Raw genomic sequence first — 55,397 nt, 5'->3', positions numbered from 1 at the left:
CGCGGGCGGTCGCGGAGCAGGCTGACCGGGATGTGTTGATCGCTGCGGCACGGTCGCGGCGCTGCATTCGGTCCGGGACCGTGAGGAGTCGGCGCGGTTGGACGGGGACAGGTTCGGGGACCGGATGCTGCCCCTGGCCGGACCCGGGGCACCGCTGGTCTCCGAGGCTGCCGCGGTCGAGTTCGCCGCTGTTCTGGGGCGCTCGACCCAGGCAGGGAAGAGGTTCCTCGGGGACGCGGTCGAGCTGCGCTACCGCCTCAAGCATGTGTGGGCGCGGATCCTCGACGGGTCCCTGCTGGCCTGGCGGGCTCGTCGGATCGCCGACCTCACCCGGAACGTGGATGCCGATGCCGCTGCGTGGGTCGACCAGCAGATCGGACCGTATGCGCACCAGGTCGGGGTCCGGCAGCTGGAGCGGATGATCACCCAGGCCGCCGCCCTATTCGAACCCGATGTGGCTGCTGCGGTGGCCGAGTCGGATGCGGTCGAGCACCGGTCGGTCACCATCACCACCACCGACCTGCCCTTCACCCCGACCGGTGCCGAGCAAGGCCAGGCCGTGCTCGCGCTCGGCTACCTCGACGGGGTCCTCGACGCCGCCGACGCCCTGGATCTGGAGCAGGCGGTCGCGGCGATCGCGCACGGTCTCCTCGACCAGGACGACTACGCCGACGCGAGTCTCGATGTGCGGCGTGCAGCAGCGCTCGGGGTGCTCGGGCGGGCGTACAACTCCGGTTCCCTCGACGGTGTCCCCGGCGTGGCCCGGGTGGTCGAGCTCGTCGTCCACACCGACACCCGCGACCTGGCCGGCACCGGGCTGGTGCGTCTTGAGAACACCCGGGGCCTGGTCGCCCTTGAACGGCTCGAGCAGTGGGCCACCACCCCGGGCACCGTGATCAAACCGGTCGTCGTGGTCGACCTGGCCGAAGACATCGAAGCCACCGGCTACACCCCGACCGCCCGGCAACGCCGCCAGGCCGAGCTGATCCACGCCAAGTGCTCGTTCCCGTACTGCGAGGCACGTGCCGAGCATTGCGACCTCGACCACCGCGTGGCGTACGCAGACGGCGGCCCGACCAGCAGCCGGAATCTGACTCCGTTGTGTCGGCGCCATCACCGGATGAAGACCCACCACGGCTGGCGCTACCACCGGACCCGGACAGGCGCCTACCGATGGCGCGGCCCCCACGGCTACAAGTACCTCGTCAGTCCCGCCGGCACCATCGATGTCAGCAATGACCTCGTCCCGCCGCTCGTACGAGCTGCCTGACCAGTCGGTCGGGACGGTCGGACGCGTCGAGATCAGGTGGCCGACGTGTTGTCGAGCACCAGATCGAGCAGCCCGGGGAACCGACTGTCGAACTCGTCGCGCATCAGCCTGTTCATCCGCCGGTTGCCCTCGTCGCGCTGCTCGAGGAGACCGGCCTCGACGAGTGACTTGAAGTGATGGGTCAGTGTCGACTTCCCCACCGGGAGGTCGAACTGACCGCACGCGATCGTCCACGGCTCGGCTGCGGCCAGCTGCCGGAGGATCGAGCGGCGTACGGGGTCGCCGACCGCGTCGAGGGCGCCCTGGAGCGCCGCGTCGGTTGCAGTGGTGCGGAAGTCGGTTGACATGTTCGATCTCCGTCGTACAAGGTTGGCATGTTCGATCATCGTCGAACATAACCTATCGGAGGGGTTCTGGCATGCCCGACCAGCAGAAGGTGGACGAGCTCAAGAGGCGGCTGACGCCGTACGGGGTGTGGACCGGTGCGCAGCAGTGGACCGACCTCGGCCGGGCGCGCGAGGTCGCGGCCGAGGTGGAGAGCCTGGGCTACGGCGCGATCTGGGTCGGAGTCTCTTCGCTGCCGTTCGAGGTGCACGAAGCGCTGCTCGCGGGCACCACCGACCTGCTCGTGGTCACCGGCATCGTGAGCATCTGGGACAACCCCGCCGCGGAGGTGGCGGAACGTCATCGAGAGCTCAACGCGACGTACGGCGACCGGTTCGTGCTCGGTCTCGGCAACAGTCATGCGCAGCGGGTCGGCGAGCAGACGTACGTCAAGCCGTACAGCCGCACCGTGGCCTACCTCGACGAGCTCGACGCTGCGGGCACGGTCCCCGAGGAGGGCCGGCTCCTGGCCGCTCTTCGCCCGCGCATGCTCGATCTCGCAGGCAACCGCACCGCCGGCGCGCACCCGTACCTGATGCCGCCGGAACACACCGCGCACGCACGGACCGCTCTCGGCGCCGGCCCCTTGCTGGCTGCCGAGCAGAAAGTGGTCCTCGAAACCGATCCGGCACGCGCTCGGGCGATCGCCCGGCAGCGCCTGTCGATGTACCTCGGCCTGCCCAACTACACCGGCGCCCTGCAGGACTACGGCCTCGAGCCTGAAGACTTCGAGGGCGAGGGCAGCGACCGCTGGGTTGACCTCGGCGCCGCCTGGGGCGACGAGGACGCGGTGCGGGGGCGCCTGCAGGCGCATCACGACGCCGGCGCGGACCACGTGCTGGTCCAGGTGCTCACCGAGGACAGCTCCTCCGGCCTGCCGCTTGCCGAGTGGCGCACGCTTGCGAGCACTCTTCAGCTTCGCGCCCGCTGTAGTTGACTGGGGTGTACCGCTAGATTTCTCTCGTGACCGCGCAGCAGACCCCGCCGTACCCCTCCCACTGGGAGGCGGACGTGCTGCTGCGCGACGGGCGGACGGCCCACATCAGGCCGATCCGGTCGGCGGACAAGGACCTGCTGGTCGACTTCTACGACCACCGGGTCAGCGACGAGTCGAAGTACTACCGCTTCTTCTCGCCGATGCCGCACCTGTCCGCCCGCGATGTCGCGCGCTTCACCGAGGTCGACCACAAGGACCGCGTCGCCTTCATCCTCACGCTCAGAGGCCGGATGATCGCGGTCGGGCGCTACGACGTGGTCAAGCCCGGGGAGGCCGAGGTCGCGTTCCTCGTCGAGGACGACTACCAGGGCCGGGGGATCGCGCAGATCCTGCTCGAGCACCTCGCCCAGGCCGGGCGTGAGCGCGGGGTCACCAAGTTCACCGCCGACGTGCTCCCCGACAACGCGCGGATGATCCAGACCTTCCGCGACGCCGGCTACAAGGTCGCCAGCGTCTACGAGGACGGGGTCATCTCGCTGCAGTTCGGGATCGACGTCACCGACACCGCGGTCGGCCGCCTGGCCCTGCGCGAGCACGAGGCCGAGTCCGCCTCGATCCACCGCTTCTTCAACCCGCGCTCGGTCGCGGTCATCGGCGCCAGCCGGAGGCAGGAGACCGTCGGCCAGGCGCTGGTCCGCAACCTGGTGATCGGTGACTTCACCGGCCGGGTCTACATGGTCAACCCCAGCTCCACCGCGGTCAGCGGCATGCCGGCGTACAAGAGCGTCCAGGACATCCCCGACGACGTCGACGTGGCGATCGTCGCGGTGCCCGCCGACGCCGTCCAGGACGTCGTGCTCGACTGCGCCGCCAAGGGCGTGCACGGGCTCGTGGTCATCTCCAGCGGCTTCGCCGAGACCGGCGAGGAGGGCCGCCAGCGGCAGCGGCGGCTGGTCAACCTGTCCCGCTCCTACGGGCTGCGGCTGATCGGGCCCAACGCGCTCGGCGTCATCAACACCGACCCGCAGGTCAAGATCAACGCCAGCCTCGCCCCGACGATGCCGCCGCGCGGCCGCGCGGGCTTCTTCTGCCAGTCGGGTGCGCTCGGCTCCGCGATCCTGGAGAAGGTCAACAACCGAGGCCTGGGCCTGTCGACCTTCGTCAGCGCCGGAAACCGCGCTGACGTCTCCGGCAACGACCTCCTGCAGTACTGGGAGGAGGACGTCTCGACCGAGGTCGTGATGATGTACCTGGAGTCGATCGGTAACCCGCGGAAGTTCTCCCGCATCGCCCGCCGCGTCTCGCTGCGCAAGCCGATCGTCGCGGTCCGCTCGGGTCGGACCACCCAGGGTGTGCCGATGGGTCATGCGGTCCGCAAGATCAGCGCCCCGCCGGCCGCCGTCGACGCGATGTTCCGCCAGGCCGGGATCATCCAGGTCGACACCCTCGACGAGATGTTCGACGTCGCCCAGCTCCTCGCCCACCAGCCGCTCCCGCGCGGCCGGCGGGTCGCCATCGTCGGCAACTCCGACGCCCTGGGCCTGCTGGCCGCCGACGCCGCCGTCTCGGCGGGTCTACAGGTCAACAAGCAGGTCCCGCTGCCCACCGAGCCGAGCGCCGAGGACTTCGAGGACGCGCTCGACGCGGCCATCGACGACCCCGAGGTCGACGCGGTGATCTCGGTCTACATCCCGCCGCTCAACGTCTCCGGCGAGGAGATCGCCAACGTCCTCGCGGCAGTGGGGGAGCAGTCCGACAAGCCGCTGGTCACCAGCTTCCTGGGTGCCGAGGGTGTCCCCGAGCTGCTCCGTGTCCCCGACGTCGCCGGCTCGACCGCCGGTCGCGGCTCGGTGCCGTCCTACTCCTCGGTGGAGTCGGCCGTACGCGCCCTGGCCAAGGTCGTCGAGTACGCCGTGTGGCTGCGCTCCGCCGACGGCGAGACCCCGTGGCTCAGCACCGACGAGTGCGACCCGCGCACCGCGCGCAAGATCGTCACCGACGTGCTCGCCGCGCGCCCCGCCGGGGGCGACCTGAGCCGCGAGGACCTCGGCATGGTGCTGGCCGCCTACGGCATCAAGCTGTGGAACACCCACAGCGTCAGCACCCTCGAGGAGGCGATCGCCGCTGGCGAGGACCTCGGCTGGGGTGTCGTCCTCAAGGCGACCGTCGAGAGCGTCCGGGAGCGGCCCGACCAGGCCCACGTCGTACGCAACATCGACGACGTCGACGAGATGACCGAGGCCTGGGACCTGATCACCAGCCGGATCCCGCCCGAGACCGGCGGGTTCACCGTGCAGCGCACCGCGCCTCCGGGCGTCCCGGTCGCGATCCGATCGATGGAGGACCCGCTGTTCGGCCCCGTGGTCTCCTTCGGCATCGCCGGCCCGATCACCGAGCTGGTGGCCGACAAGGCCTACCGGATCCCGCCGCTGTCCGAGCGCGATGCCGCCTCGATGGTGCGCGAGATCAAGGCCGCGCCGATGCTCTTCGGCTACCGCGGCGGCGACATGGTCGACGTCGACGAGATCGAGCGGCTCGTCCTCAGGGTCGCCCAGCTGCAGAACGACCTGCCCCAGATCTCCTCCCTCGACCTCTCTCTGGTCCTCGTCGGTCTTGAGGGATCCGCCGTCCTCACCGCCGGCGCCAGGGTCGACCTGGTCGCCGATCCACGCTCCGACTGGTTCGTACGCAGGCTCAATCCCGCGGTGGGCGACACCCTTCCTGGCTAGGCGGGCTGTGGCGGCGCGTGGAAGGATGGGCGTCATGAGCACCCGCACCGATGATCTCGACCGCGCCGACGACCTGCGCGCCGAGATCGACCGCACCGGCTACTACCCCGAGGTGGTGGCCGACTGCGTCGCCTCCGCAGTGGCGGGGGAGAAGGTGTCCTCCTTCTTCCTCCACCACGAGCCGACGTTCGACCGTGACGAGGTGCGCCGCCACCTCTCCGTGCTGGTGCTGACCCCGACGCGGCTGATCCTGGCCCACACCGACGAGCACGCCGGTGACGACCTGCTGCCCGAGCCCTACACCTCGACGTCGACCGAGGCCGTACGCATCGACTCGGTGAACTCCGTGGTGGTGACCCGGATGATCACCAACCCGACCAAGGGATCGAGCAAGCCGGCCGAGGTGGTCATGACCATCGGCTGGGGCGGCGTCAACCGCGTCGACCTCGAGCCCGCGGGCTGCTCCGACCCCAACTGCGACGCCGACCACGGCTACACCGGCGTGCTCACCCCAGACGACTTCTCGCTGCGCGTCTCGGCCGCCGCCGACGGTCACGACTCGGTCGACCGCCTGCTCTCCTTCGCGGAATCGCTCTCGGCTCGCACCCACAGCCGGTGAGGGGCCGGTGACCGGGTTTCTCGCCCCCGCCTACGGGGAGCGCTCACTGGGTGATGTCCTGCCGGCGGTCGCCGCTGCCATGGACGTCCCGTTGGGCACCTCCGAGGCGAGATCCGGTCTCGAGCTGCCGTCGGCCGCTGCGTACGTCGTCTTCCTCGTCGACGGGATGGGCACCAACCTGCTGCGCCGCTACGCTCACGCGGCGCCGTTCCTGGCCTCGTTGAGCGAGAACCAGAAGGACGGTACGGCCGGGGTCCCGTCGACGACGGCGACCAGCCTGACCTCGTTCGGGACGGGACTGACGCCCGGCGGACACGGGCTGGTCGGCTACACCTCCCGGATCCCCGGCACCGAGCACCTGCTCAACGCGCTGCAGTGGCGTAAGGACATCGACCCGGTCGAGTGGCAGCCCAACCAGACCGTCTTCCAGCGGCTGAGCGAGGCCGGCGTGCCGGTCACCGTGATCAACAAGCGCGTCTTCGGCGGCTCGGGACTGACCATCGCCGCCCACCGCGGCGCGGAGTTCGTCGGAGCCGACCGGGTCGGCGAGCGGATCGCCTCGGCGGTCGCGCTCTCGCGGGTGCCTGGGTCGCTGACCTACCTCTACGACGGCGACCTGGACTGGACCGGCCACAAGTACGGCGTCGCCTCCTCGCCCTGGCTGCAACAGCTCTCGATGATCGACGCCGAGGCCGAGCAGCTGCGTGACGCCCTGGACCCGTCCGTACGCCTCCTGGTGCTCGCCGACCACGGCATGGTCGACTCGCCCGCCACCTCCCGCACCGACATCGACGACTTCCCCGAGCTGCGCCACGGGGTCGCCCTGGTCGGCGGCGAGGCGCGTTTCCGGCATCTCTACTGCTCGCGCGGCGCCGTCGACGACGTGGTCGCAACCTGGTCGGAGACGCTGGGCGAAAAGGCCGACGTGATGACTCGGGAGACCGCGATCCGGCGCGGCTGGTTCGGGCCGGTCACCCCGGCGGTGCTGCCGCGGCTCGGCGACGTCATCGTCGCCTCCCACGGCGAGCACGCGGTGGTCTCGACGAGCCTGTTCCAGTACGAGACGACGCTGGTCGGGTTGCACGGCTCACTGACGCCCGACGAGATGCTCATCCCACTGCTGGTCTCCTAGCCCCGTTCCGGGCGCCCCGGCGCGAAAACCTCCGCCGGACGGGAATGCCCGTCGCTGCTAATGGTTACACCATGTGTATCCATTAGCAGCGACTCGCTGTTTCCGGCCGGAAGGGGTTTGTCATGGGTGAGCACAGAGTCGAGGGCCAGCGATGACCGGGCACTACGGGCAGGTCGCGTTCACGCCTCTGGTGGCAGAGCACCAGTCGATCCACGGGAGTGCCGCGGCGTACGCACGCATGGCTGGGACCGACAGCGTGCCGGACCGGATCGGGAGGGGCGAGGCCGCCTTCATCTCGTCGCGGGACAGCTTCTTCCTGGCCACCGTCAGCGAGACCGGCTGGCCCTACGTGCAACACCGCGGAGGGCCGCCCGGGTTCCTGAAGGTGATCGACGAGACCACGCTGGGGTTCGCCGACTTTCGGGGCAATCGGCAGTACATCACCCGCGGCAACCTCGACCACGACGAGCGGGTCTCCCTGTTCCTGATCGACTACCAGCTGCAGGCCAGGATGAAGATCTTCGGCCGCGCGCGGGTCGTCGAGCTCGAGGACGACCCCGAGCTGGTCGACTCGCTGGCTCCGGTCGGGAGCTCGGCGCGGGTCGAGCGCGGGATCCTGATCGACGTCGAGGCGTACGACTGGAACTGCAAGCAGCACATCCCGCAGCTGGTGCCCCTGGCGGCCGCCAGGCACACCGTCGCGGAGCTGACCGAACGGATCAGCCAGCTCGAGGCCCAGCTGGCCGTCGCCCGTGGCCACATAACGACTGAGGCCTAGACTGACCATTAGATCGATGACGGAAGAGGTGGCCGTGGAGCTGCAGGTGCCCGTGCTGTATCCGACCCAACCCCGGGCCGTACGCCTCATGAACACGATCTGGGCCGAGCGGACCACCGTCCGTGACTCGCTGGAGAGCGTGGCGCATCTCCGCGCCTGGGCAGAGGTGGCGGGTCTCGGGTGCCATCAGGACCTGGACGAGCACGACCACGGCCGGGCTCGGGCGCTGCGGGACGCCCTGCGCCGGCTGGCCGCGGAAGTGACCGGCGACAGCCGGCCGCACAGCGTCCCGGAGGGGCTCAGCGCCGAAGCGGCGCTCGCGGTGCTCAACGAGTTCGTGTCCCACTGCGCACCCACCCTGCGCCACGGCCGGCAGGGCGGCTACGCGCGCGAGTGGCGCACCGACGGCTCGGGCCTGCAGCGGGAGCTGAACCTGGTCGCGCTGGAAGGATCTGAGGTGCTGACCCGGCAGGCGCCCCACGAGCTGCGGGCGTGCGGTGGCCCCGGCTGCGTCCTCTACTTCGTGCGCGACCACCCACGGCGCGAGTGGTGCTCCGAGGGCTGTGGCAACCGGGCACGAGTCGCGCGCCACTATCAACGGAACAAGTCCAGCCATGAGGGTCCTGCCACGAGCCGGGGCGCGGACCACTAGGCTTCCGTGAGTGGCTGAGCTGACCTTCTGGACCGGGACGATGGACGCGGGGAAGTCGACCCTCGCGCTGCAGACCAACCACAATCACGCCGCTCGCGGCCGGGTGGGACTGATCTTCACCGCCCACGACCGCTCCGGGGAGGCGGTGGTAACCTCGCGGCTGGGGCTGACCCACGACGCGATCGAGGTCACCGACGACTTCGACTTCTGGCGCCACGCCGTCGACTCGCTGACCCACGGCGCCCGGATCGACTACATGATCTGTGACGAGGCGCAGTTCTACACGCCCGAGCAGATCGAGGCGCTCGCCAAGATCACCGATGAGCTGCAGATCGACGTCTTCTGCTTCGGCATCCTCACCGACTTCCGCACCCGGCTCTTCCCGGGCGCCGCTCGCCTGGTCGAGCTCGCCGACCGTACGGAGGTGCTGCAGGTCGAGGCGCTGTGCTGGTGCGGCAAGCGGGCCACCCACAACGCCCGCGTCGAGGACGGCGTCATGGTCACCGAGGGCGACCAGGTCGTCGTCGGCGACACCGACGAGGCCCCCAGCGCGGTCTCCTACGAGGTCCTCTGCCGCCAGCATCACCGCCGGCGGCTGACCGCGGCCCGGGCCCAGTCGGTCTCCCTGGTGCCCGAGCCGCTGCCGTTCGGCTAGCGGTTGAGCGTCGGCATGGGCACGTCGGCGTACCTCGTCCCGACGGGGGTGTTCTGGGTGTCGAGCTGGACGCCGGGGCGGCCGTTCTCGACGACGTAGGTCGCGCGGGTGGAGATCGGGGCGCCCGGGCGCTGGACGTACGGCACGACCCGGAAGTCGCTGGAGAGCTCCTCGGGCGTGACCGTGACGCGTACGTAGCCGCGCTGGCTGTTGAAGAACTTCAGGTGGTCGTTGGCCCGCAGCAGGGACTCGCCGCCGGTGGTCATGTCTGCGCCGTCGCCGCCGCTGGCGATGGAGGTGCCGACGAACTCGCTGCCGACGACCGCCGACTCGGGGTCGTCGTAGTCGGCCAGCAGGTTGCTGGCGTAGTTGTGGTGGCGGTCGCCGGTGATGACGACGAGGTTCTCGATGCCGCTGGTGCGAGCGCCCTCGAGGAGCCGGTTGCGGTTCGCGATGTAGCCGTCCCAGGGATCCATGTAGAGCGTCTTGGCGGAAGTCTCGTCGAGGTCGGTCTCGGCCATCGGCGCCTGGTTGGCGAGCACCTGCCAGCGGGCGGTCGACTGCCGCCAGCTGCGCTGGAGCCATGCCTCCTGCTCGAAGCCCATCATCGAGCGCGACGGGTCGTAGATGTCCGGGGTCAGCTCCGGGCTGGCGGGGTCGCTGCCGTCGGCGTACGCCTGGTCGTCGCGGTACTGCCGGGTGTCGAGCACGTTGAAGTCGACCAGGTCGCCGTAGCGCAGGCTCCGATAGATCTGCATGTCCGGACCGTCCGGCAGCGAGCTGGCACGGAACGGCAGGTGCTCGTAGTAGGCCTGGAAGGCAGCCGTACGCCGCGGCATCCACAGCTCGCCCTGGGACTGGCTCCGCTCCTCGGGCGTCTCGTCGGCCCAGTTGTTCTCGACCTCGTGGTCGTCGGGCGCGACCACGAACGCGTGGGACTGGTGGGCGGCCATCAGGTCCGGGTCGGACTTGTAGAGGCCGTACTGCACGCGGTAGCGCGCCAGGTCGAGCGTCTCCCCGCCCACGGCGGGGGAGACCGGGGTGTTGCGCCAGTTGTTCTCGGGAGTGACGCCGGACTCGTACAGGTAGTCGCCCAGGTGGAAGACGACGTCGACGTCCTCGTCGGCCAGGTGCCCGTAGGCGGTGTAGAAGCCGTGGCTGTAGAGCGCACAGGATGCGAAGGCGAAGCTCATCTGCGAGAGCGAGGAGCCGTACGCCGGGGCGGTCCGGGTGTGCCCCGTCTGGCTGACCTCGCCGGCGGCCAGGAAGCGGTACCAGTAGTCACGGCCCGGACGCAGGCCCCAGACCTCGGGGTGGACCGAGTGACCGAAGTTCGGGGTGGCGGTGACGGTGCCGGACTTCACGACCTTGCGGAAGCGCGGGTCCTCGGCGACCTGCCAGCGGACCTTGACCGGCTCCTGCGGCATGCCACCGAGGCCATCGGCGGCGAGCGGTTCCGGGGCGAGGCGGGTCCAGAGGACGACGGAGTTGGGGAGCGGGTCGCCGGAGGCGACGCCCATGGTGAACGGGTAGCCGGAGAGCGACGTGGCGCCCTTGACGGACACCGCGTCGGCGGGGATCGAGCCGGTGCCGAGCAGCATGGCTGCGGATGCGGCGAAGCCGGTCGTGGCGGTGCTGGAGAGGAGGGAGCGTCGGCTCAGCGAGTCGGGCAGGAGCATCGGGGGGCCTCCGAGAAGGGTGGAAGTGCTTGCCTCCACTCACTTCATCGGGGGCGCGTGAACTGCGCCCGACCCGCTGCCGACTCTGTCGGGTCGGGTCGCCGACGTAACACGGACCGGCCGATGGCCGGTCCGTGAACGGGTTCACACCAGTCGGTTCACTCCGACTTGCCGCCGCCGAACATGATCTCGTCCCAGCTCGGGACCGAGGCGCGCTTGCGGCGCGCGGACGACTTCTTGGCGGGCTTCTGCTGAGCCTCGTCCGGCTGCTCGGACTCGGCAGGAGCCTCGGCGGCCGCGGGCTCGACGACCGCCGGCTCGAGCTCGGGCTCGGCCGGGACCGGCGCCTGCTTGCCGGTCGGGGACTCGTCGCCCAAGAACGCCTCGAGCGGGGTGTCGACATCCACGTGAGCCGTCTTGGCGGCCTTGGCCTCCTTGACCGGCTGGGGAGCCGGGGGAGGAGTGACCGGAGCCGGCGCCTGGACGGGCGCGGGCGGAGCCTGCGCGGCCGGGACCTGGGCAGGAGGGGTCGAGCTCTGGGCGCGGCGACGGCGCGCGGCGAGCATGTCGTCGGTGATCGGCTCGGGCTCGGGAGCTGCGGCCTCGAGCTTCTCGCCGGTCAGCCAGCGGGCGTCGTCGTTGTCGAGCTCGACGAAGTTGCCCGGGGCGTCGTAGGTCAGCTCGGCGATGCCGGAGCGCTCGGGGGTCTCGTACTCACCGGTGAGCTTCCAGCGTCCGTCGGGGCGCCGGTAGGAGTCCCAGTTGACCGACTCGGGGTCGACGTACATCGTCTGGAAGTGGGCGCTGACCGCCTCGCCCAGGGTGCGGGCGGTGCTGGCGGCCTCACCGGGCCGACGGCGCACGGAAGCCTGCTGGGCGCGCTGTGCCATGTGCTCGCGCTCGGCGAGGACGGGGCCGGCGAAGGCCAAGATCTTCTCGACCGTGGTGCCGGCGACAGCGGCGACCTCCTCGGCACTCTCGCCCGAACGAATACGGGTCTGAATGTCACGGGGCCGCAGGCTGCTGCTCGGGGTCTTGTTCACGGTTTGCTCCGATCGGCGGGTCGACACAGCCTCGAGTGCTGCACGGAGACGGTCGTCGATGTCGGCGGTGTATTCACGGTCCTCGTCATCGACGAGAAGCATGCGTAAACCATCGTCACTGACCGAGATGAGCCGCAGAAGGACGGGTCCAGCCTCATCCGGAGCCTGCTCTTCGAGCTGGCCCGGAGTCAGGGGCAATCCTTCGGCTGACATCCTCTTCTCAATTCTAGATACGGTTGTGACGACCCTACGCCACGGACCTTCATCGTATGGGGTGCCCATGCCGCGTGGCCGTGGCATTTGGGGTTTTTGGGGCGAGCGAGGCGACCATTTGGCGGTGGAACAGTCGCTGACCCTCCTCGTGCTCGACCTGGTCGGGTGCTTCGTCTTCGCGCTCTCCGGCGGCCTGATGGCGGTCCGCAAGGAGCTCGACATCTTCGGCGTGATCGTCCTCGCCTGCGTCACCGGCCTCGGTGGCGGCTTCCTGCGTGACATGGCCATCGGCGCGACCCCGGTCGCCGCGCTCTCCGACTGGCGCTACCTCGTGGTGCCGATGACGGCCGGTCTGCTGACCTTCTACTTCCACCCCGCGCTGGGCCGGCTCGGGCCGATGATCAACGTCTTCGACGCCCTCGGCCTGGGGCTGTTCGTCATCGCCGGGGCGGTCAAGGGACTCGACTACGGGCTCTCTCCGATGGCGGCCGCGATCATGGGGCTGGCCACCGGCGTGGGCGGCGGGGTGATTCGCGACGTGCTCGCCGGCCAGGTGCCGATCATCCTGCGCCGTAGCGTCTTCTACGCCATCCCCGCCTTCGCCGGCGCCGCGGTCGTGGCGTTCGGCCTGTTCCTCGCGCTGCCGCAGTCGCTGGTCATGGCCGTCGCCTTCGTCGTCTGCGCCGGCTGGCGCCTGCTGGCGATGTGGCGCCACTGGGAGGCGCCGCTGCCGCGAGGCTCCGCGTCGGTCTGAACCTCAGTGGTCCGAGCAGCAGGGGATCTGGTGGCGCATCTCGAACGGCACCAGACCGGTGGCGGAGCGCTGGACCAGGAGTATGCAGCGCCCCTCGCGCCACACCGGCCGCGCGAACCCGGTGAGATCGAGAGTGTCGCCGGGTTCCAGCGAGATTCCGGCCAGGCCCTCGACGGCGTCGACGACGCTGTCCGCCTCGACGGCGGCCACCGTGGTCACGGTCTCGATCGCGATGCGTCCCGGGTAGCGGGCCAGCCGCCCGGCGCTGCGCGCGGCGGCCTCGTCGATCGCGGGGGAGTCGGTGGTGACGTACGCCTCGGGGAGCCGGTCCGCGAGAAGCGCGGTCAGTCCCTCGACCGCCGGGCCGTCGGGCCAGTCCAGGACGGCGACGAGGCGGCCGGTCGGCTCGCGCACGACATGGGTGCTGATGACGTACGCATCCTCGGGCTGCCCCGCGCCGAGCACCTCGTCCAGGCGATGGACGAGGTGCTCGGCGGCGGCGAGGTCCCGGGCGTCGGCATCGACGGCCAGGCGTCGGGTGGTCATCGAGTCGGGACGACCCAGACCGGGTTGGTGTAGAACCACAGGTCGACCCACGGGTCGGCGTCGCCGACGACGTCGATGGCGGGACCGGCCGGGTCGATGCCGGCGCCGAGGTAGCCGGGCTGGGACCGGTTGGCGTCGGTGCCGCGGACACGTACGTAGAACGCCTCCTCGACACGACCGAGGTCGTAGCGCAGCTGGAAGGTGCCGGTGCGGCCCGAGGTGTCGGTCTGCTCGATCACCTTCGTGTCGGGCGCCTTCCAGGTGTCGCGGTCCGAGACGTACGTCGGGTCGACCGCGCCCCGGATCACGTCGACCCGGTTGAGGCTCGGGACGAACTGCGACCAGTTCGGGACGTCCTGGGCGGCGATGGTGACGACCAGCGAGATCCGGCTGCCCTTCTTCGCCTTCAGGGTGCCGCCGAGGCTCTCGGAGCCACCGTCGGAGGAGACGACGCGTACGTCGACCGACTTCACCAGCGCGCCGTGGTCGACCCAGACGCGGCCGTTGCGCAGGCCCTTCATGACCGCGCCGTAGCTGCGCTCGGAGGCGCCGACGTGGGTGCGGCTGTAGTAGCCCGGCCAGAAGTCACCGGCGGTGGTGTTCAGGGAGCCGGCGTAGACCGGGTCGCCGTAGCGGCCGTTGGCGTTGAAGGAGGCCGAGTCCGACCCGTCGGGGCGGCGCGAGGTGGTGCCCCAGTTGACGTGGGAGTCGGAGTTGGCACTGATCGACCACGGCTTGCCCTCGGCGAGCAGCGAGTCCCACAGGCCGCCGACGGTCGAGGTGAACCAGTCGAAGCCGCCCCAGGAGCGGTAGGACTCGGCGGGATAGCCGGGGAACGAGTTCGGGCCGGCGGAGTTGCCGTAGTAGCCGCGGGCGCTGCCCGGGCCGTAGCCGGCGGGCAGCCCTGCCGCCTGGTGGCCGGGCGCGCCCTCCCAGCCGATCGCGATCCGCGGGTCGGCGTCGCGCCAGGCACGCACCTCGTGCGGGCTGTCGATGCCGTTGCGGGCGGGGTGGTTGGCCAGGAAGAGCGCGTCCGCGACGCGGCGCTTGTCGACCTGCTTGCCGAGCCACTGGATGCCGGCGACGGCGAGCGCCTCGTTCTGCGGGGAGTTGCCGCTGGCGCCCTTGACGGAGCCGTCGTAGTCGTTCTCGAACTGCTTGAGCACCGCGACCTCGTTGGCGCCCGGCGCGACGAAGACGGTGCCGTGCTCGGCGGCCGGAATGTTCCACTCCAGACCCTGGAAGATCAGGGTGTCCTTGAGCACCTTGCGCGCGGCCACGATGTCGGGGTTGACCAGGTCGACGCCGAGCTTGGCGTGGGTCGCGCCGCCGTGGTCGGTGATGACCAGCCAGTCCAGGCCGTACGCGGCGCCGTGCTGTGCCTGGTCGATGACCCGGTACATCGCATCCGAGCTGTACTGGGTGTGGATGTGGTGGTCGCCGGCCAGCCAGTGCCGGATCGTGGCCCGGTTGCCGCTCTTCGCCGTGGCGGTCGTGGCGGTCTCGGCCATCGCCGGGGTCACCCCGGTCATGCCGGCCATCCCGGCGGTCACGGCGCCCGCGATGCCGGCGGCGCGGAGCAGGTTGCGCCGGGTCACCTCGGCGGGACGCAGATCGCTATCGGACGCGTCCGAGGAGGCGGCGAGGGTGATCTCGTCTACCTCGTGGGAGTGAGTGTGGTCGTGGCCGTGCGCGTGGGCGTGGTGGTGCCCCTCCGGCCCGTGCGAGTGGGGGTGGTGCTCGTGTGACACGTTGAATCCTCCGCTTGGATAGGGCGTCTCCCGCGTGCCCGAGCAGCGGCGCTCAGAGCAAAGCGGCGCCGGATGGCCGACGTACGTCCACCGGTTGCCCTCCCGGTGAAATTCTGCCGAGGCGTCACCCCGGTCGGCCGAGAAGTCACTCGCGTCGGCCGAGAGGTCACTGACGCAGACCGAGGCGTCACGGGCCCTTGCAAGTAAGGCTAGCCTTACTCCCGTGATGACCACCGACCGCCGCAACGAAGACGCCGAGACGCTCGCCGACCTCCTCGGAGGCGCGCGTGGTGCGATCGACGCCACCGTCCCGCCGGTCGCGTTCGCGGCCGGCTGGCTGGTCAGCGGAGAGCTGTGGATCGCGACCGTGGTGGCGCTCGTGGTGGCCGCGATCGTGGCCGTGTGGCAGTGGCGGAAGGGTCGGAAGCCGCGCGCGGTGCTGCTGGGCGTGGCCGGGGTCGCGGTCGCGGCGATGATCGCGCTGCGTACGGGCCGGGCGGAGGACTTCTTCGTGGTCCAGCTCGCCGCCAACGCGGCCAGCGCCCTGGTGTGGATGGTCAGCATCGCGTTCCGCTGGCCGCTGCTCGGCGTGGTCGTCGGCCTGGTGCTGCGCCAGCGCGGGGCCTGGCGGCGCGACCCCGACCTGCTGCGGGGCTATGCGCTGGCGAGCTGGGTCTGGGTGTGTCAGTACGTCATCCGGGTCGCCGTCTTCGGCCCGCTGTGGTGGTCGGGCGACGTGGTCGCCCTGGCGATCGCCCGGGTCGCGCTCAGCTGGCCGCTGGTCGCGCTGTGCCTGCTGGTGAGCTGGGTCGTCCTGCGGCGCTCGCTGCCCGAGGACCATCCCGGCCTGCGCCACCCGCAGGCCGCCTGAGCCCTCAGGTCAGGGCGCTGCGGAGCAGGTCGTAGAGCCGCCGGGTGGCGCGCTGCTGGTCACCGTCACGGACCACGAGCGCGAGCCCGGCGCGCACCTCCGCGTCGACGATCGGCGTCGCGACCAGGTCGGTCCCGGCCGCCATCGACTCGGCCAGCACGCAGACGCCCAGCCCGCGGGCGGTCAGTCCGAGCAGCGTCTCCGGGTTGGACCCGGACAGGTCGACCTTCGCCTCCACGCCCGCCCGCGCGCACGACTGCTCCAGTGCCGTACGGATGCCCGTGCCCGGCGGGATGCAGAGCACCGTCTCCTCGTGGAGGTCGGCGAGCCTCGGCCGGGCGCCGGCGAGGCGGTGGCCGGCCGGCGTGATCACGGCGAGCCGCTCGTCGCTGACGGACTCGGTGGCCAGCCCCTCGATGACGGGCCCCGCGTGGGAGATCAGGCCGAGGTCGAGCTCGCCGGCCAGCGTACGTCGCTGGAGGCGGTCGGAGGTGTCCTCGACGAGCTCGACGCTGACCCCGGGATGCTCCCGATGGAAGGCGGCGACGGCGTCGAGGAAGCCGGGGATCGTGCAGCCGGCGATCATCCCGAGGCGAACCTGGCCGTGGATCAGGTCGCTCAGCTCGTCGGCGCTCTGCCGCACCCCCTCGATCGCCCGGATCGCGTCGCGAGCGCGGGGGAGGAGCGTCTCGCCGGCGTGGGTGAGACGTACGTTGCGGGGACCCCGGACGAGCAGGTCATGGCCGAGCTCGCGCTCGAGCTTGGCCAGCTGGGCACTGATGCCCGACTGGCTGACGTGGAGGCGCTGCGCCGCGGCCGTGAACGAGCCGTGGTCGACGACGGCGACGAAGTAGCGGAGCTGTCCGATTTCCATCACCGTTGATGCTAGCAAGCAGCAGAACTATCTGTTTGAGTGTTCGCTGGAGCCGGGCCAGGCTGGGAGATGAGAGCCGAACCGACCTGAGGAGATCCCGATGAACGCATCCGCTGCCGAGCTCGCCGAGGCGTACTTCACCGCCTGGCAGGAGCGTGACTTCACCCGCCTGCGCGCGCTGCTGGCCGACGGCGTGAGCTTCGCCGGCCCGCTCGCCACGATCGAGGGTGCCGACGAGTGCGTCGCCGGACTGGAGGGCATGGCGAAGGTGCTCGACAGGATCGAGGTGAAGGAGCGGCTCGCCGACGGGCCGAGCGTGATCACCTGGTTCGACCTGCACACCACCGGCGCCGAACCCGCCCCCACCGCCAACTGGATGCGCGTCGAGGACGGGCTGATCACCGAGATCCGGGTCGCCTTCGACCCGCGCGGGATCCTCGCGGCCTAGGCGACCTGCTCGTCGCGCCGCTGGGTCCGGGCGGTCTCGCGGATGACCTCGGCCACCAGGTCGGGGTCGTCGTTCATCGGTACGTGGCCGCAGCCCGCCAGCCACCGGTGGGTCGCGTGCGGGAGACGCCGGGCGGCCACCTTCGCCTGGTAGGGGAGGAGCGTGAGGTCGCGCGAGGCCCAGGCGATGGTGGTCGGGACGTACGTCTGTGTCGGCCCCGGGTAGCTGTAGCGGTAGACACCGCCGAAGAAGGTCCTGATCCCCTCGCGCGAGGCGACCATGTTGGCGGTGTCGGCGGCGGCGACGGCCGGGTCGATCTGCCCCGGGCGAGCGAAGAAGCAGCCCATCGTGACCGCACGCGCCACCCGCGACCGCAGCAGCGACCCCGCCACCGGCGCCAGCGGCCGCGCGACCGCCTGGATCCCGGCGAACAGGCCCCTGACGTAGAGGTAGTCGAGGTCGTTCATCCAGAACCCGGCGGGGGAGAGTGCCGTCACCGACCGCGCGTGCCCGGCGTCGGCCATCTCCAGCGCGAGCAGCCCACCGAGGCTGTTGCCGGCGACGTGCGGCCGCTCGATCCCGAGCTCCTCTCGGAGCTCGTTCAGCTCGTGCGCCACCGCCTCCCGCACCGTACGCCCCGCCAGATCGAACGCCGGTGACTCACCGTGCCCCGGCAGATCGATCGTGATCACCTCGAACTCGTCGGCCAGCCGCTCCACGACTCCGCCCCACGCCTGCCTGCGATGCGCGATGCCATGGATCAGGAGCAGCGGCTCCCCGCTGCCGGTCCGTTCGTACGCGAGCATCTTCGCTCCTTCGTTGCGTCCACGTGTCCTGCCGATGGCCGGGAGCCTACGTCCCGGCATGGCCCGAATGTGGGTCCGGCGAGCGGATGCGCTAATGTTTCACCCGCAACGCGTGATTGGCGCAGTGGTAGCGCACTTCGTTCACACCGAAGGGGTCACTGGTTCGAACCCAGTATCACGCACCAGCTTGAAAAGGCCTTCTGAGCTGCAAGTTCGCAGATCAGAGGGCCTTTCGAGTTCTCTTCCGCAGCGGATCGCTTCCGACCGATCCAGGTTGGATACACGCGGGTCTGAGTATCGCGGTCGTGCGCCCGAGCGCTGAGGATCCTGCGGCAGCTCGCTGCGAGGTCCCTCCGCCGTGCTCTGCTTCGCCTGGAGCACATCGACAAGAGCTTCGGACCCGTCCACGTGCTCGACGACGTGAGCTTCGACGTGCGGGCCGGTGAGGTCTTGGCGCTCGCGGGTGGCAACGGCGCGGGGAAGTCCGTGCTGATCAAGTGCCTGTCCGGTCTGCACCAGCCCGACTCGGGCCGGATCATCTGGCAGGGCAAGGAGGTGCACCTCCGCACCCCCAGTGATGCGTCAGCGCTCGGGATCGCGACCGTCTATCAGGACCTCGCGATGTGCGACAACCTCGATGTCGTCCAGAACATGTTCCTGGGCCGGGAGCGAAGGCACCGCTGGACGGTCGACGACGAGAAGATGGAGCTGGCTGCCCGCGCCACCCTCCGCGACCTGGGAGTGACCAGCCTGCGCTCGGTCGGGCAGAAGGTCGCCGCACTCTCTGGAGGGCAACGTCAGTCGGTGGCCATCGCCAAGGCTGTGCTGTGGCACTCCGAGCTCGTGATCATGGATGAACCGACCGCTGCGCTGGGGGTCGTGCAGACGGAGGTCGTGCTGCAGCTGATCCGTACTCTCGCGGACAAGGGGTTGGCGGTCATCGTGATCTCCCACAACATGATCGTGATCTCCCACAACATGAACGACGTCTTCAGGGTCGTCGACAGGATCGCGGTGCTCTATCTGGGACGACTGGCCGGCGTCAGGTCGGTCTCGGAGCTGAGCCGGATGGCCGTCATCGATCTGATGGCGACCGGTCGCTCGGACCGGCTGGGCTCCGGCGGACAGGTCGCCGCCGAACTGAGCGGCGGGTCCTGAGTCTGGTCCCGTCGTCACGACGGGTTGCGAAGATGAGAGGACGCCGCCAGCCGCCATAGCGCGACGGCGACCCAGGCGAGCCAGACGAACAGCAGCAGCCCGTACGTCGCGTAGCCCCAGCCGAGGACCGGTCGAAGGACCTCCGCCGCGATCCCGACCACTCCGGTCGCGACGCCCAGCCAGGCCAGCGGTTTCGGGAACGTGCCTCGCAGCATCAGCAGCGACACCAGCAACAGCCCCACGGTCTGCAGCACCCCGATGACAGCGGGTACGCCATTGAGTGCATCCAGGATCTCGGCGCCGGCGACGAACGGGGCCTGCTCGCTCTCGGTTGCCGCCTCGGCGTACCTGTCGCTGAGCACCACCATCGCCAGTGAGCCGTCTCCGGTCGTCGGCCACGCGAACGACACCGCCCAGCTCATCACGGCGATCACGGCGGCGACGGCCGCCAAGCCTTGGCCGTGGCGGCGAACTGCGACCGCCAGGGCCAGGAAGACCACCATCAGGAACAGGCTGGGGGTGAGCCAGAGCAGCTGTCGGAGGATGTAGCTCGCCCGGTGGGCGTCGACGTACTCGAGCATGGCGCGGCCGCCCGATTCCGGTGGGGCGGGGGTGAGAGTGAAGAGCGCGAGCGCGGCTACATAGAGGACCACCGCCACGCCCGCCGACACCGCTCCGGCCCGATAGAGCGCGCACCAGGACTGCTCGGATGCGTTGTGCGAGGGCCTCATCCCTCCACTGTGCGTCCGGTGAGGCGGCTCTGGAGGGGCCCAGAGTCCCGAGGGAACGGGCCCGAAGCCCCTGAGCCCCTCGTCGTCAGCGCTTCAGGCTGGAGGCATGGCCGCGCAGCGAACCCAGCAGACCGCCCCTCCGTCCACCGGGGAGGGGGCTCCCACCTCTGGTGTGACGCTGGCGGCCGCAAGCGCGCGACATGCCAGCAAGATCTTCGGAACGGGCGACACGTCGGTGACCGCCCTCGACGACGTGACGCTCGAGCTCCCGCTGGGTCGGTTCACCGCGATCATGGGCCCCTCGGGTTCGGGCAAGTCGACGCTGATGCACTGCCTGGCCGGCCTCGACACGCTCACATCCGGCCAGGTGCTCATCGGCGAGACCGACCTCGCCACGCTCTCTGACCGGGAACGGACGATCCTGCGCCGCGACCGGCTCGGCTTCGTCTTCCAGTCCTTCAACCTGCTTCCCACCCTGACCGCCGAGGAGAACATCACGCTGCCTGCCGACCTGGCCGGCCGGGCGCCGGACCGCGCCTGGTTCGACACCGTGGTCGCCAAGCTGAACCTCGAGGACCGGCTGAGGCACCGGCCCTCCGAGCTGTCCGGCGGCGAGCAGCAGCGGGTCGCCGTCGGGCGAGCCCTGATCTCGATGCCCGACGTCGTCTTCGCCGACGAGCCCACCGGCGCGCTGGACTCGAAGGCCGGCACCGAGCTGCTCCGGTTCCTTCGCTCGATCGTCGACGACCTCGGTCAGACCGTGGTGATGGTGACCCACGACCCCGGCGCGGCAGCGTACGCCGACCGGGTGGTGTTCCTCGTCGACGGCGCCATCGTCGACGAGCTGGTCGAACCGACGAGAGAGCGTGTCCTGGAGATCATGGGACGGCTGGGCGAGTGACGATGCTGAAGCTCTCGCTCCGCAACCTGGTGGTCAACAAGGTACGTCTGCTCCTCACGATCGCGGCGGTGACCGTCGGCGTCACCCTCGTCTCCGGTACGTTCGTGCTCTCCGACACGATGACGAAGGCGTTCGGCGAGCTCTACTCGGGTCTGACCTCCGGCACCGACGTCGTGGTGACCTCGGAAGCCGCGTACGAGGCCGACATCACCGCGACCGGCGGGCAGTTGCGTCCGCTCGACGAGGGCATCGTCGAGACGGTCCGTGACGTGCCGGGTGTCGAGGTGGCGGAGGGTTCCGCCTTCGGGTTCGCGCTGATCCTGGACAAGGATGGCGAGGCGATCCAGCCTGGCGGTGCCCCCACGATCGGCACGAGCATCACCACCGACCGCCGCCTCGACGGCGCGGCCACGTTTCGGCAGGGCCGTGCACCGTCCGGCCCGCGGGAGATGGCGCTCGACGCGCGCACCGCGAAGAAGGCGGGCTTCCGGCTCGGCGACCCGGTCGACGTCCTGCTCCAGGACGGACGGCAGACGTTCATGCTGGTCGGGGTCATCGGCTTCGGCGAGACCGACAGCCTGCTGGGTGCAACCCTGGCGGGCTTCGACCTGCCTACGGCCCAGAAGGTGCTGGGCAAGGTGGGCGTCGTCGACGAGGTCGACGTCCGCGCCGAGGAGGGCGTGGACCCCCGAGAGCTGCGCGATCGCATCGCGGAGGTACTCCCGGAGGGGGTCGAGGCGCTGAGCGGCGAGCAGGTGGCGGCCGACGGCACAGCGGCCGTGCGCGACTCGATGGGCCTCTTCACCACCGTCCTGCTCGTGTTCGCCGGAGTCTCGGTGCTGGTCGGCTCCTTCGTCATCTGGAACATCTTCAACGTGCTGGTCGCCCAACGGAGGCGCGAGGTCGCGCTGATGCGCGCGGTGGGGGCGACCCGTCGGCAGGTGCTGACCGGCGTGCTCGTCGAGGCAGGTGTGATCGGGCTGGTGTCCGGTGGCATCGGTCTCCTGCTCGGCTTCGGGCTCGCCGCCGGCATCAGGTCGCTGCTCGGGCTGGCCGGCGTCGAGATGCCGACCACCTCACTGTCCGTCGAGGTCAGAACGGTCGTGGCAGCCTTGTCGGTCGGGCTGCTGGTGACGATGGTCGCCGCCATCGCACCTGCGTGGACCGCAACGCGCGTGGCGCCCATGGAGGCGCTGCGTAACGCCGTGCCGGCCGGCGGAACCGTCGGCCGCGGCCGGCGCACCGTCGCCGGATGGGTCCTGACCGGCGCCGGAATCGCGGCGCTGGTCGTATGCGCCGTGGCCGGCAACCTGCGGTGGGCGACGCTGTTCGCCACCGTCACGACGTTTGCCGGCCTGGTCGTGGCCGGGCCATCCCTCGCGCGGGGGATGGCGCGGCTGGCCGACCACGGCAGGCGCGGCGGTGGCTGGCGGATGGCCGCCCGCAACATCGCCCGCGACTCGCGACGAGCTGCGACGACCGCGCTGGCCCTCACCATGGGCTTGGCGGTCGTCGCGGCGGTCGCGGTCACCGCGTCCTCGTTGAAGGACTCGGTCTCGGACGCCGTGAGCGGAGGCAACCGGTCGGACCTGATCCTCGCGTCCACCGGGGCCGGCCCGGGGATCAGCCCCTCGGTGGCTGATCTGTTGCGAGCCCGCGACGACGTGGCTGACGTCGTCGAGCTGCGCACGACGGCGGCCCAGGTGAACGGCAACAGCTCCCTGGTCACGGCGGTGGACACCGTCGGGCTCGAGCGGGTGGTTGACCTGGGCATCGAGAGCGGGAGTCTGGACGCACTCGGACCGGGCAGCATGCTGGTCAGCACCACCGCGGCCGACGACCTCGGGTTACGGGTGGGTGATGCCGTCACGGTGACGTTCCCCGAGACCGGGGACAAGTCGATGCGGGTGGCCGGTACGTTCGGCAAGGGCAGCCTGATCAATGCCTCCTACCTGATGACGTTGCCCGACTTCGCGGCCAACGTGACGTCGAGGCTCGACGGTGCCATCTTGATGAACAGCGCATCCGGTGCTGATCCGGGTGCCGCCAAGGCAACGATCGAGGCTGCGTTGGCCGACTACCCCAACGTCACGGTCAACGACCCGGAGGACATCACGCAGCAGGCGCAGGACTCCGTCGACCAGCTGCTCGGCATCGTCACCGCGCTGCTGCTCCTGGCAGTGGTCGTCGCCATCCTCGGCATCATCAACACCCTGGTGCTCTCCGTCGTGGAGCGCACCCGCGAGCTCGGCCTCCTCCGGGCGGTCGGCGGCACCCGCCGGCAGGTGCGGACCCTCGTGCGCCGCGAGTCGGTGCTGATGGCACTGCTCGGCGCACTCACCGGCATCGCCCTCGGCACGGTATCCGGCGTCGCCTTGAGCCGAGCCCTCCTCGACGAGGGCATCACCACCGTCGATGTGCCGGTCGTGACGCTGGCGGTCTACCTGGTCATCGCTGCCGCAGTGGGTGTCCTGGCGGCGATCGGACCCGCCCGACGAGCCAGCAAGGTCGACGTCTTGACAGCCATCAAGGCCGAGTGAGCACAGAGACGGGTCGTTCTTTGCCTTAGCCATATTGACAGTTGTCGATATGAGGAGCAGGATCTCATATCGACAACCATCGATATCTTATTCAGGAGGAGCCATGTCCCGCATCCAGCTCGCGCTCAACGTCGACGATCTCGAGGAGTCGGTCGCGTTCTACTCGACCCTGTTCGGCGTCGAGCCGGCCAAGACCAAGCCCGGCTATGCCAACTTCGCGGTCGCCGAGCCGCCCCTCAAGCTGGTCCTCGTCGAGAACACCGGCCGGGGCGGCACCATCAACCACCTCGGTGTCGAGGTGGCCGACACCGACGCGGTCGACGCCGAGCAGAACCGCCTGCACGCCGCCGGGTTCGCCTCGGTCGAGGAGCGCGCCACTACCTGCTGCTACGCCAAGCAGGACAAGTTCTGGGTCGAGAACGCCCCGAACGGGGAGCGGTGGGAGGTCTACACCGTGCTCGCCGACAGCGACACCTTCAGCGCAGCGGAGGCTGTTGGTGGCGACGAGGTCGGCGGTTCGACGTGCTGCGGTTCGTCCGCGGAGACGGGCTCTGAGCCGGCCGTGGCTGCCTGCTGCTGACTGGGTCCTGCCGCGGCTAATCCTCGGGGGCGTTGCGGTTGGCTCCGCGCGCAGTCAGGAACGCGATGGCGCGTGCCATCGTCGTGAGATCGGCGTAGTCGGACTCGTCGATGCGGATCCCGGTGGCGCCGCTGAGCAGCTCGACGAACGAGAGGAAGTCGAGCGAGTCGAGCTCCAGCTCGTCGCGGATCCGAGCGTCGTCAGCCAGGGTGTCGAGGTCCGCATCGGGCACGATCCGCCTGATCGCGGCAGCGATCGCGGCCCGGGCGGCGTCGGGAGAGATGGTGGTGGCGTCGTGGGTCATAGCTCCTCCGGATGTTGCAGCCGTTGCTCGATGTCGGCGAGGAAGCGGGCGCCGGTGAAGCCATCGGTGGCGCGGTGGTCGCCCGCGAGAGTGATCGTCGTGACCGGACGTACGCCGATCAGGCCGTCCACCGCCCACGGCCGTTCCACGACGCGACCGAAGCCGACCAGCGCCACCTGCGGCGGATAGATGACCCCGTACACCGTCTCCACGCCCTGTTCGCCGAGGTTGGTCACGGTGATGGTCGAGTCGCTGAGCTCACTGCCGCGCAGGCGGCCGGTGCGGGCGCGAGCCACGAGGTCCCGCATCCCCGCCATCAGTTCCTCGATGGAGAGGTCGGCCGCGTCGTGCAGCGCGGGGGCGATCAGGCCCCCGCTGCGGAGGGAGATTGCGATGCCCAGGTGCACCGGTCCTCCGGGGCTGAAGCCGCCGTCGGTCCAGAAGCCGTTCATCGCCGGTGTCGCCTGCGCGGCGAGGGCGGTCGCCTTCAGCATCAGCGCGGCCGGCACCAACCGGTGGCTGACGTCGAGGGCACGGTTGCGCTCGTGCAGCCAGTCCAGCGCGGGCGTCAGATCGACAGTGGTCGAGAGGTAGTAGTGGGGGATCTCCCGTTTCGAGCGGCTCATCAGGTGGGCAATCGCCGTGCGCATCGCTTCCGCCTTTGACGGCTGCTGCGCCGGGCGCGCCTCCTCGTGAACCGGCTCCGGCGGAGCCGGCGAGGGTGCTGCGGGCTGGGGTGGTGCAGGCTGCGGTGCTGCGGCGGCGCGTACGTCCTTGGCGCGGATCGGCGCGCCGTCCGCCGTCGTCACGGCTCGGAGGTCGACGCCCAGCTCCGCGGCCAGGCGTCGTGCCAACGGCGTGACGCGCACGGACTCAGGTCGCTCGGCGACGACCTCCGCGAGGGGGGCCTCGGCGATCCCTGGGGCGGCAGGTGGTGCTTCGGCGGCGACCGGTGGCGCGACGGGTTTCTCGGGAGCCGGCGCTGCGGAGACCCCGTCTCCGAGGACCGCCAGGACCTGCCCGACGGGGACCGTCGTGCCCGGCTCGACGAGCAGCTGCTGGACGACGCCTTCGACGAAGGACTCCACCTCGATGTTGGCCTTGGACGTGTCGACCACGGCGACGACGTCGCCCTTGTGGACGGTGTCACCGGGTTTGACCAGCCACTCCTGGAGCGTGCCCTCGTCCATGTCGGCTCCGAGCGAAGGCATGGTGAAGTCGGCCATGGCTCACCTCACCACCTTGCGAGCGGCGGCGACGATGTCTTCGGGCTGGGGGAGGGCGGCGTCCTCCAGGTGCTTGGCGTAGGGGAGCGGCACCTCAGCGGTGCAGACCCGTTCCACCGGCGCGTCGAGGTCGTAGAAGGCCTGCTCCATGATGCGGGTGCCGATCTCGGCGGAGAGGCTGCCGCTGCGCCAGCCCTCGTCCACGACGACGGCCCGATGGGTGCGGCGGACCGAGTCGATGATCGTCGCGTCGTCGAGTGGGCGCAGAGTGCGTAGGTCGATGACCTCGGCCGAGATCCGGTCCTCGGCGAGGACCTCGGCCGCCTCGAGCGTCTTGTGCAGGGTGCCGCCGTAGGTGATCAGCGACAGGTCGGTGCCCGGTCGGCGGATCGCTGCGTGCTCGATGTCGACCGGGCCGGCATCGGCGGCGACCGTCCCCTTCAGCGCGTACAGCGAGCCGTGCTCGAAGATCAGCACAGGGTCGGGGTCGGCGAGGGCGGGGGCGAGCATCCCGCGGGCGTCCTCGAGCGTGGCCGGCGCGAGCACCCGGAGGCCCGGGATGTGGGCGTACCAGCCTTCCAGGCTGTGGGAGTGCTGCGCGGCCAGCTGCCGTCCGGCTCCGGTGGTCATCCGAATGACCAGCGGGACGTTGTACTGCCCGCCGGACATGTAGAGAAGCGATGCAGCCGTGTTCATGATCTGGTCGAGCGCGAGCAGGCTGAAGTTGACGGTCATCACCTCGACGATCGGTCGCATCCCGCCGACCGCCGATCCGATCCCGGCGCCCACGAAGGCCGACTCGGAGAGCGGGGTGTCCCGGATCCGCTCGGGACCGAACTCCTCGAGCAGGCCGAGGCTCACTGCGAAGCAGCCCCCGTAGTCGCCGACGTCCTCGCCCATGAGGAAGACCCGGTCGTCCTCGCGCAGCGCCTCGCGCAACGCCTCCCGGAGCATGTCGCGGTAGGTGGTCTCCACCGCGGTCGCCGCTGTCATGACGCGTCCCTCTCCGAGCACACGAACCTGGTCAGCTCCTCGACCGGCTCCAGCGGGCCCTCCTCGGCGGCGGCGACGGCCAGGTCGATCTCGGCGGCGATCTCGGCCTCCATCGCGGTCAGCGCCTGGTCGGTGAGCTGGCCGTCGGTACGCATCACCGCCTCGAGGGCATCGATCGGGTCGCGCCCCTTCCAGGCCGCGATCTCCGCCTTGTCGCGGTAGCGGTCCGGGTCGTACATGGAGTGAGCCCGGAAGCGGTAGGTCGCCAGCTCGAGGAAGTGCGGGCCGGCTCCGGACCGGATGCCGTCGACCGCCCGGCGCGCCGCGCTCTCCACGGCGAGGACGTCCATACCGTCCACGGGCGCGGCGACCAGGCCGTAGGACGCGGCGCGCAGCGCGAGGTCGGCCCGGCCGTGTTCCTTGGCGAGCGCGGTGCCCATCGCGTACCGGTTGTTCTCGCAGCAGAAGAGGACCGGAAGCTGCCACAGGCTGGCCAGGTTGAGCGACTCGTGGAACTCGCCCTCTGCCGCGGCACCCTCACCGAAGAAGCACACTGTCACCCGGTCGCGTCCCTGCAGCTTGTCGGCCAGAGCCAGCCCTATCGCCAGCGGGATCCCGCCACCGACGATCGCGTTGCCTCCGACGAACGCGCTGGGCTTGTGGAACAGATGCATCGACCCGCCGCGGCCGCGGCTGCAGCCGGTCTGCCGGCCGAAGAGCTCCGCCATGACGGTGTCCATCGGGACTCCGCGGGCCAGCGCATGGCCGTGCTCCCGGTACGTGGACACGATCGCGTCGTCCGCGGCCAGTGCGGAGACGACGCCGGTGGCGATCGCCTCCTCGCCGACGTACAGATGCAGGAACCCGCGGATCTTGGTGGCGCTGTACAGCTCTGCGCACCGCTCCTCGAAGCGGCGGATGGCCAGCATCGTACGAAGCAGCTCGGCCCGGTGCTTGGCGACCGCGCCGCCCTGAGTCTGCGGAGCCTTCGTCCGAGCGGGACGGCGACGGGCGGTCATGACGACCGCTCCAAGGTGGACAGGTCACCCTCGGGCAGGCCCAGCTCACGCGCCTTCAGCAGCCGGCGCATCACCTTGCCGCTGCTGGTGTGTGGAAGGTGGGGGTCGAACGCGATCTCCTTGGGTGCGAGCCCGCCGAGCCGTCGCCTGCCGAAGGCGAGCAGATCCAGCTCCTGGTCCTCGGAGGGCTCGAACCCGGGCTTGAGCGTGACGAATGCCTTGACGATCTCACCTGCCACCGGGTCCGGCTTGCCGATGACTCCGGACTCGAGCACGGCAGGGTGCTCCATCAGCACGGTCTCGACCTCGAACGGCCCGATCAGATGTCCGGCGGACTTGATCACGTCGTCGGCCCGCCCGACGAACCAGAAGTAGCCGTCGGCGTCGACCCGGGCGAGGTCGCCGCTGAGATACCAGCCGCCGGCGAAGCTCGACTCGTAGCGCTCCTCGTCGTTCAGGTACCCGCGGAACATCGAGGGCCATCCCGGTCGCAGGGCGATCTCGCCGACCTCGCCGGCGCCTGCCTCGCGGGCGGCCCCGTCGACGATCGCTGCCCGGCCGTCGCTCCCGCGGGCCAGCACGGCGGCCTGGATGCCCGGAACCGGCCGTCCCATCGAGCCGGGACGGACCTCCATGCTCGGGTAGTTGCTGATCATGATCGCGCCGGTCTCGGTCTGCCACCAGTTGTCGTGCACGGTGAGGCCGTACGCCTCGCGGCCCCAGACCACGACCTCCGGGTTGAGCGCCTCACCGACGCTCGCGATGTGCCGCAGTGCGGAGAGGTCGTGCTGCCGGGGGAGCCCGGCGCCGTACTTGACGAGCATGCGCAGCGCGGTGGGAGCCGTGTACCAGACATCGACCCGCTGCTGCTCGAGGATCCGGTACCACCTGTCGGCGTCGAACTCGCCGGCGTAGCTGATCAGGGTGGCGCCGTGGGTGAGTGGGGCGATGATGCCGTACGAGGTGCCGGTGACCCATCCAGGATCGGCCGTGCACCAGAACACGTCACCGTGGCGCAGGTCGAGCGCGAAGGCGGAGGTGGCGTGATGCGCCACCACGGCCTCGTGCACGTGCACGGCCCCCTTGGGCTTGCCGGTGGTGCCACTGGTGAAGTGGAGCAGGGCCATGTCGCCGGGGTCGGTATCGGGGATCCGGTAGTCCGGCGACGCCGTCTCGAGCGCCGGCTCCAGCGCGATCGTGCCTTCGAGGGCGGTGTCGCCGACAAGCAGGACGTGCTCGAGTCCCGGCAGCTCGGCGCGGATCGGCGCGACCTTGCGGCGGTAGAGGGACGGGGTGGTGACCAGGACCCGGGCATCGCCGAGCGTGAGCCGATCCCGGATCGGCTCGGGTCCGAACGAGGAGAACAGCGGCGAGAAGACCGCCGTGTGCTTGAGCGTGCCGAGCGCAACCACGTACTGGTCCGGCTGGCGGCCGAGCAGGCTCATCACTCGATCGCCCTTCTTCACTCCGAGCGTGGCGAGGACGTTGGCGAAGCGGCTCGTGCGGGCGGCGAGGTCGGCGTAGGTCAGGTCCTCGACGGTGTCGTCCTCGGTCACGCATCTGATCGCGACGATGTCGCCACGGCCCTCGGCCAGGTGCCGGTCGACGGCGACGTGGGCGATGTTCAACCCGCGGCCGCCGGGCAGGTCCGGTAGACCGGCGCGCACCGACTCCCAGGAGAAGGCGCCGTACGCCTGCTCGTAGTCGTTGAAGGCCCGGGTCTCTCCCTCGATGACTGCCTGCATGCCCATCCTCCTCGCGACCGCTGCCTGTTCGAATCTCGCCTGTGGAGGGAGTGGCGCGGCAGGGCCCAAAGTGAGATCAGGGAAGGGCTTTGGTCACCGGCCGGCCAAGGCTGGGACGGCCTCGCACGGCTGCGGAGGAGCGTACGGCCGCAGGTCAGTGCAGGTGCGCCTGCCAGTCCGGCGGGACGCGATCCGCAGGCGCGGGAGCGGACTGTGACTCGGGTCGGCTCGTCGGCTCGGCCAGCGCCGGACCCTCGAGCACCTCATGGGTCTCGAAGTCCCAGAACCACGTCTCGCCGGGCTCGAAGCTCTGCATGTAACGGTGGCCGGTCTCGCGGAAGTGGCGGCTGGCGTGCTGGGCAGGGGAGCTGTCGCAGCAGCCCACGTGTCCGCACTCGGCGCACCGCCGAAGATGGAACCACCATCCGACCTCGCTGGCGAGGCACTCGGTGCACCCGGTGCCGGAGGGCTGCACGGTGACGTCGATGCCTGGTGTCCCGGTCATGCCGGTCACGCTACCGGCGTACGACGCCGATCACAGGCAAACGTGGTCTACGGGTTAGGTTCTGCGGCGGCATTCCCCCGATCTTGGAGTTTCTCGATGTCAGACCTGACCTATCAAATGCTGGCGTTGGTGGCCTATATGGTCGCCATGCTCGGCATCGGCGCCTGGGCGTACCGGCGCACCTCGAACCTCGACGACTACATGCTGGGCGGGCGCGATCTCGGCCCGATGGTGAGCGCGTTGAGTGCGGGTGCCTCGGACATGTCGGGGTGGCTGCTCATGGGCCTGCCCGGCGCGATCTACGCGACCGGGCTGATGGAGGGCTGGATCGCTGTCGGTCTGACCGTCGGCGCCTGGCTCAACTGGAAGGTCGTGGCGCCGCGGCTGCGGACGTACACCGAGGTCTCGGGTGACTCGATTACCGTGCCCAGCTTCCTGGAGAACCGGCTCAAGGACTCCTCGCGGCTGCTCCGGATGGCCTCCGGCGCCGTCATCCTGGTGTTCTTCACCTTCTACGTGTCCTCGGGCATGGTCGCCGGCGGCGTCTTCTTCGAGAGCTCCTTCGGCACCGACTTCCACACCGGCATGCTGGTGGTGGCCGGGGTCGTGGTGGCGTACACGCTCTTCGGTGGGTTCCTCGCCGTCTCCTACACCGACTTCGTGCAGGGCGCGATCATGCTGCTCGCGCTGATCCTGGTGCCCGTCGTCGGTGTCTTCGTGACCGGCGGGCCCGCCGAGACCCTGGACAGCATCCGCGCCGTCGACCCGTCGCGGCTGAGCATGGTCGAAGGCGCCACCGCGCTCGGCGTCATCTCCGCGGCGGCGTGGGGTCTGGGCTACTTCGGCCAGCCGCACATCATCGTCCGGTTCATGGCGCTGCGTACGGCGGGGGAGGCCGCCTCCGCGCGGCGGATCGGCATCGGCTGGATGCTGCTGAGCCTCTTCGGCGCCGTCGGCACCGCGCTCGTGGGCATCGCCTACTACCAGCAGAACCCCGACGTGAAGCTCGACGACCCGGAGGCGGTCTTCATCGTCCTGGGACAGATCTTCTTCCACCCCCTGGTCGCGGGCATCATGCTCGCCGCCGTGCTCGCCGCGATCATGAGCACGATCTCCTCCCAGCTCCTGGTGACCTCCTCGGCGCTGGTGGAGGACCTCTACAAGGCGGTCTTCAAGAACGACGCCTCCGACCGCCAGCTGGTCCTGTTCGGCCGGCTCGCCGTGCTCGGCATCGCTGTCGTGGCCGCTTTCCTGGCCTGGCCCAAGAGCGGGACCGTGCTCGACCTGGTCGCGTACGCCTGGGCGGGCTTCGGCGCCTCCTTCGGCCCGATCATCCTGCTGGCGCTGTGGTGGCGGAAGCTCACCGCCGCCGGCGCGCTGGCCGGCCTGGTGGTGGGTGCGGTGACCGTCGTCGTCTGGGGCAACATCGACGCGCTCAGCTCGCAGATGTACGAGATCGTGCCGGGCTTCGCTCTCAACACGATCGTCGCGGTGCTGGTCAGCCTGGTGACCTACCGGGAGAACCCGGACATCGAGGCCGAGTTCGACGAGGCGATCCGGCTGCTGGAGGCCGACGGCTCGCGCGAGGAGTCGGTGCGGGTCTGACGCGCCGGGCCCGGGATCTCGTGGAAACCACGATCCCGGGCCCGATGGCGTACTGTTGATCTCGTTGAAGGGATGGCTCTGTAAGCCATCCTGGCCGCACACCACGTCGCGGCTTGTATCTTTTATCTGGTTTTCGGTTCGCTGGACATCAGCACAGATGGATGTCTTCAGCGGCTTGGGACACAGTGTCCCTTGCACCGAACAGAGGAAAAAGATCATGGCTCAGGGCACCGTCAAGTGGTTCAACGCTGACAAGGGCTTCGGCTTCATCGCGCAGGACGGCGGCGGCGAGGACGTGTTCGTTCACTTCTCCGCCATCCAGACCAGCGGTTACAAGTCGCTCGACGAGAACCAGAAGGTCGAGTTCGACGTCACCGCCGGCCCCAAGGGCCCGCAGGCCGAGAACGTCCGCGTCGCCTGATTTTCAACGAGGGGCCCCGACCGCAGCAGCGGTCGGGGCCCCTCGTGCATTGCGGGCTTCCTACGCAGGTCGCCCGCCGAAGTCCCACTGGTGAACCTCGACCGCCGCGAAGCGAGCGGGGGAGAGGACCCTCTGGGCGTCGCCCTCGGAGGCGGCCTCCAGCAGCACCGCCGCCCCGACGACCACGGCTCCGTCGTCGGACAGCAGCGGTCCACAGGCGATCAGCTGTTCGCCGTCCAGCAGGTCGATGTCGTCGGTCGTCGGTTCGCAGAAGCCGAGGACGAGATAGCGGTGGTCGCCCGGCCGCCCGTCGCCGAAGTCCCACATGGTGCGGCCGAGCGTGTTGCGCCACCGCCGCAGCAGCACGTCACGGTAGGCGCCGGCCTGGTAGCCGGGCTCCTCGAAGGCGAACGCCCGAGCTGCGGTGGCGTCCGGGAGATCCAGGATGTGCACGCTCCCGGTCAGCGTCTCGTCGCTGGTGAAGGTCGGGCCCCGGGCGATCATCGTCGCCGCGAACCGGTCCATGTAGCTCCAGTGCTCCTCCACCATCTGGGTGCGCAGCGGCGTCGACCCCGGGCGGTCGCGGTGGTAGCAGAAGAACTCCATGGGCCGAGACTCACCGGCCCCGCCGTCCCGCGCAATCGGTTATCTCAACGGGTCCGTAGGGTGGGAGCCGAGGAGGGCTGACATGGATCGCGACCGAAACGAGCAGGGGCGGGCACAGCAGGCCCGGCCGCGCGACGCGCTCGGCCGCCCGTTGCCCTACGGCGAGGTCGGCGTCGAGCCGATCTCCGAGGAGCCGCGCCCGCCGGCCGAGACCCTGGCGTACGCCCGCGAGCTCCTGGACGCGGGGCGGCCGTTCGCGGCCCACGAGGCGCTCGAGGTGCGGTGGAAGTCGTGCCCGGAGGAGGAGCGCGAGCTGTGGCAGGGACTGGCGCAGCTGTGTGTCGGCCTGACCCACCACGAGCGCGGCAACGCCGTCGGCGCCTCGCGGCTGATCGAGCGCGCAGCGCGGCGGCTGGAGACGTACGAGCAGGGTGGCGGTCCTACCTACGGCCTCGACCTCGGAGCGCTCATCGGGTGTGCCCGAGACCGGGTATAGCTCCACCTGCCTATTGACCGCGAAGGTCCTCGGCGTGCTTTCGTGGAGGCATGAGCCGCACGGTCGATGTCGACTACCTGGTGGTGGGTGCCGGCGCCATGGGGATGGCGTTCACAGATGCTCTGATCGAGCACGCCGACGTGCGGGTGGCGCTGGTCGACCGGCGCCATGGGGTCAGCGGGCACTGGCTGGAGGCGTACCCGTTCGTGCGCCTGCATCAGGCCTCCGCCTTCTACGGCGTCGCCTCGACCTTGCTCGGTGGTGGGCAGCTGCAGCAGCGAGGGCCTGAGAAGGGCCTTCAGGAGCGCGCCACCCAGGCGGAGATCTGCGCCTACTACGCCCGGATCCTCGAGCGGATGGTGGAGTCGGGCAAGGTCGAGTTCTTCCCGAACAGCGAGTACGTCGGCGACGGCACCGTCGTCTCGCACATCTCGGGGGAGCGCTTCGAGATGCCCGGGGCCCGGATCGTCGACGCCCGCTACCTGGCGCCCAGCATCCCCGCCGAGAAGCCGCCGCCGTTCGGCGTCGCCGAGGGCGCCCGGGTGCTTCCGGTCAACGCTCTCGCGCGGCTCGAGGAGAGCCCGAGCCAGTACGTCGTCGTCGGCTCCGGCAAGACCGCGACCGACGCATGCATCTGGCTGCTGTCGCGCGGCGTCGACCCGGACGCGATCTGCTGGGTGCGGCCGCGCGATCCGTGGATGCTCAACCGGGCCCTCATCCAGCCCGATCCCGCGATCTTCCTCGGCATGGCCGCCGACACGATGCAGATCGCGGAGAGGTCGACGTCGCCCGAGGAGCTGTTTCTCGGGCTGGAGGACGCCGGCATCATGCTCCGCATCGACCGAACGGTCATGCCGACGATGGCCAAGGCGCCGACGCTGGCGACGTGGGAGCTCGAGCAGCTGCGTACCCTCGAGAACGTCGTACGCCGCGGCCACATCCACCACGTCGACCGCGGCAGCCTCACCTTCGCCGACGGATCGCTCGCCGTCGCCGACGACGCCCTGGTCGTGCACTGCGCCGCGGACGGGCTGAAGTATCCGCCCCTGCTCCCGGTCTGGCGCCCCGAGGCGATCACGCTGCAGCCGATCCGTGCCGGCTTCCCCTGCTTCGGCGCCGCGGTCACCGGCTACGTCGAGGCCACCCGCGACGCCGACACCGAGAAGAACCGGCTCTGCCCGCCGAGCCCGTTCCCCGACACGATGGCGACCTGGGCGATGATGAACGTCCTGGGCACCCAGTCGGCCATGTCGTTCTCGTCCGAACCGGACATCAAGGCGTGGTCCGACGGGGTCGCGCTCAACCCGGCTCGGGTCCCGCCCGGGTATCCCGCGTCGGCCGCCCTCGACGACGCTCGCGAACGGCTGGCGAAGCACACCAAGCCTGCTCTCGCGCAGCTCGCCCAGCTGAGCTGAGCGCGTGATGAGCGGCCCGGATGCCCGCCACCTACCACCTCGGACGGGTATCAGTGGTGAGCGGCCGTACCTCCTTGATCTCAGGAGGTGTTCATCATGGTGTTGAACCGTTCGCTCCTCGCGGTCATCCCTTGCGCACTCCTGCTCTTCGCCGCGTGCGGCTCGTCCGACGGAGAGTCGGAGGTGGACGTCACGGATGCGAGCTCTGCCGAGACCGGGCAGGGAGATCCTGATCCCGACGACCCCACCGATCCCGACGAGCCGGCTGTGGCCGTGCCGACGCTGCCGATCGGCGGCGGGTCGTACCCGCTCGACGGCAGCCCCGGCGTGATCTGCGCCGACGTCAGCTGGCTCTGGCCGAGCGGTGACGACCCGTCGGTGCCCGAGGGCGTCTCGGTCGCCGTCACCGGCTACGAGGTCGACCCGGAGGTCTTCGAGCCGACCGACGCGGCGTGCGACGGTGCGTCCTGCCTGGACGGATTCGTCTTCACCTCCGACTCGACCAGCTGCCAGGTGGCGATGCTCTCGCTGGTTCCCTGGACCGATGAGCAGGAGGGCGAGGACGCCGTACTGCGGCTCAGCGGCGAGATGACCTGCCCGGCCGAGCCCTGCGAGCTCGAGGACGTCGAGGGTGGCGACATCGAGGCGTTCCTCACGGCGCCGGAGGTCGACACGGAGTCCGAGTCCGAGTCCGAGTCCGAGTCGACCGAGTCGACCGACCCGGCCGAATCCGGCTGAGCCATGACCGATACGCCGCCGACGGGGATCGACCGCTGGGTGGGCCTGGCGACGAGCTTCGTCGCGCCGGTGACCCTGATCAGCGCCGTGCTGTTCTACTTCGGGTACGTCGCCGCCCGCGCCCAGTACGACTACTTCGGCCTCGACGTCGACGTGATCGGGCTCAGCACCCGCGCCTACGTCATGCGCAGCCCACAGCCTCTGCTGACCCCGATGCTGGTCCTGGTGCTGGGCGGAGTCGCCGTGGTCGCCTTCGACCATTGGGTTCGGCGTCGTGCCGTGGAGGACTGGTTTCGTCCGCTGGTCACCATCGTCCTCGGCGCCGGACTGGTCCTCCTGGCGGTCGGCACGGTGCTGCTGGCGGGCTTCGCCCTCGTCGGTGGCTGGACCTACTACGCCCTGGTGACCCCGGTCCTGCTCGGCGGTGGCGCGGCACTCGTGGCGTACGCCCTGCGGCTGCGCGGCGGCCGGCTCGAACCGCGCATCGTGCTGCTCTGGGTGGGCGTGGCCGCCTGTGTCGTCTGGGCGACGGCCACGACCGCTCAGTGGACCGGCCGTGGCCTGGCGATGGAACAGGCCCGCAACCTCCGCAGCCTGCCCAGCGTCGTCCTCGACACCCGCGAGCGGCTGTACGTCCCGGCCACCGCCGGGGTCGAGGAGGTCGTACGACCTGACGCCGGGGAGGGCGACTACCGCTTCCGCTACTGGCGGCTGAGGCTGCTGATCCAGGGCGACGACCGGATGTTCCTCGTGCCTGACACCTGGAGCGCCGGCGGCACCACCATCCTGGTCCGGCTCGATGACGACGTACGAGTGCAGTTCCAGTTCCGGAACTCGCCGCCGAACTAGCGCTTCAGCCCGAGTGGCACTCGGTCAGACCAGCGCGTCCTTCAGACGCGCGGCGAAGGCACTCGGGTGGTCCACGAAACCGGTGTGGTCGCCGGGGAACCGCATGGCGGTGAGTCCGAGCCGCGTGGCGAGCGCCACGGTCGTACGCTCACACAGCTGACCAGCGGACTCCTCGCCGATGCCGAGGACGATGCGAGGGCCGCGGCGCAGCGCTTCCTCGTCCGGCTCCCACCGCACGGAGGCCGGCAGCTCCTGGGCGTACCAGAACGCCTCTTCCGCCAGAGCGCTCGGGCTGCGCTCGCCGCCGAACATGGCCTCGAGCATGCCGTCCGGCACGACGATGTTCGCTTGGTCGAAGAACATGCCCCATGCGCCGACCACGTCACCGTCGGCGTAGCAACGTCGCATCGCATCCGTCAGGGCACGCTGCTCCTCCCGGTCGTCGAGGAGCTCCAGCAGCGGGGGCTCGTGCGCCACGACCGTCGTGGCGAGCTCCGGATGACGCTGGGCGAAGGCGAGGGCCGTCACGGCACCGCCGCTGGACCCGAGGATGGCGACCGGGCCGAGCCCGGTGCGGCGTACGAGCTCGGCGAGATCGTCCGCGCGCTGCTCGGGTGTGGAGCCGACGGACCTATCGGTCAGGACGCTCCCGCCGTGGCCGCGCGGGTCGTGGGTGAGGACGGTGTGGTCGGCGGCGAGCGCCTCGGCGAGCGGGGCGAACTCCTCGGCGGTCATCGGCGATCCGACGAGCGCGATGGCGGGACCGGATCCGCGTAGCTCGTAGTTCAGGCGTGTTTCGGGCAGGTCGATCTGGGCGGGTGCGTACATGGCGTTCTCCTTGGTGTCGGTATCGGTATCGGTGACGGCTGTGGTCGGGTCGAGGCCAGGCGCAGCAGCCTGGAGACGAGGGGCGGCGCGGCGGCTGCGAGCAGGACCGTGAGCGCCGCGGGTAGCACCATCGCGCCGGCCAGCCCCACCCCTGCGGCGAGCCCACCGATGAGGACCGGCCCCACGAATCCGCCGAGATATCCGATCGTGGTGACGACCGAGAGCCGCCGCGGATCGATCCGGGACGCGCCCAGGCTTCCGATCACGATCGGCCAGACGAGGGCCGTGCCCGCGCCGGCGAGCGCCCATCCTCCGGCGGCGACCACGACCCGCGCGCCCTCCGCGACGGCGGGGGAGAGGAGGACGAGTACGAATCCGAGCAGCGTCACCCCGGCGGCGGCTGCCACGAGGACCGGTGCGGCGACCGTGCCGCGCAGACGGTCTCCCGCGAAGCGGACCACGGTCATCGCAGCGAAGAAGACGGCGTACATCATGGCTCCGGCGGCCGGTTCGGCGCCGAGGACGCGAGTGGTGTGGATCCCCGCCCAGTCGGTGGCCGCACCTTCCACCACGAAGGCGGCAGCGGCCGCAGCACCGGCGCCGACGAGCACGGGGCTCACCGCGCGCGTCGGCCCCTGAGAAGCTGCCGCGTTCGGATCCGCGGCGGTGCCCGGCTCGGTGCCGGCGCGGTCGACCGGGAGCCGCAGCGACAGGAGCGTGAGCAGAGCGCCGGCGCTCAGTGCGGCGGCGGGCAGGAGCACGAGGCTGTCTCCGCCGGCACGCAGCGCGGCTGCCAGTGCCGACGACCCCAGGACGGCGCCGAGCGTCCAGCATCCATGCATCCGGGCGATCACAGGTCGCCCCGCTGCACGCTCGGCCGCCGTTGCCTGCGAGGTCAGCCCGACGTTGATCGCGCCGCAGCAGAGGCCGAAGACGGCGGCGAGGGCGATCATCGGCTCGGCGGCAGGCATCGCGCCGATCGCGGCGAGGAGGAGCGCAGCCGTGGGGAGGGCGACGCGGAGCACCGCGGCGTCGCTCCAGCGGTGGGCGAGGTGTCCCGCCAACGGCATCGCGATCGCCGCGCCCAGCGCGAGGGTGAGGAGCAGCAGCCCGAGTCGCGTGGGGCCGAGACCGACTCGGGCGTCGAGGACCGGAAGTCCTGCGCCCCAGACCGCGGTGAGCATGCCCGCTCCGCCGTGCAGCGCGGTGATCACGCGCGGGCTTTCCAGCGCGGGGCTCGACGAGGACATACCTCCAGGTTGCTCGCGGCCTCGGATGCGCGTCCAACACCTGTGCAGCGCGGATCGACGCACTTCTGTTGTCGATCCGCTGCCACCACGTTCGCCGACCGGACAGAATGGGCCCGTGGCAGGCGACCTCGAGATCAGGCTCCTGCGCCGTTTCGTGGCGGTCGCGGAGGAGCTGCACTTCGGGCGCGCGGCCGACCGGCTCTTCATCGCCCAGCAGGCGCTCAGCCGAGACGTACGCCGGCTCGAGGACGCCGCGGGCGTCCGCCTCCTCGACCGTTCCTCGCGCCGCGTCGCACTCACGCCGGAGGGCCGGCGTCTCCTGGACCGAGCCCGCGAGCTCATCGCGCTGCACGACCGCGCCGTACGCGACCTGCGTGCCGACACCGGCAGCCTGGTCATCGACGCCGTCGCGCCGGGAACGACGCCTGCTCGTGTCCTGGATGCGGCTCGGCGTACGGCCCCTGACATCGAGTTCATCGTCCGCTACGGCGGCGGATCCGCGGACGCGGTGGTCGGGGCCGACGTCGGCTTCGGTGCCACCCCGCAGGGCGTCTCGACCCCGCGTGCGCAGGCGGTCCGTCATGAGCGGGTGATCGTGCTGCTCCCCGACGATCACGAGCTGACCGTGCTCGACGCCGTACCGCTTGAGGCTCTCCGTACGGCCCGGGTGTGCACGCGCTCAGGCGACCACGTGACTCCCGCGTGGGCCCGCGCGATGGCTCAGCTCCTCGCGCCGTTCGGCGTGGACCCGGGGGATGGGCATCCCCATGTCCTCGGCGGTGCCGAGCTCGCCGCGCACCTGCGGCTGCACGGTGCGCCCGGGCTCGCCTTGGAGAGCCAGGCGCCGCTCGACGGCATCGTCACCCGTCCACTCGTCGATCCCGTCGCGCTGTTTCCCTGGACGATGCGCTGGCGCGCGGATCTCGACCATCCCGGTCTCGATGTGCTCAGACGCAGCGCCCGCGAGCTGTCTGAGGCGCAGGCATGGACCACTGTGCCCGACGGCGCCTTGCTCCTGAGCGCCTGAACGGTCGGAAGGGCCGGCCCGGGCCGACGTCCCGAGGGCGTCCGTCACCGAGTGCGAGGACGAAGGCCCCTCGTCGGCCGCTACGCCGTCGGGTTGCCTGGAAGCACCAGGTCGCCACCCTTCGGACGAGAGGATCCGCCGATGAGCACGAACGAGCCGAGATCTGACCGCGAGGGCTCTCGAGCAGGACCGTTGCCAGCCGCGAAGGCGTGGCGTGCGGTGGCTCGCTGTGTCGTCGCTTCGGCGCGAATGCTGGCCACGGGGGTCGTGCACTGGCCGCGCGTCAACGTGGGGCGCCGACTCCGGTTCGCCGACGGGACCACCGGTGAGGTGTACCGCGAGACAGCGGTCGCACTGCCACCTGCCGAGCCGTGCGTTCTGGTGGTGTGCTTCCGGCTCCGCCGGGTGCGGGGTCGCGGCCACCTGCTGTTCCGGTGGGAGAGCTGGCTGAACACCCCGCTGTTCGTGGGGTTCCCCGGATTCGTCTCCAAGCTCTGGCTCGCCGCCGACGAGCAGGGTCGCTATCGCGGCTTCTACGAGTGGGACGGCGCAGACCTCGCCGAGCACTACGCCCGGTCGCTGTGGAGGGTGCTCGCGCTGGTGAGCGAACCGGGGTCGATCGACTTCCGGGTCGTGCCCGGGATGCATCGCGACGACGTGCTCGCGGATCCCGGCATGCTCGAGGGCCACACCAGCCCCACGATCCCCGACTGGTGGTGCCCGGTCGGCTCGTCATGAGCGCCCCGGACGTACTCGTCGTCGGGGCCGGACCCACCGGTCTCACGCTCGCGCTGCAGACCCACGAGCACGGCGCGACGGTACGCGTGGTCGATCGCCGGAGCGAGGCGTTCCGGCGATCGCGAGCGATGATCGTGCACTCACGGACCCTCGAGTGTCTGCGCCCGCTCGGGGTGACGGCAGCCTTGCTCGAGCGTGCCGACCGGAGCCCGCGTGCGCAGCTGCACCTCGGGAGCCGGGTCGTGGACGTCAGCCTGGGGGAGGCGGCCATGCGTAGCACGCCCTATCCGCACCTGACGATGGTGCGGCAGGCGGACGTGGAGGAGGTGCTGGAGGATGCCCTGCTCCGGCGAGGGGTCGAGGTGGAGTGGGGAGTGGGGCTCGACGCGTTGGACGTGGTCGGCGAGCGCCCGCGTGCCACGCTCACATCGGCAGGTGGTCACGAGCTGGCCACGCCCCGGTACGTCGTCGGCTGTGACGGGCCCGCCAGCAGTGTGCGGAACGCCGCGGGGATCGCCTGGGACGGCGGCGCCTACCGTCAGGAGATCGTGCTCGCCGACCTCGAGCTCGAGGCCGACCTGATGCCGGACGTACTCCATGTGGTCGCCGGTCGCACTGGCCTGCTGTTCCTGTTCGCACTCGGCGAGGGAGCTACGTGGCGCCTGCTCGGCACGCGCCCGGCCCGCGACGGGGACCAGCCGTTCGGCCAGCCCGGCGAGGCGGTGCCCGTTGCCGACGTGCAGGCCCTCATCGACGACGCCGGGCTGGAGGCACAGGTCCGGGAGATGCCGTGGTCGGCACAGGTACGACTCCAGCACCGCGTCGCCCGAGAGTTCCGGCACGGGCCCCTCTTCCTCGCCGGGGACGCCGCCCACACGCACTCGCCCGCCGCTGCCCAAGGCATGAACACCGGCATCATCGACGCCGTCAACCTCGGCTGGAAGCTCGCGTACGCCGACCACGCAGGCCCTGCGCTGCTGGACTCCTACGACCACGAACGTCGGCCCGCGGCGCGGCAGGCGCTCGCCCTCACCCACACGGTCTTCTTCGCCGAGGCGTCGACGCACCCGTTGCCGCAGCTCCTGCGCGGGAGAATGCTGCCCCTGCTGGCACCTCTGCTCCCCGTGATGCTGCGACAACCGCGCGCCATGGCCGCCGTCATCACTCTTCTCTCACAGCCGTGGGTGCGCTACCCGGGCAGTGCCCTGTCGGTGACGGACGGCTTCCTGGCCCGAGGGCCGCGCCCCGGCGACCGGCTGCCGGACCGCGTCGTCACGTGCGCGGGTCGCCAGACGCGGCTGCACGATCTGACGGCCTCGCCCGGCGTACACCTGCTTCTGGCTCGCGACGCCGAGTGCGCCGAGCTCGACCGCCTCGGTCCACGCGTGACCGGCCACCGCATCGACAGCTGGCCCGGCACGGGCATCACCGCCGTTCGTCCCGACGGTCATGTCGGCTTCCGATCGGCGCGCAGCGCGGGCGCTCTCACCGCCTGGCTGGAGCTCGTGGGAGCGACGTGAGCGCGCCCATCGCTCATCCGGGGATCATTCCGCAAGAGCGCGGACTGTCACCTGGGGCGTGTGGGGACGAGGTGCTTGCCGGATCGTGCCGGCGCCGGGCACAGTGCGCAGCATGCGCATCCTGGGGGTATCGACGGCGGGCGCCGGCCACTTCAACCCGATGAAGCCTTGGCTGAAGCGCCTCGCCGAGCAGGGGCACGAGGTCACCGTGGTGGGGCCGCCCGGGTTGGAGGCGAGCGCGAAGGGGTTCGATTTCCGAGAGGGCGCCGCGCCTGACCCTGCGTCGGTCGCACCGATCTGGCAACGGGTCGCCGAATCTCCGATGGAGGTGGCGCGGGAGCTGGTGCTGCGGGAGCTCTTCGCGCGCATCAACTCCGGGGCGATGATCCCGGCGGTACGCGCAGCGATCGACGATCTCCGGCCGGACCTGGTGCTGCGAGATCCTGCCGAGTACGCATCGGCCCTGGCGGCCGCCGAAGCGGGCGTTCCCCAGGTGCGGCTCGGCGTCAGCCTGTGCTCGGAGATCGCGTTCTTCGAAAGCGCGGCGGCGCCGGTGCTCGAGGAATGGCGGTCGGGCCTGCACCGCGAGATCGTCGAGTCGCCGATCCTGACCAGGTTCCCGGCCAGCCTCGACCCCTCGCCGTTCTCCGCCACGGCGCGCTACCGGGTCGGTGAGCCGCTCACGCGTGAGGTCGATCAGAGCTTCGTCTACGCGACCCTCGGCACCGTCGCGCCCACGATGCCGCCGATGCGGCCGTGGTTCGACATCGTCGCCGAGGTCCTGGGCGCGCTTCCGGTGGACGCCGTCTTCACCGTCGGCCACGACCTCGACCCCGCACAGATCGCAGCTGCCCCGAACGTACGGATCGAAACCTGGGCCGAGCACGCCGAGGTTCTCTCTCGTGCGGCGGTGATCGTCCACCACGGCGGCTCGGGAACGGTTCTCGACGCCCTCGCCGCCGGCGTCCCACAGGTGATCGTGCCTCTCTTCGCCGATCAGGGCGCGAACGGTGCCGTCGTCATGAAGGCAGGCTTGGGGGCCGCCCTGGTCGACTCCGGAGGTGCCGCGTTCCACGTTCCTCACGACGGTGAGGTGGACAGGTTGCGGACGCTCGTCGCCGAGACGATGGCCTCTGACACGGTCCGAGACCGCGCGGTCGAGGTCGCCGCGGAGATGTCCAGCCTGCCCGAGCTGGACGTCGCCATGCTCGGCATCAGCTGAGCGACGACAGGTGCGAGCGGCTGGGCGAGGCACTCTGAGCGTTGCCTCGCCCAGCCGGACGGGTGTAAGCCGCAGATCCCTGCGGGCGTCAGTTGCCCCTGCATGCCTCGCCGGGCGACGGCACGAACTCCTTGAGCCCGGCGCGTACGAAGATGCCGTAGCTCTGCACCCCGTGGTAGCGGTCGTTGCCTCCCGGGCTCTGGTTGCCGCGCTCGCCCAGCGCGTCGTCATCGAAACCTGGAGGGTTGCCCTCGATGGCGTCTGCGGTGTCCTGGCCCGAGAACACGCACTCCGAGGAGGCGCGGTCCGGCGCGGGGATGTCGTCGCCGTTGCCGTTCACCTCTGCCGCGCTCGCGGCACCGGCTCCAGCCAGCACGAGCCCGGCGGCGATGGCACAGCTCTTCATCAACAGCTTCATGACCTCTGTTCCTTCCGTCTTCGATGCCCCTGACCTGACCTGCCGTGGCACCGAACCGAATGGCCAGGAAGGCCGAGATGTCGTGTGGGCTTGCACTTTCATCATCAGTCCGGCCTCGACGTGTTGCTATACGCCAATCTGGGGGCTTCCCACCTCGACCGGCTCTTCCACCGGCTCGGAGTCGAGCTCCGGCAGGAGCCGATCCAGCCATTGCGGCAGCCACCAGTTCGCGTTGCCCAGGAGCTTCATGGTCGCGGGGACCAGCATCAGGCGTACGACGGTGGCGTCGAGGAAGATGGCCGTGGCCAGGCCCACGCCCATCATCTTCACCACCGGGTCGCTGCCGAGGACGAAGCCCGAGAAGACCGCGACCATGATCAGCGCGGCTGCGGCGATGGTGCGGCCGGTGCCGGCGATCCCTTCGATGACGGCGCGGGTGTTGTCGCCGTGGCGGCGGTACTGCTCGCGCACCCGCGACAGCAGGAAGACCTCGTAGTCCATGGAGAGCCCGAACAGGATCGCGAACATGAACAGCGGGATGAACGACACGATCGGCACCGTCGACTCCACGCCGATCAGGTCGGCGGCCCAGCCCCACTGGAAGACCATGACGAGCACGCCGTACGCCGCACCGACGCTCAGCAGGTTGAGCACGACCGCCTTCAGCGGGACCAGCACGGACCGGAACAGCACCGCCAGCAGGAGGAACGACAGCAGCAGCACGGCCGCCACGAAGCGTGGCATCCGCTCCTGCACCCGGTCGCCGAGGTCGGCGAAGGTGGCGGTCTGTCCGCCGACGTGGGCGGTCGCCGAGCTGCCGTCGAGGACGGCCGGGATGACGTCGCCGCGCAGCCTCATCACGGTCTCCTGCGTGGCGACGTCCTGGGGCGACGTGGTCGGCTGCGCCACCAGAGTGGCCACGCCCGCGGAGGGATCGATGGCCGGTTCGCCGACCGCGGTGATGCCCGGGTCGGCGGCCACCGCCTCGGCCAGCGGCGCCACGACGGACCGGTCCTGCGAGATGTCGACGGCGATCACCAGGGGCCCGTTGGCCCCGGGTCCGAAGCCTTCGGCGATCAGGTCGTAGGCGCGGCGTTCGGTCCTCGACTCCGGCTTGGTCCCGTCGTCGGGGAAGCCCAGGTCGAGCGCGAGCACGGGTGCGGCCAGGGCGATCATGAGGACCGCTGCTCCGACGAGGTACGCGGTCGCGTTGCGGGTCACGTGAGCGCCCCACCGGTACCAGCCGGTGCTGGGTCGAGGGTTGGGCCGGTGCGCCCCGTCCGCGAGCCGTCGCCGGCGTCCGTTGATCCGGTGCCCGGCCAGTCCGAGCAGGGCCGGCAGGAGGGTGACCGAGGCGAGCACCATCACGAGCACCATCGCGGAGATGGCGACCCCGCCGCCGGTCACGAACGGGATCCCCGCGACGAGCAGCCCCAGGATCGCCACGACGACGGTGCCGCCGGCGAAGATCACCGCCTGTCCCGCGGTCGCCAGGGCTCGGCCCACCGCTTCGGGGACGGTCATTCCCGCAGCGAGGTTCTCGCGGTGCCGGGTGACCAGGAAGAGCGCGTAGTCGATGCCGACGCCGAGCCCGACCATGGCCGCGAGCTCCGGCGCCCACGCCGGGATGTCGATCAGGTACGTCACCAGCTTCATCGAGGTGATGCCGACGACCAGGCCGAACAGCGCCATCCCGATCGGCAGCCCCATGGCGACGAAGGAGCCGAAGGCGATCAGCAGGACGATCATCGCGACCACGATCCCCGCGACCTCGCCAAGCCCGGTGGGGGCCTCCTCGAACGCGAAGAACAGGTCGCCCCCGGTCTCCAGCGTCAGCGACGACTCCTCACGCAGGTCGGCGACGGCCTCCTTGAGGTTGTCCAGGTCGGCGGCTTCGAGGTGCTCGATCGCCGGGTACTGCACCCGTACGAGCGCGATGTCGCCGTCCTGCGAGACGCTGCTCGTCGTGCCCTGCACGTGCGGGAGCTCCGCGAGGGCCGCCTCCACAGGCACCACGTGCGTCGTGGCGTCCGGCGCTCGGAGCACGACGTGGGCGGTGACTCCGCCCTCGTCGGCCTCGGCCTCGGCGAGCAGCTCCGCGGCTTGGTAGGAGTCGAGGCCGGGGGCCTCGAAGCTCTCCTCGAGCTCGCGCCCGAAGGCGGCGGAGGAGGCGATGACGACGAGCGCGAGAACGACCCAGGCGCCGATGGCGGTCCAGGGACGGGTCGCGGCGGACCGGCCCAGCCGGTAGAGGAGATCAGACATGTCTCTACCGTGGCCGGGCGAGGAGCGATCCACATCGGGCCAAGGAGCAGTGGGCTCCTCGGCCGAAAGTACGACGAGACGCTCGTGCTTGTGCCCCGTACGGCGAGGCTGTCTCCTCGCTAGGGTCGAGGGGTGGTGACCGCCTTCGTCCGCTCAGTCCTGGCCGAGCCCCGTGCCCCGGACCCGCCGGCGCGGGCGTGGTGGGACTGGGCCCTGGTCGGCGCGCTGCTGGCCACGGCCGCGGGCGAGGCGATCTTCCGCCCCGACGTACCGTGGCGGCCGTTGGCCACCGTGGTCGCGCTCGTGGTGATCCCGGCCCTGCTCTGGCGGCGTACGCATCCACTCCTGGCGACCGCGGTCGGCTTCGGCGGCGCGATGGTGCTGCACATCCCGTTGATCGTCGACGACGTCGTCGATGCGGGGCTCTACACCATGGTCTGCGTCCTGATGCTGCCCTACGCCCTGTACCGCTGGGCGTCGGGACGCGAGGCTCTGATCGGTACGGCGATCGTCGCCGTACCGGTGACTCTGGGACTCGCCGCGACCGAGACCTTCGGGGACCTGATCGGCGGCGCCACCGTGGTGGTCGCGTCCTTCGCCCTGGGGGCCGCGATGCGCTACCGCGCGGTCGCGCGCCAGCGCGAGGTCCAGCAGGTCCGTACGCTCGAGCGCGGTGAGCTCGCCCGCGAGCTGCACGACACCGTCGCGCACCATGTCTCCGCCATCGCGATCCAGGCGCAGGCAGGGAGGGCGGTGGCGGCCACCGACCCGGCCGCGGCCGTCGAGGCACTGGCCGTGATCGAGGCCGAGGCCTCCCAGACGTTGTCCGAGATGCGCACGATGGTCCGGGTGCTCCGCGACGGCGAGGCGGCCGACGCGGTGCCCGTCGAGTACGCACCGCAGCGGGGCATCGGCGATCTGGACGAGCTGACCCGGATGAGCCCCTTGGTGGTGGTGCGGTGCGTGGGCGATCTCTCCGACCTGCCGCAGCCGGTCGAGGTGTCGGTGTACCGGATCTGTCAGGAGTCGGTCACCAACGCGATCCGGCACGCCTTCTACCCCACGAGGGTCAGCGTGGAGGTCCGGGGCGAGGCCGGCGTCGTACGGTTGCGTGTGCACGACGACGGAGAAGCGACCCGCCCTCCGACCAGCGTGGGCTACGGCCTGCTCGGGATGGCGGAGCGGGCCAAGCTCCTCGGCGGCGTGTGCCAGGCCGGGCCGGACCCGGCTGGTGGCTGGACCGTCGAGGCGACCCTGCCGCGCGAGGTGTCGCGATGACCATTCGGGTGGTGGTCGCCGACGACCAGCTCCTGGTCCGCACCGGCCTGACGATGATCCTCAACGCGCAGCCCGGGATCGAGGTCGTCGGGGAGGCCACGGACGGTCACGAGGCGGTGGCCGTGGCACGCGAGCTGCGTCCCGACGTCTGCCTCTTCGACATCCGGATGCCCGGCATCGACGGCGTCGAAGCCACCCGCCGGCTCGCCGGCCCCGGCGTCGAGGACCCGCTCGCGATCGTGGTCATCACGACCTTCGACCTCGACGAGTACGTCCATGGCGCCCTCAAGGCCGGCGCCCGCGGCTTCCTCCTCAAGGACGCCGGCCCCGAGCTGCTGGTCCAGGCGATCCACGCAGCCGCGAACGGCGACGCGCTCATCTCGCCCAACATCACCCGTCGCCTCCTCACCACGCTGGCCGGCCTGGAGCGAGCCACCCCGCCGGCCCAGCCGATCGAGCCGCTCACCGAGCGCGAGGAGGAGGTCCTCCTCACCGTCGCGCGCGGCCGCACCAATGCCGAGATCGCCAGAGAGCTGAACATCACCCTGAGCACGGTGAAGTCCCATGTCGCCGCGCTGATGAACAAGCTCGGCGCCCGCAACCGCGTCGAGGTCGCGATGTGGGCGTACGAGACCAAGCGGGTGAGGGAATAGGGCCACTACCGCGTCTTGGGTAGCTGGCTTGCGCTACCGTCGCGCCGTGCCGGGATCTGTCTACACCTGTTGCATGCGGTCGCGCGGGTCCGGCGGCCGGTCCGTCCTGCAAAGGGGATGTCCATGACTCTGGGCGATGACACCGATACCGGGAGCGAGGACTGGGCTCGCACGCGGGACTATCTGCAGAACGACCCGACCAAGTGGGACAGCCTCTCCTGGATCGCGGCGCGCACCCTCATCGACTCGGTCAACGACGTCCTGGGACGCGGGACGCAGGGGCTCGTCGAGGACCTGCGTGCACGCTGGACGAAGACGAAGAAGCCGACGATCGACCGCTCCGACGTCTCGAGGTTCCTGGTCATCGGCGACACCGGCGAGCAGGACGCGTCGCAGTACGTCGTCGCACCCGCCCTGGCGCGAGCCGCGGAACGGGCCGGCTTCGTGCTCGTCCTGAGCGATGTGATCTACCCGTCCGGCAACGTCAACGACTACGTGGACGGCTTCTACAAGCCGTACCGGTCGAACCGGGTCGAGGGCCTCAAGGCGCCCGCTGACGTACGGGAAAAGTTTGCGCTTCCGGAGAACGTCCCGGTCTACGCGATGCCGGGCAATCACGACTGGTACGACGGCCTTTACGGCTTCGCCCACCAGTTCCTCTATCCGGCGGACGCGCCGCCGACCTGGCCCAGCGAGCTCCTGGCGCCGTCGTTCGAGGAGCCGCTGGGGCGATGGCAGCTGATCCGGGACCGCTTCGGCCGCATCATGTGGCGCACACCGAGCGAACCATCAGACAGGTCCGCCCCGGCGCGGTGGGGGGAACCAGCCTCGGATGGCACGCCGGCACCGGAAGCCACGCTGCAGCCGGCGCCGTACTTCGTCATCAAGACGGAGCATGTGGACCTGGTGTGCATCGACACCGGCATCGACGGGACCATCGACGGCCGGCAGTTCGACTGGCTGAGCTCGCTCGGTGGCGAGAAGCCGAAGATCCTGATGACCGGCAAGCCGCTGTTCGTCAACGGTGAGCGCCGGAAGGGGAAGGTGTCCGGAAGCCCTGACGAGACCGTGTACGACATCGTGGCCGACGAGAAGCGCGGCTACGTCGCGACGGTGGGCGGTGACACGCACAACTTCCAGCTGTACGACCCGACGGTGCCGGACAGCTCACGCGACGGTCTGTGGCACATCGTCAGCGGCGGTGGCGGCGCGTACACCCACGCCACCCATCCCATCCGGACGGCCACCGCGGACGCGCGAAGCGACCTGCGATTCCGGCCGACCAAGCTCTTCCCGCGCTCGGCTGAGTCGCTGTCGTACTTCGCCCAGCAGCTCGTCCCGAGCATCTGGCGGCTGCTGCTGACCGTCGTGCTGTTCGGCGGGGGAGTGGTCCTGGGTCGCTGGCTCGCCGATACCGGATCCGGGGGTGTGGCCATCGCCGCGATGATCGTGCTGATGCTGCTGCACCTGATGCCGCAGCGTCCCGGACGCAGTCATTTCGTACGCCGGCTGCTCCTGCGTCTCGAAGCGCTGGTCGCGGGGGTGCTGGCGACGCTGTTCCTGTACCACTACCTGCCGGATGCGGCAGGGGAGCTGCTGGTGCTGTTCGGGTCGTGCACCCTGTGGATCTGCCTCAACGCCTGGTGCGTGCGGTGGTCGAGGTGGTGGAGCCCTGTCGAGCGGGTGCCCGGTTGGCATCACGTCGCGTTCGGGTGCGTGCTGGCGGCTCTCGTGATCCTGGCCCTGCTGCCGATGGTCTTGGACGCGGGCGGCTCGGACCAGGGACGTACGGTGTCCTGGGTCCTCGTCGTCGCGGTCGACCTCTACGCCGTCCTGGCGATCATCGGGTGGCGGAAACGGATCGTCACCACCGTGAACGGCGCGAGGGCCGCGAGTTGGCTCGAGCGCTCGGTCGTGTGGGCCGTGCTCGCCCAGGCCGCCGTCGTGGCGGGCGAGATGCTGCGCGTGATGAGCGGCGAGGGCTTGACCCTGCTGTTCCGCAGCGGCCTGCTCGGACTCGTGCCGTTGGTGGTGATCGCGGTGGTGGTGCTGGCGGCCATCCTGGCCCCGGGTCTCCTCACCCGCCGCCTGCGCGGTGAGCCCGTACGCCGGGCGCAAGCGTGGCTCCGCTGGCGGCGTTGGCTGGTTCAGCCCCTCGTCTTCCTCGCGGCGCCCGTGACGCTGGTGCTCTGGGCGTGGGTCGCCGACGCCGTCGACGCCGCATGGATGCGGGCCGCCTTCGCCCTGCCGGCGCTCCTCACGGTGACTGTGATCGGCATGCTGGTCGTCGACTGGGTGCGACGGGAGCACGAACGCCTGTACATGCCGCTGCTGGTCGTCGCCGTCCTCGTCCTCGGCGTGCTCCTGCTGGGCGCTGCGGTGCCGGGCCTGCTCGACGTGCCCGGCTTCGAGGCGCCCGGCCGGCTCGCGAACGGGCTCAGGACCTGGTGGCCGGCAGTGGCGGTCGGCGCGGCCCTCTTCACCGCCGTCGCCATCGGCGCAGCCGTCCTCCTCGCCCACCTGGTGTTCATCGGTGCGTACTCGCTGATCGTGGACCTCAAGGCGTGGGTGAGTCCCCGCTACCGCCCGGGCGGCCCGACGCATTACGACTTCATCAGCGAGGCGGACGCGACGGCCATCATCGAGGCCGAGCAGGAGGGCGGCCAAGCGGCAGAGGTCGAGGGCGTCGGCCGGCGGACCAGACGTCGGGCGCAGATCGCCTTCCCCGGCCTCAACCCACCGTTCGGGCCGATCCAGAAGTTCGTCTCCGAGATCTACTCCCTCGACGAGCCGCCGTTCTTCAAGCACTTCCTCGAGTTCGAGACCTCACCCACCGAAGTCGTGGTGAAGATCCACCGCGTCCGCGGCGACCAGCCGGTCGAGATCGAAGAGGTGGCGACGATCAGCCTGACGGACGCTGCCGTCGCACGTCACTGATCGCTGCCAGTCGCGCCCGCTGGGAGCGAACTAGTGCGGGCTGGTCGGCACTGCCTGAGCCAGAAGCCGACCCGAAGCAGGTGCGTCGCTCTCGGAGTCTGGTGCGGGACAAGCCGCGATGCCGGCCTCGAGCAAGGCGGCTAGCCGTCTGTCACAGTCGGGACTGGCGCTCGTCACGACCCCGTTGACGGCGCACCTGACCATGGTCGGCGCGGAACGCTTGGCGAAGGTCTTTGCGTCGATCCGGCGTCTGATCCGAAGTCGATCGACCCAGGCAACCGCGCCAGGGACCATCTCGAGGGCGAACTGGGCATCCCGCCGGGTGGCCGCCAGATCGGGCTCGGCCTCCGCGCACAAGCGCTCAGCTTGAAGCAGGCCAGCTGCCAGCGCGCGCTGCGTCCCTTCGGGGACGTCGAGGATGGTCTGCGCCGCTACCGCCACCGCGACCGTGAGCGACGTCCGGTCGTTCCCGCGCCGGCCCACGACCGAGGGGATGAGTGGCACCAGCTGCTGGCGTCCGTAGTCGCTGGTGTGATCGTTCACCATCCTTGCCAGTTCCGCGAGCAAGGGATGAGTGCAGGAGGGATGATCGCTCCACCGCTCACCGGCGAGTACCGAGGCGAGCTCCATGAAGCATGCGCCGCGTCGTGGCGTTCGATGCCGGCCACGTGACAGAACCGGGATGCCGTCGGGAATGCGTGAGGGCTTCATCGCAACCTCCTTCTCCGAGCATGCGCCGACGTGCTGGCGCGATCAACCCCTTCGGCACGCAGGATTGGCGTTACCGACGCAGTAGCAGGCTGGCGTCGGGCGCGAGATCGACCTGTGATCCGAGGAATGCCCATGGACATGGCCGAGCCCGCCCGCGGATGGGCTCGGCCGGCTGAGGAGGTCCTCAAGCCATCTCGGGGACGTGCAGGTGCGCGTACGCGAGGTCGAACTCGTGCACGTCGACGATCGTGCCGCCGGCGTCGCTGGCGGCCCGCTTGCGCATCTCGTCAGTCGACGCGCGGCTGGCCTCCATCGCGGCGCGGGTCTCCCAGGCTGTGGTCGCGCAGCCCAGGCCGCTCGACCGGTTCAGGAGCAGACTGGCGCTGCAGAATCCGGGAGTCCGCTCGAGCTCGGGCATGATTCCGACGCGGAAGGTCTCCGTCATGGCGTCGAGGTCGCCCTGCACCCAGCTGACTCGGCAGCACTCGCCGTGGTGGGTGCGGTGCATGACCTCGATCTCCCACTCGTCGACCTGCATGGGGCCGCCCAGGATGTCTCGCCCGCGGTCGCGGAGAGGGCGAAGCCGCTCATCGCTGTCGCGCATGGCCGTCTCGTCCTCCCAGGAGCTCGTTGCGATGCACTGCCCGGTCTCGCGGTCGACCAGCAGGGAGAGACCGCGACAGCCCTCGATCTGGTCGAGCATGGGCCCGGCCTCGGTGTTGATGAACGTGATGCCCGCGTCGATGTTGGCGGGCCTGCCTTGGAACGTGGTGGAGCGTGCGTACACGGCCCACTCCTCTCGGGACAGGGCAGCGCCCGGTCCGGCACTGCCGGTTGATTCCCTGCCTACGCTTTCCGGCGCGCGGATGCAATAGCCCGTAGTGGTGAAGAGCTCCTCAGAGCTCGACGTAGACGTCGTCACCCTCGACCACGACCTCGTACGTCGTCAGCGGCGACGGCTTCCTGCCGAGCGCGATCATCCTCCGCGACCAGCGCGGCATGTCCCTGCCGGCGAACCCGGGCGTCCAGTCGAGGTTCTCGCCCGAGGCGAGGTCGAAGCGGGAGTTGTGCCACGGGCAGACGACCTGGCCGTCGGCGTACCTCAGACCACCTGGCCCCGCGGTGAGGGAGAAGCCCAGGTGGGGACAGCGGTTGCGCGCCGCGCACAACGAGTCTCCGGCGAGACCGACCACGATCGACGTCCCCGCAGCGTCTACGACGTGCAGCTCCCCATCGGCGAAGTCCGCCACGCTACCGACCCTGACTCGACCTGGCATGTCATGTCTCCCGTCTCGGGTGCCTGACTCCGTTCTACCAGCACGCCGCCGCCGACGTGGCCGTCGTGCGTGGCACCGGCGCCTTGGGAAGAAGCGGCGCTATCGCGGCGGAGTGCCGCGTGTCCTGGGCATCGGGTTCACCGGGCTACCTGGACGAAGTTCCGCGCTGCCCTGATGAGATCGTCAGTGACACTCGCCCTCACACTGCTGCGGAAGCGGGCGAGCTCATCCTGGAGCGCGGCTGATGGTGGGGTTTCGGTGACCAGCTCCCGGAACAATGGCCCGCATTGGACGCCGGCACCCAGCATCGCGTCGGCCAGCAGGTAGTCGAGGTCAACGTACGGGTCCTGCGCGTTGGCGATGGTCACGCCGACTTCGTTGACGCATGCCGACACGCGCCGGGCGGCAGCGATGTCAGGACTGGTCAGCCTGGATAGGACATAGCCGATCAGCTTGTCCGTCGCGTACGCGGTTGCGAGCTCGGTCGGCGGTAGACCCACAGTCGCCGAGGCCGGAGACCCGTTCACCACCACCCAGCCACCCGGAGGGATCAGCCACGTATCGGTTGTGTCGGCGCTGGCCACGATCTCGTTGTGGACCATGCTCTCGAAGGAGTCGGTCTCGGTCTGACCCCATGACGCGAGGGCGGAGCTCGCACCCGGAGCGATTCTGAGGAAGACCGCCGACACGTTGATGACCAGCACCGTGCTCTGCCCGACGTCGTGGCACACCTTGATGCTCGAGGCTGTCCAGTCCTGCGGGACGTACAGCTCAGGACGTTCCTCACTGGGGCATCCCATGTCTTCTGACGGAGCGCCAGGAGGAGATGACCCGCCTACCTCTGGCGATGTCGCCGACGTAGGCGGAAGGTTGAGGGCACCACTGCCCTCAGCGTCGTCCGAGCCGCAGCCGGCCGAGGTGAGCACTAGCCCTGCGATCGCGACCACAGTCGCGATGCCGACCGACCGCCTCCGCGCCAGACGTCTTCGATCAGAAGGTCGGGATGTGCTCACCAGCCGGTGCCGATGACGTTTCCCGAGCGAGCGATGAACCCGCTCGCGCCGGTCTCGTCCCGTTCGCCCTGACCTCGGTAGTGGAACCAGCGGAGGTCCCCGGCCCGGTTGACTGCGAACATGCTGTGGCCGAAGCCACCCTGATTGGTGACCCCGCCGAAGAGATGCACCACATCACCGAACCCGCGGCCGATCGGGTTGCTGGTGTTCGGTGCCCAGCCCAGTACGCCGGATGGGTCCTCCTCACCGTTGCCCGAGTAGGAGTACCAGCGCAGCAGGTTGTCCTCGGTGACCACGAAGAACACGTTCGCCGAGGCGTACACCAGGCGTACGCCCTGCCAGCCCTGCCCGACGATGTTTCCCGAGTTGGGGTGCCAGCCCATCGTGCCGCCCGGGTCGTGCTCGCCGTTGCCCGTGTACCGGTACCAGCGCAGGAAGCCATCGGTCTCGACGGTGAAGATGTTCATTCCGTGGATGCCGACGCCGATGCGCGGCGCGACGAACATCTTGGTCACGTTCTCGAACCCGCTGCGGATGGTGTTGCCGGAGTTCGGTACGAACCCCGCGGCGCCGGTGATGTCGGCCTCGCCGTTGCCGTCGTAGCCGAACCAGCGCAGCGTCCCGTCGGGGTGGACCACCAAGATCACCCCGTCCCCGCCGCCGACGACCTGCTTCAGGTGAGCGAATCCGCGGCCGATCAGGTTCCCGGTGTTGGGGGACCACGACTGGAGGGCCAGCTGGTCACCGGCCTGCTCGCCCTGGCCGTTGTAGCGGTTCCACTCCAGGTTGCCTTCGGTCGTCACCCCGAAGAAGACGCCTTGCCGGGTGAGGCCACCGACGCCGTCGGAGCCGTTGCCTCCGTGGAACAGCCGTAGGTGCCGCACCGAGCTGGCGTGTGTGAGCGCCTCGCCCCAGGAGACGCGCACGCGGCCGTCCTGTGCCGCGGCAAACTTGAGGGTCACGTTTGTCGTCGTCCCGTCGGACCACACAAGGGGAGGCGTTTCCTCGCCCACTCTCCAGACGCCCTGGACGCCGGCCAGCAAGTCCGGCGGCCGCAGGTTCTGGACGATGGGTCCGTTCGGGGTCGACTTCTGCACCCGCCACACGCAGACACCGTCACCGGGGAAGTCAGCGTCGTAACGCCGGGCCGGCCCGCCGGACCTGCGGCGCTCGACCAGGAAGTACTCGCTGTCCCGCCGGGTCTCGTCCCAGAGGATGAAGGCCCCGTCGGCGGTGTCGTCGCGCACGTCCTCGGACCGTTGGCTCTTGAGCGCGAACCGGCGTGGTTCAGCCCAGCCGAGCTGCATCTTGTGCCACATGTCGAGGTGCACGATGACCTGATCGTCGCTGGTGAACGAGAACGAGCTCATCAGCGTCATCAGTACGTTGCCGTTGTTGGGCTGCTGGCCCATGTTGTACATGTCGATCGTGCGCAGCAGGTGGGAAGCTTCGTGGGCCAGTTGATAGAAGGGTGTAAGGGGGCCACCTCCCGCCAATCGGATCCGAACCTGGATGCCGTCAGGGAGGAAGGGTGTGGTGCTGCCGGTCAGGGTGAAGACCTCGTTGAAGGCGATGCCCGGCAAGGCGCCGGCGAAGTTCTCCACCATCACGATGCTGAGTTCGCTCTCCTCGAGCACGGCGTCAGCGTCGACGTTGTGCTGCGCAAGCATGTTGGGCGGAAACGTCTCCAGCACCTGCCTGCAGCGTTTGGACGGCACGCCGTCCGGAACCGTCGATCCCATCGTGACTTCGAACAGGCCCACCCGGGTGAAGCCGAAGCGGCCCAGGCTGTTCTCTCGAAAGTACTCCGAGAGGCTGGCCGGGTTGATCGGGTCGGCCGTCGAGAACGGCGGCGTCGGGTTGCCGAATGCCAACTGTTCGTAGTAGCCGAGCCCATGGAAACTCGAGATCTTGCTGGGGTTGCTGTCCCAGTCGACAAGAAGGGCCATCAGCGGACGACTGCCCAGAGCCTTCGTCCCGTCGCCCAGAGTCATGGAGCCGTGGCCGAAGTCGGCCAAAGACGCAGGAAAGAAAGCCATAACCCATGGAACTGCCGCTGATGTGCGGAGTCATGCCCCATCTGGGCGAAGTGGACGTGCGCATGCTGAGCGGGTCAGGTTGTGCCAGACCCCGGGCCGCCCCGTGTCAGCGACTGCTGGATCTGCCATGCAGCGAAGGCGGTCAGCAGGCCTCCGGCAATGCCGACCCACCCGGCGGAACGTACCTCGCCTTCCTCGCCGATCGCCACCCAGGCCGCTATGACGACCCCGACGTAGTGGACTGCGGT

At 70.1% G+C, this 55,397-nt stretch carries 52 protein-coding genes and 1 tRNA gene; 29 read left to right on the top strand and 24 right to left on the bottom strand.

The window, feature by feature from the left end; genetic code table 11:
- Positions 1–97 precede the first annotated feature (97 nt).
- A complete protein-coding gene (locus ABT304_RS20795; RefSeq protein ID WP_350718057.1) occupies positions 98–1,270 on the top strand; it encodes an HNH endonuclease signature motif containing protein in 1,173 nt (390 codons plus the stop codon).
- Between the two features lie 32 nt (positions 1,271–1,302).
- Here ABT304_RS20795 and ABT304_RS20790 read toward each other — a convergent pair whose 3' ends face one another.
- Entirely contained in the window at positions 1,303–1,617 is a 315-nt protein-coding gene (locus ABT304_RS20790) for an ArsR/SmtB family transcription factor (RefSeq protein WP_350718055.1), read from the bottom strand.
- Positions 1,618–1,688: 71 nt separating this feature from the next.
- On the opposite strand from ABT304_RS20790, the gene ABT304_RS20785 reads away from it, so the two are divergent.
- From ABT304_RS20785 to ABT304_RS20755, 7 genes are all read left to right on the top strand, one after another.
- Entirely contained in the window at positions 1,689–2,591 is a 903-nt protein-coding gene (locus tag ABT304_RS20785; protein WP_350718053.1) for a TIGR03620 family F420-dependent LLM class oxidoreductase, read from the top strand.
- A 26-nt stretch (positions 2,592–2,617) separates the two neighbouring features.
- Positions 2,618–5,320 carry a bifunctional acetate--CoA ligase family protein/GNAT family N-acetyltransferase gene (locus ABT304_RS20780; protein WP_350718052.1) on the top strand — a complete coding sequence of 901 codons (2,703 nt, stop codon included), beginning with the start codon at positions 2,618–2,620 and terminating at the stop codon, positions 5,318–5,320.
- Between the two features lie 34 nt (positions 5,321–5,354).
- Positions 5,355–5,939, top strand: a complete 585-nt coding sequence (locus tag ABT304_RS20775) for a DUF5998 family protein (protein ID WP_160024207.1) — start codon at positions 5,355–5,357, stop codon at positions 5,937–5,939.
- 7 nt (positions 5,940–5,946) lie between these two features.
- A complete protein-coding gene (locus tag ABT304_RS20770) occupies positions 5,947–7,071 on the top strand; it encodes an alkaline phosphatase family protein (protein ID WP_350718050.1) in 1,125 nt (374 codons plus the stop codon).
- A gap of 151 nt (positions 7,072–7,222) precedes the next feature.
- Positions 7,223–7,849, top strand: a complete 627-nt coding sequence (locus tag ABT304_RS20765) for a pyridoxamine 5'-phosphate oxidase family protein (RefSeq protein WP_350718048.1) — start codon at positions 7,223–7,225, stop codon at positions 7,847–7,849.
- A gap of 16 nt (positions 7,850–7,865) precedes the next feature.
- On the top strand, positions 7,866–8,501 hold the full coding sequence (locus ABT304_RS20760; RefSeq protein ID WP_350718046.1) for a CGNR zinc finger domain-containing protein: 636 nt from the start codon (positions 7,866–7,868) through the stop codon (positions 8,499–8,501).
- A gap of 10 nt (positions 8,502–8,511) precedes the next feature.
- Positions 8,512–9,156, top strand: a complete 645-nt coding sequence (locus tag ABT304_RS20755; protein WP_141794014.1) for a thymidine kinase — start codon at positions 8,512–8,514, stop codon at positions 9,154–9,156.
- Here the strand turns inward: ABT304_RS20755 and ABT304_RS20750 are convergent.
- Both ABT304_RS20750 and sepH read right to left on the bottom strand, forming a co-directional pair.
- Positions 9,153–10,835 carry an alkaline phosphatase D family protein gene (locus ABT304_RS20750; RefSeq protein ID WP_350718044.1) on the bottom strand — a complete coding sequence of 561 codons (1,683 nt, stop codon included), beginning with the start codon at positions 10,833–10,835 and terminating at the stop codon, positions 9,153–9,155. The two genes, ABT304_RS20755 and ABT304_RS20750, sit on opposite strands and share 4 nt — an antisense overlap.
- Before the next feature lie 158 nt (positions 10,836–10,993).
- On the bottom strand, positions 10,994–12,091 hold the full coding sequence (gene sepH / locus ABT304_RS20745) for a septation protein SepH (RefSeq protein ID WP_350718042.1): 1,098 nt from the start codon (positions 12,089–12,091) through the stop codon (positions 10,994–10,996).
- A gap of 124 nt (positions 12,092–12,215) precedes the next feature.
- Between sepH and ABT304_RS20740 the strand changes: the two genes are divergently transcribed.
- Positions 12,216–12,845, top strand: a complete 630-nt coding sequence (locus tag ABT304_RS20740) for a trimeric intracellular cation channel family protein (RefSeq protein WP_350718040.1) — start codon at positions 12,216–12,218, stop codon at positions 12,843–12,845.
- Between the two features lie 3 nt (positions 12,846–12,848).
- Here ABT304_RS20740 and ABT304_RS20735 read toward each other — a convergent pair whose 3' ends face one another.
- A complete protein-coding gene (locus tag ABT304_RS20735; protein ID WP_350718038.1) occupies positions 12,849–13,391 on the bottom strand; it encodes a hypothetical protein in 543 nt (180 codons plus the stop codon).
- Positions 13,388–15,142: a histidinol-phosphatase gene (locus ABT304_RS20730; RefSeq protein ID WP_350718036.1), complete on the bottom strand. Its 1,755-nt coding sequence runs from the start codon at positions 15,140–15,142 to the stop codon at positions 13,388–13,390. Before ABT304_RS20730 ends, ABT304_RS20735 begins: the two co-directional genes overlap by 4 nt.
- A 226-nt stretch (positions 15,143–15,368) precedes the next feature.
- Here ABT304_RS20730 and ABT304_RS20725 point away from each other — a divergent pair, with 226 nt between their 5' ends.
- On the top strand, positions 15,369–16,013 hold the full coding sequence (locus tag ABT304_RS20725; RefSeq protein ID WP_350718234.1) for a DUF3159 domain-containing protein: 645 nt from the start codon (positions 15,369–15,371) through the stop codon (positions 16,011–16,013).
- 4 nt (positions 16,014–16,017) lie between these two features.
- Here ABT304_RS20725 and ABT304_RS20720 read toward each other — a convergent pair whose 3' ends face one another.
- A complete protein-coding gene (locus ABT304_RS20720) occupies positions 16,018–16,887 on the bottom strand; it encodes a LysR family transcriptional regulator (RefSeq protein ID WP_350718034.1) in 870 nt (289 codons plus the stop codon).
- Positions 16,888–16,987: 100 nt separating this feature from the next.
- On the opposite strand from ABT304_RS20720, the gene ABT304_RS20715 reads away from it, so the two are divergent.
- Positions 16,988–17,335: a nuclear transport factor 2 family protein gene (locus tag ABT304_RS20715; RefSeq protein ID WP_350718032.1), complete on the top strand. Its 348-nt coding sequence runs from the start codon at positions 16,988–16,990 to the stop codon at positions 17,333–17,335.
- Here ABT304_RS20715 and ABT304_RS20710 read toward each other — a convergent pair.
- A complete protein-coding gene (locus ABT304_RS20710) occupies positions 17,332–18,141 on the bottom strand; it encodes an alpha/beta fold hydrolase (protein ID WP_350718030.1) in 810 nt (269 codons plus the stop codon). The genes ABT304_RS20715 and ABT304_RS20710 overlap by 4 nt on opposite strands.
- A gap of 110 nt (positions 18,142–18,251) precedes the next feature.
- On the opposite strand from ABT304_RS20710, the gene ABT304_RS20705 reads away from it, so the two are divergent.
- Both ABT304_RS20705 and ABT304_RS20700 read left to right on the top strand, forming a co-directional pair.
- Positions 18,252–18,326 (top strand) — tRNA-Val (locus ABT304_RS20705).
- Between the two features lie 223 nt (positions 18,327–18,549).
- The gene (locus ABT304_RS20700) at positions 18,550–19,299 is read left to right on the top strand and encodes an ATP-binding cassette domain-containing protein (protein WP_350718028.1); all 750 of its coding nucleotides are present in this window, start codon (positions 18,550–18,552) and stop codon (positions 19,297–19,299) included.
- A 14-nt stretch (positions 19,300–19,313) separates the two neighbouring features.
- Here the strand turns inward: ABT304_RS20700 and ABT304_RS20695 are convergent, their stop codons facing one another.
- Positions 19,314–20,030, bottom strand: a complete 717-nt coding sequence (locus ABT304_RS20695; RefSeq protein ID WP_350718027.1) for a hypothetical protein — start codon at positions 20,028–20,030, stop codon at positions 19,314–19,316.
- A 106-nt stretch (positions 20,031–20,136) separates the two neighbouring features.
- Here ABT304_RS20695 and ABT304_RS20690 point away from each other — a divergent pair, with 106 nt between their 5' ends.
- From ABT304_RS20690 to ABT304_RS20680, 3 genes are all read left to right on the top strand, one after another.
- A complete protein-coding gene (locus ABT304_RS20690; RefSeq protein WP_350718025.1) occupies positions 20,137–20,931 on the top strand; it encodes an ABC transporter ATP-binding protein in 795 nt (264 codons plus the stop codon).
- 2 nt (positions 20,932–20,933) lie between these two features.
- Entirely contained in the window at positions 20,934–23,471 is a 2,538-nt protein-coding gene (locus ABT304_RS20685) for an ABC transporter permease (RefSeq protein ID WP_350718232.1), read from the top strand.
- 103 nt (positions 23,472–23,574) lie between these two features.
- Positions 23,575–24,051 carry an ArsI/CadI family heavy metal resistance metalloenzyme gene (locus tag ABT304_RS20680; protein WP_350718023.1) on the top strand — a complete coding sequence of 159 codons (477 nt, stop codon included), beginning with the start codon at positions 23,575–23,577 and terminating at the stop codon, positions 24,049–24,051.
- Between the two features lie 16 nt (positions 24,052–24,067).
- Here ABT304_RS20680 and ABT304_RS20675 read toward each other — a convergent pair whose 3' ends face one another.
- The 6 genes from ABT304_RS20675 to ABT304_RS20650 form a co-directional block, all read right to left on the bottom strand.
- On the bottom strand, positions 24,068–24,355 hold the full coding sequence (locus tag ABT304_RS20675) for a phosphopantetheine-binding protein (RefSeq protein ID WP_350718021.1): 288 nt from the start codon (positions 24,353–24,355) through the stop codon (positions 24,068–24,070).
- A complete protein-coding gene (locus ABT304_RS20670) occupies positions 24,352–25,581 on the bottom strand; it encodes a dihydrolipoamide acetyltransferase family protein (RefSeq protein ID WP_350718019.1) in 1,230 nt (409 codons plus the stop codon). Before ABT304_RS20670 ends, ABT304_RS20675 begins: the two co-directional genes overlap by 4 nt.
- Before the next feature lie 3 nt (positions 25,582–25,584).
- A complete protein-coding gene (locus ABT304_RS20665; RefSeq protein ID WP_350718017.1) occupies positions 25,585–26,574 on the bottom strand; it encodes an alpha-ketoacid dehydrogenase subunit beta in 990 nt (329 codons plus the stop codon).
- Complete coding sequence (gene pdhA, locus ABT304_RS20660) at positions 26,571–27,593, bottom strand: pyruvate dehydrogenase (acetyl-transferring) E1 component subunit alpha (RefSeq protein WP_350718016.1); 1,023 nt, start codon at positions 27,591–27,593, stop codon at positions 26,571–26,573. Before pdhA ends, ABT304_RS20665 begins: the two co-directional genes overlap by 4 nt.
- Complete coding sequence (gene acsA / locus ABT304_RS20655) at positions 27,590–29,338, bottom strand: acetate--CoA ligase (RefSeq protein ID WP_350718014.1); 1,749 nt, start codon at positions 29,336–29,338, stop codon at positions 27,590–27,592. Before acsA ends, pdhA begins: the two co-directional genes overlap by 4 nt.
- 154 nt (positions 29,339–29,492) lie before the next feature.
- Complete coding sequence (locus ABT304_RS20650; RefSeq protein WP_350718012.1) at positions 29,493–29,843, bottom strand: UBP-type zinc finger domain-containing protein; 351 nt, start codon at positions 29,841–29,843, stop codon at positions 29,493–29,495.
- A 96-nt stretch (positions 29,844–29,939) separates the two neighbouring features.
- Here ABT304_RS20650 and putP point away from each other — a divergent pair, with 96 nt between their 5' ends.
- Positions 29,940–31,448, top strand: coding sequence for a sodium/proline symporter PutP (gene putP / locus ABT304_RS20645; RefSeq protein WP_350718011.1), 1,509 nt, complete (start codon positions 29,940–29,942; stop codon positions 31,446–31,448).
- Between the two features lie 217 nt (positions 31,449–31,665).
- Entirely contained in the window at positions 31,666–31,869 is a 204-nt protein-coding gene (locus ABT304_RS20640; protein WP_141804077.1) for a cold-shock protein, read from the top strand.
- Positions 31,870–31,929: 60 nt separating this feature from the next.
- Here the strand turns inward: ABT304_RS20640 and ABT304_RS20635 are convergent, their stop codons facing one another.
- Complete coding sequence (locus ABT304_RS20635) at positions 31,930–32,475, bottom strand: YciI family protein (RefSeq protein ID WP_350718009.1); 546 nt, start codon at positions 32,473–32,475, stop codon at positions 31,930–31,932.
- Positions 32,476–32,557: 82 nt separating this feature from the next.
- Between ABT304_RS20635 and ABT304_RS20630 the strand changes: the two genes are divergently transcribed.
- The 4 genes from ABT304_RS20630 to ABT304_RS20615 all read left to right on the top strand — a co-directional run bounded on the left by ABT304_RS20630 (position 32,558) and on the right by ABT304_RS20615 (position 35,973).
- Positions 32,558–32,971 (top strand): DUF309 domain-containing protein, encoded by a 414-nt coding sequence (locus ABT304_RS20630; RefSeq protein ID WP_350718007.1) that lies wholly within the window; start codon positions 32,558–32,560, stop codon positions 32,969–32,971.
- A 50-nt stretch (positions 32,972–33,021) separates the two neighbouring features.
- Positions 33,022–34,386 carry an NAD(P)-binding protein gene (locus tag ABT304_RS20625; protein WP_350718006.1) on the top strand — a complete coding sequence of 455 codons (1,365 nt, stop codon included), beginning with the start codon at positions 33,022–33,024 and terminating at the stop codon, positions 34,384–34,386.
- A 96-nt stretch (positions 34,387–34,482) separates the two neighbouring features.
- Positions 34,483–35,124: a hypothetical protein gene (locus ABT304_RS20620; RefSeq protein WP_350718004.1), complete on the top strand. Its 642-nt coding sequence runs from the start codon at positions 34,483–34,485 to the stop codon at positions 35,122–35,124.
- 3 nt (positions 35,125–35,127) lie between these two features.
- Complete coding sequence (locus ABT304_RS20615) at positions 35,128–35,973, top strand: hypothetical protein (protein ID WP_350718002.1); 846 nt, start codon at positions 35,128–35,130, stop codon at positions 35,971–35,973.
- 24 nt (positions 35,974–35,997) lie between these two features.
- Here ABT304_RS20615 and ABT304_RS20610 read toward each other — a convergent pair whose 3' ends face one another.
- Complete coding sequence (locus ABT304_RS20610; protein ID WP_350718001.1) at positions 35,998–36,801, bottom strand: alpha/beta fold hydrolase; 804 nt, start codon at positions 36,799–36,801, stop codon at positions 35,998–36,000.
- The gene (locus ABT304_RS20605) at positions 36,759–38,051 is read right to left on the bottom strand and encodes an MFS transporter (RefSeq protein ID WP_350717999.1); all 1,293 of its coding nucleotides are present in this window, start codon (positions 38,049–38,051) and stop codon (positions 36,759–36,761) included. Before ABT304_RS20605 ends, ABT304_RS20610 begins: the two co-directional genes overlap by 43 nt.
- A gap of 115 nt (positions 38,052–38,166) precedes the next feature.
- Here ABT304_RS20605 and ABT304_RS20600 point away from each other — a divergent pair, with 115 nt between their 5' ends.
- The 4 genes from ABT304_RS20600 to ABT304_RS20585 all read left to right on the top strand — a co-directional run bounded on the left by ABT304_RS20600 (position 38,167) and on the right by ABT304_RS20585 (position 42,558).
- Positions 38,167–39,078 carry a LysR family transcriptional regulator gene (locus ABT304_RS20600; RefSeq protein WP_350717998.1) on the top strand — a complete coding sequence of 304 codons (912 nt, stop codon included), beginning with the start codon at positions 38,167–38,169 and terminating at the stop codon, positions 39,076–39,078.
- 141 nt (positions 39,079–39,219) lie between these two features.
- A complete protein-coding gene (locus ABT304_RS20595; protein WP_350717996.1) occupies positions 39,220–39,816 on the top strand; it encodes a hypothetical protein in 597 nt (198 codons plus the stop codon).
- A complete protein-coding gene (locus ABT304_RS20590) occupies positions 39,813–41,336 on the top strand; it encodes an FAD-dependent monooxygenase (RefSeq protein WP_350717994.1) in 1,524 nt (507 codons plus the stop codon). The genes ABT304_RS20595 and ABT304_RS20590 overlap by 4 nt, the downstream gene beginning before the upstream one ends.
- Before the next feature lie 112 nt (positions 41,337–41,448).
- Positions 41,449–42,558: a glycosyltransferase gene (locus ABT304_RS20585; protein WP_350717992.1), complete on the top strand. Its 1,110-nt coding sequence runs from the start codon at positions 41,449–41,451 to the stop codon at positions 42,556–42,558.
- Between the two features lie 88 nt (positions 42,559–42,646).
- Here ABT304_RS20585 and ABT304_RS20580 read toward each other — a convergent pair whose 3' ends face one another.
- On the bottom strand, positions 42,647–42,976 hold the full coding sequence (locus tag ABT304_RS20580) for a hypothetical protein (RefSeq protein WP_160024165.1): 330 nt from the start codon (positions 42,974–42,976) through the stop codon (positions 42,647–42,649).
- 126 nt (positions 42,977–43,102) lie between these two features.
- Complete coding sequence (locus tag ABT304_RS20575; RefSeq protein WP_350717990.1) at positions 43,103–45,241, bottom strand: MMPL family transporter; 2,139 nt, start codon at positions 45,239–45,241, stop codon at positions 43,103–43,105.
- 135 nt (positions 45,242–45,376) lie between these two features.
- Between ABT304_RS20575 and ABT304_RS20570 the strand changes: the two genes are divergently transcribed.
- The 3 genes from ABT304_RS20570 (at position 45,377) to ABT304_RS20560 (ending at position 50,109) form a co-directional block, all read left to right on the top strand.
- Positions 45,377–46,519, top strand: coding sequence for a sensor histidine kinase (locus ABT304_RS20570; RefSeq protein ID WP_350717988.1), 1,143 nt, complete (start codon positions 45,377–45,379; stop codon positions 46,517–46,519).
- Positions 46,516–47,172, top strand: coding sequence for a response regulator (locus tag ABT304_RS20565; RefSeq protein WP_350717986.1), 657 nt, complete (start codon positions 46,516–46,518; stop codon positions 47,170–47,172). The genes ABT304_RS20570 and ABT304_RS20565 overlap by 4 nt, the downstream gene beginning before the upstream one ends.
- Positions 47,173–47,295: 123 nt before the next feature.
- Entirely contained in the window at positions 47,296–50,109 is a 2,814-nt protein-coding gene (locus ABT304_RS20560; RefSeq protein WP_350717984.1) for a metallophosphoesterase, read from the top strand.
- Positions 50,110–50,139: 30 nt separating this feature from the next.
- Here ABT304_RS20560 and ABT304_RS20555 read toward each other — a convergent pair whose 3' ends face one another.
- From ABT304_RS20555 to ABT304_RS20535, 5 genes are all read right to left on the bottom strand, one after another.
- Positions 50,140–50,820, bottom strand: a complete 681-nt coding sequence (locus ABT304_RS20555; RefSeq protein WP_350717982.1) for a hypothetical protein — start codon at positions 50,818–50,820, stop codon at positions 50,140–50,142.
- Between the two features lie 184 nt (positions 50,821–51,004).
- Complete coding sequence (locus ABT304_RS20550) at positions 51,005–51,607, bottom strand: hypothetical protein (protein ID WP_160024160.1); 603 nt, start codon at positions 51,605–51,607, stop codon at positions 51,005–51,007.
- Between the two features lie 109 nt (positions 51,608–51,716).
- Positions 51,717–52,097 carry a Rieske (2Fe-2S) protein gene (locus ABT304_RS20545; RefSeq protein ID WP_350717980.1) on the bottom strand — a complete coding sequence of 127 codons (381 nt, stop codon included), beginning with the start codon at positions 52,095–52,097 and terminating at the stop codon, positions 51,717–51,719.
- 137 nt (positions 52,098–52,234) lie between these two features.
- Entirely contained in the window at positions 52,235–52,801 is a 567-nt protein-coding gene (locus ABT304_RS20540) for a hypothetical protein (protein ID WP_350717978.1), read from the bottom strand.
- 305 nt (positions 52,802–53,106) lie between these two features.
- Positions 53,107–55,059, bottom strand: coding sequence for a tachylectin-related carbohydrate-binding protein (locus ABT304_RS20535; protein ID WP_350717976.1), 1,953 nt, complete (start codon positions 55,057–55,059; stop codon positions 53,107–53,109).
- Between the last annotated feature and the right edge of the window lie 338 nt (positions 55,060–55,397).

It is taken from the genome of Nocardioides sp. NPDC000445 (assembly GCF_040300245.1).
Lineage (GTDB): Bacteria > Actinomycetota > Actinomycetes > Propionibacteriales > Nocardioidaceae > Nocardioides.
The sequence above is the reverse complement of the archived record's forward strand: the minus strand, read 5'-3'. Positions and strand labels throughout refer to the sequence as shown.

Coding starts and splice junctions, on each gene's coding strand:
- ABT304_RS20790 (WP_350718055.1), bottom strand. CDS start 1,617: ATGTCAACCGACTTCCGCACCACTGCAACCGACGCGGCGCTCCAGGGC.
- ABT304_RS20785 (WP_350718053.1), top strand. CDS start 1,689: ATGCCCGACCAGCAGAAGGTGGACGAGCTCAAGAGGCGGCTGACGCCG.
- ABT304_RS20775 (WP_160024207.1), top strand. CDS start 5,355: ATGAGCACCCGCACCGATGATCTCGACCGCGCCGACGACCTGCGCGCC.
- ABT304_RS20765 (WP_350718048.1), top strand. CDS start 7,223: ATGACCGGGCACTACGGGCAGGTCGCGTTCACGCCTCTGGTGGCAGAG.
- ABT304_RS20760 (WP_350718046.1), top strand. CDS start 7,866: ATGACGGAAGAGGTGGCCGTGGAGCTGCAGGTGCCCGTGCTGTATCCG.
- ABT304_RS20750 (WP_350718044.1), bottom strand. CDS start 10,835: ATGCTCCTGCCCGACTCGCTGAGCCGACGCTCCCTCCTCTCCAGCACC.
- sepH (WP_350718042.1), bottom strand. CDS start 12,091: ATGTCAGCCGAAGGATTGCCCCTGACTCCGGGCCAGCTCGAAGAGCAG.
- ABT304_RS20735 (WP_350718038.1), bottom strand. CDS start 13,391: ATGACCACCCGACGCCTGGCCGTCGATGCCGACGCCCGGGACCTCGCC.
- ABT304_RS20725 (WP_350718234.1), top strand. CDS start 15,369: ATGACCACCGACCGCCGCAACGAAGACGCCGAGACGCTCGCCGACCTC.
- ABT304_RS20720 (WP_350718034.1), bottom strand. CDS start 16,887: ATGGAAATCGGACAGCTCCGCTACTTCGTCGCCGTCGTCGACCACGGC.
- ABT304_RS20715 (WP_350718032.1), top strand. CDS start 16,988: ATGAACGCATCCGCTGCCGAGCTCGCCGAGGCGTACTTCACCGCCTGG.
- ABT304_RS20710 (WP_350718030.1), bottom strand. CDS start 18,141: ATGCTCGCGTACGAACGGACCGGCAGCGGGGAGCCGCTGCTCCTGATC.
- ABT304_RS20695 (WP_350718027.1), bottom strand. CDS start 20,030: ATGAGGCCCTCGCACAACGCATCCGAGCAGTCCTGGTGCGCGCTCTAT.
- ABT304_RS20690 (WP_350718025.1), top strand. CDS start 20,137: ATGGCCGCGCAGCGAACCCAGCAGACCGCCCCTCCGTCCACCGGGGAG.
- ABT304_RS20685 (WP_350718232.1), top strand. CDS start 20,934: ATGCTGAAGCTCTCGCTCCGCAACCTGGTGGTCAACAAGGTACGTCTG.
- ABT304_RS20680 (WP_350718023.1), top strand. CDS start 23,575: ATGTCCCGCATCCAGCTCGCGCTCAACGTCGACGATCTCGAGGAGTCG.
- ABT304_RS20675 (WP_350718021.1), bottom strand. CDS start 24,355: ATGACCCACGACGCCACCACCATCTCTCCCGACGCCGCCCGGGCCGCG.
- ABT304_RS20670 (WP_350718019.1), bottom strand. CDS start 25,581: ATGGCCGACTTCACCATGCCTTCGCTCGGAGCCGACATGGACGAGGGC.
- ABT304_RS20665 (WP_350718017.1), bottom strand. CDS start 26,574: ATGACAGCGGCGACCGCGGTGGAGACCACCTACCGCGACATGCTCCGG.
- pdhA (WP_350718016.1), bottom strand. CDS start 27,593: ATGACCGCCCGTCGCCGTCCCGCTCGGACGAAGGCTCCGCAGACTCAG.
- acsA (WP_350718014.1), bottom strand. CDS start 29,338: ATGCAGGCAGTCATCGAGGGAGAGACCCGGGCCTTCAACGACTACGAG.
- ABT304_RS20650 (WP_350718012.1), bottom strand. CDS start 29,843: ATGACCGGGACACCAGGCATCGACGTCACCGTGCAGCCCTCCGGCACC.
- putP (WP_350718011.1), top strand. CDS start 29,940: ATGTCAGACCTGACCTATCAAATGCTGGCGTTGGTGGCCTATATGGTC.
- ABT304_RS20640 (WP_141804077.1), top strand. CDS start 31,666: ATGGCTCAGGGCACCGTCAAGTGGTTCAACGCTGACAAGGGCTTCGGC.
- ABT304_RS20635 (WP_350718009.1), bottom strand. CDS start 32,475: ATGGAGTTCTTCTGCTACCACCGCGACCGCCCGGGGTCGACGCCGCTG.
- ABT304_RS20630 (WP_350718007.1), top strand. CDS start 32,558: ATGGATCGCGACCGAAACGAGCAGGGGCGGGCACAGCAGGCCCGGCCG.
- ABT304_RS20625 (WP_350718006.1), top strand. CDS start 33,022: ATGAGCCGCACGGTCGATGTCGACTACCTGGTGGTGGGTGCCGGCGCC.
- ABT304_RS20620 (WP_350718004.1), top strand. CDS start 34,483: ATGGTGTTGAACCGTTCGCTCCTCGCGGTCATCCCTTGCGCACTCCTG.
- ABT304_RS20615 (WP_350718002.1), top strand. CDS start 35,128: ATGACCGATACGCCGCCGACGGGGATCGACCGCTGGGTGGGCCTGGCG.
- ABT304_RS20610 (WP_350718001.1), bottom strand. CDS start 36,801: ATGTACGCACCCGCCCAGATCGACCTGCCCGAAACACGCCTGAACTAC.
- ABT304_RS20605 (WP_350717999.1), bottom strand. CDS start 38,051: ATGTCCTCGTCGAGCCCCGCGCTGGAAAGCCCGCGCGTGATCACCGCG.
- ABT304_RS20595 (WP_350717996.1), top strand. CDS start 39,220: ATGAGCACGAACGAGCCGAGATCTGACCGCGAGGGCTCTCGAGCAGGA.
- ABT304_RS20590 (WP_350717994.1), top strand. CDS start 39,813: ATGAGCGCCCCGGACGTACTCGTCGTCGGGGCCGGACCCACCGGTCTC.
- ABT304_RS20585 (WP_350717992.1), top strand. CDS start 41,449: ATGCGCATCCTGGGGGTATCGACGGCGGGCGCCGGCCACTTCAACCCG.
- ABT304_RS20580 (WP_160024165.1), bottom strand. CDS start 42,976: ATGAAGCTGTTGATGAAGAGCTGTGCCATCGCCGCCGGGCTCGTGCTG.
- ABT304_RS20575 (WP_350717990.1), bottom strand. CDS start 45,241: ATGTCTGATCTCCTCTACCGGCTGGGCCGGTCCGCCGCGACCCGTCCC.
- ABT304_RS20565 (WP_350717986.1), top strand. CDS start 46,516: ATGACCATTCGGGTGGTGGTCGCCGACGACCAGCTCCTGGTCCGCACC.
- ABT304_RS20560 (WP_350717984.1), top strand. CDS start 47,296: ATGACTCTGGGCGATGACACCGATACCGGGAGCGAGGACTGGGCTCGC.
- ABT304_RS20555 (WP_350717982.1), bottom strand. CDS start 50,820: ATGAAGCCCTCACGCATTCCCGACGGCATCCCGGTTCTGTCACGTGGC.
- ABT304_RS20545 (WP_350717980.1), bottom strand. CDS start 52,097: ATGCCAGGTCGAGTCAGGGTCGGTAGCGTGGCGGACTTCGCCGATGGG.
- ABT304_RS20535 (WP_350717976.1), bottom strand. CDS start 55,059: ATGGCCCTTCTTGTCGACTGGGACAGCAACCCCAGCAAGATCTCGAGT.